We start from the raw sequence: 57,215 nt of genomic DNA, 5'->3' as shown, positions 1-57,215 counted from the left end.
GCGGGTACCGCGACGCGATCGAAATCCGCCGCCAGGGCCTGGAGTGCCCGGCGCATCTCCGGCCCCTGGAGCGGGCGGCCGTGGCCGGTGATCACCCGCTCCGGTTCGAGGGCGGCGAGCGCCCGCACGGAGGTCCGCGCCGCATCCCAATCGATCGTCAGGTACATCGGCGGGCCGTGCAGTTCCGGCTCTTGGACCGCCACCGCGTAGGCCGATTCCTGCGCCACGGTCACGAAGGCGTCGCCCGCGATCAGCGTACGGTCCGCCCCGCGCCAGAGTGAGATGTGCCCTGGCGCATGGCCCGGCGTGTGAACCCAGCGCCAGCCGGGGAGGGGGGGCACCGAGTTGTCGTGCGGCAGATCCAGCAGCCGTTCGGACACGTCCACCGGCTGGGTCGGGTAAAGCGGCGAGATGCGGCCGAGCAGGCCGCCGCCGACGCTCGGATCGGGCGTGGGATAGGCGGCGCTGCCGTCGAGATAGGGCCGCTCCAGCGCGTGCGCATAGATCGGGACATCCCACTCCGAAGCGAGATCCTCCAGCACACCGACATGGTCGAAGTGGCCATGGGTGAGGACGATCGCGGAAGGCCGCGCCCCGGCGCCGAAGCGCGCCTCGGCGGCCGACAGGATGGCGCCCTTGGAGCCCATCACGCCCGCATCGACCAGAACCCAGCCGCGATCCCCCGCGTCGGGTTCGCCAACGAACACCACGTTGACGAGAACGAGGCGGCGATAGGCGACATCGCCGGTGATGGCGTGGGTCGCATCGTCCCGCTCGGCATCGCGCCGTGGGTCGTCGGCCCTGGCCTTCGGATCGACGGGAATCTGCTGGGCCATGGCGGCTCCTGCATGGGGCGGGAAGGGGGTGCGGCCTGCGCGACCGCGGAGACCGCTCTCGACCGGGCAACCGGCCGCCCCGATGCGTGTTCCCCGGCATTGCGACCCCACGCGGCATCGCGTCGGTCGACGGGAACCCCATATGGCGGACATCGACGCGCCGTCGCAGGTCACAGCATGGCACCGAGCCCGATCGCCCTCATCGCCTCCGCCGCCCTCATCGGCGTCGTCGCCGTCGGAACCGGGGCGATCGTCGCGCAGCAGGGCTCGCACTTCAGCCACCCGCGCAAGGTCGGCGGTCCCTTCGCCATGGCGGATCTCGACGGCCGCCCGGTGAGCCAAGCCGATCTCCTGGGCCGACCGACCGCCCTGTTCTTCGGCTTCACCCATTGCCCCGAGGTCTGCCCGACGACGCTCGCCACCCTCTCGGCAGCGCTCAGCCGGATGGGACGGGACGCGGACCGGCTCAACGTGGTCTTCGTCACCCTAGACCCGGAGCGCGACACCCCCGAGTCGCTGCGCGACTATCTCACCGCGTTCGATCCCCGGATCCGCGGCTTCGTCGGCACGCCGGATCAGGTCGCGCGGATGGCCGATACCTACCATGTCGCCTACCGGCGCGTGCCCATGAAGGACGGCGACTACACGATGGAGCACTCGGCGAGCGTCACGCTGTTCGACAAGACCGGCCGCATGGTCGGTGAGATTGGCTACGGCGAGGACGAGAACCGGACGCTCTCCAAGCTGATCACCCTGGCGCTGCCCGGCCAATGCGCCCCCGGGGGCGGCGCTGACCTGTGGTCGACGAATGGCGCCACCGGGACCTGCGGACCGCGGAGCTGAGCGAATTGCACCGCAGCGCCGCCCTGGCTACAGGGCGCCGCCGGTCTTGAGGGCCGGCCGATTCGCCGAGGCTTCCGCTTGATCACGCGTCGCGTCCTGACCGCCCTCGGGCTCCTCGCTCTGAGTCCCCTGCCGAAATCGGCGCTCGCCGCCGCCGGGCCGCGCCTCGGACCGGCCGAGCCGATGGATCTCGACCGGCTGAAAGGCCTTGCCCGGAGCCTGCGCGACCGGCCGTATAGTCCGCCACCGGAAGCACCCGGTACGAAGGCCCTCGACGCCCTGACGTACGGGCCCCTGCAGGAGATCCGCTATCCGCCCGCGCAGGCGCTCTACGCCGACAGCCCCTATCCGGTGACCTTCTTTCACCTCGGCAACTTCTTCCGGCACCCGGTGCAGATCTACGCGCTCGAAGGCGGGCAGGCTCGCCCGGTGCTCTACAGCCACGACCTGTTCACCTACCCGCCCGGCAACCCCGCCAAGGACGTGCCGGACGGCGCCGGCTTCGCGGGCTTCCGTTACCAGAAATACCCCGCCGGCCAGCCCGGGGACGACGGCGACTGGCTGGCCTTCCTGGGCGCCTCCTACTTCCGCGCCGCGGGCGACGGGGAACAGTACGGCGCCTCGGCCCGGGGCATCGCCATCGACACGGCCCCGGGTCCGGGCAAGACGGAAGAATTCCCGGTCTTCACCCGCTTCTACGTCAGTCCGGCCGCGGAGGGCGCAGTCACGGTGCTCGCCCTCCTGGAGGGGCCGAGCTTGACCGGCGCCTACCGGTTCATCGCCCGCAAGGCGCCGCACGTCGTGATCGACGTCGCCTGCACGCTCTACATGCGCAAGAGTGTCGAGCGGTTCGGCATGGCGCCACTCACCTCGATGCTCTGGTACTCGGAGGGGATGAGCCGGTTCGTCGCCAGCGATTGGCGGCCGGAGGTCCATGATTCCGACGGGCTGCTGATGCACACCGGGGCCGGCGAACTGATCTGGCGCCCGCTCAACAACCCGTCGCGGCTCAGCGTCAGCGCCTTTGCGGACCAGTCGCCCAGGGGCTTCGGCCTGCTCCAGCGCGACCGCACTTTCGACCACTATATCGATGACGGGTTCGAGGAGAACCGGCCCGACATCTGGGTCGAGCCGCAGGGGGATTGGGGGAAGGGCAGTGTCCAGCTCATCGAGATCCCGACCCATCAGGAGACCGACGACAATATCGGCGCGCTGTGGGTGCCGGCCGATCCGCCAAAGGCCGGGGACGAACGCAGCTTCGCCTATCGCCTGCGCTGGACCGTGCAGGAGCCGGTGGCGACCGATCTCGCCCGCTGCGTCGCCACCCGGGCCACAAAGGCCTCCTGGCTCACCGAGGCGGATCGCCGCCCGGGCCGGGCCAATCTCGTCCGGCAATTCGTGCTGGAATTCCAGGGCGCGGCCCTGGCGGGGCTCGATCCCGAGACGGCAACGGTCGCTCTGACCCTCTCGCGCGGCAGTGCCGAGGAGGTCGGCGCGACCTGGGCGCCCTACGGCAAGCCGAGTCCCTGGCGGGTCTTCCTGAAAGTCTATGCCGAGGGTCCGGAACCGGTGGAGATGCGGCTGCAGCTGAAGTCCGGCGACAAACTGCTCTCCGAGACCTGGGCATATCGCTACGATCCGGAGACGCCGGGAACGGTTCTCTAGCCGCCCGGCGGCTCGGGCGGCATTGCCGGGCCGGGGCTGCCCTCGTAGAAGCCCGGCAGGGGTTGTGGACACAGCCCGCTTGTCGCATCCGAGGCCGTCATGAACGGCGAACGACCGCCCGGCCCCAACCTGCCCGAAGCGCTCACGCGCCTGCTCCGGGCGCCCAAGAGCGCGATCTGGCCGACGCCGGAGGATCGGCATCGGCTGAACCTCGGCCGCCAGAGGCCACGCGAGCCCAGCCGTGCCATCCTGGGTGTCTGGCTCTGGGCGATCCTCTATAATCTGGTCGGCTTCGCGATCCTCGCGACCCTTTGGCGAACGATGCACTGACCCAATGATGCGATATGGCCGCCTCCGCGCCTGCGCTGCGCTGATTCCGCTCGCCCTGGCTTTCGGCCCAGCGGCGGCACAGGCGCCCGGGGACGCCCTCAACGCGGACGAAGCGGCCGGCGCCGCGAAGGTCTGCTCGCCAGTGGCGATGCCGCGCTGGCGCTCGATGACTCCCGTCCCCAAGACCTGGACCTTCGTGGATTGCATGGCCTTCTCGGGCGAGATGGGCGCAACCCATTTCCAGCTCGGCTGCCTGTTCACCAACGTCACGCCCCACGCGCAGAAATACGCCTGGGGCGCCATGGTGCAGATCGAGAAGTCGGCGCTCGCCAAAGCTCAGCCACCGGTTCCCAATTGCGGCTGGTGAGCGGATTGCTCACGAGGCGCGAATAAACATCCCAGAGCGCAGGCGAGGCAGCCCCGGGACACTTCGGGCGGGTTTCGTGTCGCGCAGATGCCAGGGTCACGTGGCAGGCTCCGCAAACCGACGAATCTGAGCTCGGCAGGTGTGGATAACCTGGGCCGGATCCGGCGTGCGGAGGGACGATACCGCACGAACCTCGTCTTAACGGAGCGCCTTTAGGTTGCCCGCTTCAACACGGGATCCGCTTCATCCGGTGCGCAAAGCGACCGGGTGCCCCGGCCAGAACTGCACTAGCTGGCCCGCACTTTGACGGGCGGCCGTGATCGGGCTAAAGAGGCAAAACTAGCGAAAGCAAGATTTATGCCGCCGGCCATACGGCGGCTGCCGGCTAACCGCGCTGGAAGGGCATCGGGGCCTCGCATGAGTTTGGTGCAACGGCTGGAAGTGCGTCAGGGCCAAGCCCTGGTGATGACGCCGCAGCTCCTGCAAGCGATCAAGCTTCTCCAACTCTCGCAGCTCGATCTCGCCGCCTATGTCGAGGCCGAGCTGGAGCGAAACCCCCTCCTGGAACGGGCCGAGGCCGAACCGTCCGGCACTGCCGAGACGGCCGAGCCCACCTACGCGGAGGAGGGAACCGCCGATGGCTTCGAGGCGGCCGAGCCCGAATCCTGGCTGTCCGCCGAGCTTAACCCGAGCCGCGGCGAGATCGAGGGCGATTTCGATACGCGCCTCGACAACGTCTTCCCCGATGATGGGCCGGTCCAGGCGCGGGAGGTCGGCGGCGGCGATATGCTCTCGCTGACGCCGCCGCCCTATGGCAGCACCGGCGGCAGCTTCGACGCGGAGGCCCCGGATTTCGAGGCCACCCTCACGGCGGAGACCTCCCTGCGCGACCACCTCGCGGGGCAGCTCGAGCTCGCGACGCGCAACCCGATGGAGCGGCTGATCGGCGGCTTCCTCGTCGATGCAGTGGACGAGGCCGGATACCTGCGCGAATCGGTCGAGGCCGTCGCCGAGCGCCTCGGCGCCGGGACGGAGATCGTGGCGCGCGTCTTGAGCTTGGTTCAGACCTTCGACCCGCCCGGGGTCGCCGCCCGCGACCTCGCGGAATGCCTGGCGATCCAGCTGCGCGAGCGCGATCGGTTCGATCCGGCCATGCAGGCGCTCGTCTCGCGCCTTGACCTCGTGGCCAAGCGCGATTTCGGCGCCCTGCGTCGCCTCTGTGGCGTGGACGACGAGGATCTGGTCGACATGCTGGGCGAGATCCGCCGGCTCGATCCGAAGCCCGGCCGGGCCTTCGGCTCGCACGCCGCGGAGGTTCTGATCCCCGACGTGTTCGTGCGCGCGGCGCCGGACGGCTCCTGGCTGGTCGAACTGAACAGCGAGGCCCTGCCGCGGGTCCTCGTGAACCAGAGCTACTATGCCCGGGTCGTGCGCGGCGCGACCGCCGAGGGCGACAAGGCCTTCCTGTCGGAAGCGCTGCAGAACGCCAACTGGCTCACGCGTTCGCTGGAGCAGCGCGCCCGCACGATCCTGAAGGTCGCCACCGAGATCGTGCGCCAGCAGGACGGGTTCTTCATGTACGGCGTGACGCATCTGCGCCCGCTCAACTTGAAGACGGTCGCGGAAGCGATCGGCATGCACGAATCGACCGTCTCGCGGGTCACCTCCAACAAGGCGATCGGCACGAGCCGCGGCACACTGGAGATGAAGTACTTCTTCACCGCGGCGATCCCGGGGGCGGCGGGCGCGGCGGCACATTCCTCGGAGGCCGTCCGCCACCGGATCAAACAGCTCGTGGACGGCGAAACGCCGGACGACGTGCTCTCCGACGATGCGCTCGTTCAGAAGCTGCGCGGCGAGGGCGTCGACATCGCCCGGCGGACCGTGGCCAAGTACCGGGAATCCCTGCGGATCCCGAGCTCGATCGAGCGCCGCCGGGAACACTTCGCCCACGGCTCGGTCCACCACGCGGCCCTCGCGCTGCGCTGAAGCCGCGGCCGGACTTGCGCACGGCGGCGGTCCGGCCCATCCGTGGGGCCGAATCCCGACGCCTGGACCCGCGATGACTCCGACCCGAACGCCCCCGCGCAGTCTCACCGCCATCGTGCTCGCGGCCGGGAAGGGCACGCGGATGCGCTCGGACCTGCCGAAGGTACTCCACCGGATCGCCGGGCGGAGCATGCTCGGCCACGTCCTGGCAGCTGTGCAGGCGGCCGGCGCCGGCCGGATCGCCGTGGTGGCCGAGCCCGGTCGCGACGACGTCGCCGCCGAGATCGCGAAAGAGGCCCCGGGCGCGCAGGTCTTCCCGCAGGCCGAGCGCCTGGGCACGGCCCATGCGGTGCTGGCCGCCCGGGACATGCTCGCCGATCCCGACGATGACGTGGTGATCGCCTTCGGCGACACGCCGCTCGTGACCGCCGATACCTTCTTGAGATTGCGCGCGCCGCTGGCGGACGGTGCCGCGGTCGCGGTGCTGGCCTTCGAGAGCCCATCGCCCACCGGGTATGGCCGGGTGCTCACCGAGGGCAGCCGCGTCCTGGCGATCCGTGAGGAGAAGGATGCGAGCGCGGCCGAGCGCGCCGTGACCCAGTGCAATGCCGGGCTGATGGCCCTGTCCGGACGGCATGCCCTGTCGTTGCTCACCCGCATCGGCAACGACAACGCCGCCGGCGAATACTATCTGCCGGATGCCGTCGCGCTCGCGGCGGCGGACGGCCTGTCGGTCACCGTCGTATCGGTGGATGAGGCCGAGGCGCAGGGCGTCAACGACCGTGTGCAGCTCAGCGTCGCCGAGGCGGCGATCCAGGGCCGGCTCCGGCACAACGCCATGCTGGGCGGCGCCACCCTGGTCGCCCCCGAGACGGTGTTCCTGAGCTACGACACGGTGCTGGGACGCGATGTCATCGTGGAGCCCAACGTGGTGTTCGGCCCGGGCGTGCGGGTCGGTGACGGCTGCACCGTGCGGGCCTTCGCGCATCTCACCGAAACCGAGCTGAAGGCCGCTGTTGGGATCGGGCCGTTCGTGCGGTTGCGCGGGCACGCGGTGCTGGAGAGCGGCGCCGAACTCGGCAACTTCGTCGAGCTGAAGAACGCTCGGATGGGCGCGGGTGCGAAGGCCGCGCACCTGACCTATCTCGGCGACGCGGAGATCGGCGCGAAGGCCAATATCGGCGCCGGCACGATCACCTGTAATTACGACGGGGTGCTCAAGCACCGCACCGTGATCGGCGCCCACGCCTTCATCGGCTCGAATTCCGCGCTGGTGGCGCCCGTGACCGTGGGGGAGGGCGCTTACGTAGCCTCCGGCTCGGTGATCACCGACGACGTGCCGGCTGACGCCATGGCGGTTGCCCGCGGCCGGCAGGCGGTGAAGCCGGGATGGGCGAAGCTGAAGCGGGCGGCGCTGCTCGCCGAGAAGGCCCTGCGCGGGGGACGCTGAGGGTCGCAGATCAGGGGTCTGCGCCCGCTCGACGCGATGGTGCGACGGCTGTTCGGGATCCGTGCACGCGAAACGCGCGATCCGTCCCGGCCGTCCCGACGGACGACCGCGAGCCGCCGATCACCGCCGACCAGCAACCTCCAGGCTCCTGCGGTCGACGATCTCGACCGCACCGCGTCGCAGCTCGATCAGACCCGCCTCGGCCCACTGAGCCAAGATGCGACTCACCACCTCGCGCACGCTGCCGACATCATCCGCCAGCTTCTGGTGCGTCACCGCGGCGATCCCCCGAGGATCGGCTTCGGCGAGCAACCGTTGCGCCAAGCGCTGCTTCAGCGGCGCGAACGCAACCTCGTCGATCAGCGTGAACAAGCTGGACATCAGCCGCGTGTAGTCGTCCATGACGAAGCTGCGGAAGGCCGCGCTGTCGCCCATCAGGTGCTGGAACGTGCTCACCGGCAGCGCCGCGAGTTCGGTCCGCTCCTCGGCCACGCTCTGCGCCGGGAAGGTGCCGCCGGACAGGAGGCACTGCGTGGTCAGGGCGCAGGTGCCACCGGGGCCGACCTTGTAGATCAAGACCTCGCGCCCACCCTCCGAAATGCGGAAGATCCGCGTGCGGCCCTCCAGGCACATCAGGTAGTTGGCGCAATCCCCATCCAGTTCGTAGGCGACGGCTCCCGCGTCCAGCACCGGGAAATGCACCGTTCCCCGGGCAATCTGGAGATGCGCGGGGCTGAGGGTACGGATGATGGGAAACCGGTCGATCCAGTGCTCAACCTTCTGCGCGTCCGTCATGGCTGGCGTCGTCCTCTGGCCACGACGATGGCCTGATCGTCCGGCGTCCGTTGCGTTTTTCTCCCACTGCGCCGGACTTGTGTGACCTGGGTCACCGACCGATTGCAGCGGCCCGGCATAGCATCGCGCCACAACGAACACGATACGGGCGCCGGCCCCGCATGGCGCCCCCTGGGAGTGAACCGATGCGCCGCCTCGCCCTGAGCTTCCTGCTCGCCGCCCTGGCTGCCGGCCCCGCGGCGGCGGAACAGGACCTGCTCCTCGGCGCCGACATGGCCTCGCCGGCGATGACGAAAGCCGAGATGAGCCGGGCCGACGTCGAGGCGATGATCAAGGCCGCGGACGGAAAGCCCATCGATTTGCACGACAAGGCGCTGTCGGGCCTCGATCTCTCCGGGCTGAACCTCCGGGGCGTCAACCTGCGGACCGCGCGCCTGAACAAGGCCAATCTGCGCGGCGCCGATCTGAGCGGCGCGAACCTCGAACAGGCGTGGTTCATCAAGGCCGACCTGTCCGGCGCCAAGCTCGCGGATGCGAAGATGTTCGGCATCACCGCCCGGGACGCCGACTTCGGCGGCGCCGACCTCAGCCGCTCAATGCCGATCGGCGACTTCAAGGGTGCCAACATGGGCGGCGCGACGCTGGTCGACCTCAAGGGCGGTGCGGATATCAGGAACCAGTCCATGGGCCTGATGCGGGCGGTGTTCACCTCGGTGAACTTGGCCGGTGCCCATCTCAAGGGCGCCGATCTCGGGCGATCGCGCCTGGAATACGCCGACCTGAAGGACGCCGACCTCACCGACGTGGTGTTGATGGGATCGGACCTGTCCGGCGCAAACCTGACCGGAGCCACCATCGCCGGCGCGGACTTCAAGAACGTCGATGTCAGCGGTGCCCGGCTGATCGACCTGAGGGGTCAGGACAGCGCGAAGGACTGGGCCGAGCGCGTGAACGCTGATCGCGCCATCACCCGGGCACCGAACTGAGATTCCACCTACCCCTGCGCGACATCACGGAGACCGAGCCCATGAACACCCGCCGTATTCTGCTCCGCGCCTTTACGGTTGCGCCCCTTCTGTTCGGCACCGCCGCCATCGCGTCCGAGATGACCTACACGCCGGACGCTTTCGAAGCGGCTCAGAAGGCGGGCAAGCCGATACTCGTTCACGTCACGGCGCCCTGGTGCACCGTCTGCGCCGCGCAGAAGCCGATCCTCGCCAAGCTCGAAGCGCAGCCGCGGTTCAAGGATCTTCAGGTCTTCGATGTCGATTTCGACAGCCGCAAGGACGTGCTGAAGCGGTTCGGCGCGACGATGCAGAGCACGCTCATCACCTTCAAGGGCGAGAAGGAGACCGGACGCTCGGTGGGCGAGACCCAGCCGGAATGGATCGAGGGCGCCGTCGAGAAGGCGCTGTAGGTCGCATGGCCACGACATTCGGCCTCGCATTTCTGGCGGGCCTCCTCTCGGTGCTGTCGCCCTGCGTGCTCCCCCTCCTGCCGCTGGTGCTGGGCGCGGCCGCATCGGAGCACAGGTTCGGCCCTGTCGCCCTCGCCGCCGGCCTCGCCTTGTCGTTCGTGGCCATCGGGCTCTTCGTCGCCACCATTGGGTTCGCCGTCGGCCTCGATGCGGGGGTGTTCCGAATCGGCGCGGCCATCCTGCTGATTCTGCTCGGGCTGGTCCTGATGGTACCGGCAGCGCAGACCCGCCTGGCCACCGCCGCGGGCCCGGCAAGCAACTGGGCCGAGAGCCGATTCGGCGGCTTCTCGACCGCTGGTCTCCTCGGTCAGTTCGGTGTCGGGCTCTTGCTTGGCGCGGTCTGGAGCCCCTGTGTCGGGCCGACCCTCGGCGCGGCCTCGCTGCTGGCCTCGCAGGGGCGCGACCTCGGTACCGTCGGGCTCACCATGGTGGTGTTCGGCCTCGGGGCGGCACTTCCCCTGCTCCTGCTCGGCGCCCTATCCCGGGAGGTGCTGATGCGGTGGCGCAATCGGATGATGGGGTTGGGCAAAGGGTTGAAGGCCGCACTGGGCCTGATCCTGGTGGCCACCGGGTTGATGATCGTCACGGGCTACGACAAGGCTGCGGAGACCGCTCTGGTCAATGCTTCACCGGATTGGCTGACGAGCCTGACCACGCGCCTCTGAGTCGAGCGGCGGCGGGGGGGGTCCGGTCGAACGTCTTGGGGCGCAACCGATGGCCAACAGCGGATCGGCTGTAAATCGCCGCGAGCGACCCTTCAGGATCGGACCAATGCCGATTGTCCGACAGGTCGTCCGCCCGTCCCGGAAGCCTCCCTCAGGTTGATGGATGGGAGACCGTCAGCGCCCCAGCAAGCGGAGGCGAGAACCCGACGGCGATGCCTGCTGGAGACGTTCAAGCTTGACGCATGTCGGTGCAACTGGGACACGGCCGCCGCCTGTCCGGACATCGGCCCGCGATGCTGCTCAACCGCCTGTTCCCCGTCTGCGCCATCCTGGCCGCGGCCACGGCCTATTTTGCGCCGGGCGTGTTCCTCCCGGTGCTCCCGCACGTCGCCGCCCTGCTGGCCGTGATCATGTTCGCCCTCGGCGTGACGCTGACGCCCGCGGATTTCGGCCGGATCCTGGCCCGGCCCGCGCCGGTCGCGGCTGGAATCGTCGTCCACTACCTCGTGATGCCGGCGGCCGCCTGGGCCATCGCCCACGCCCTCGGCATGGGCACGGAACTCACGACCGGCATGGTGCTGGTCGGCAGCGTCGCCAGCGGCACGAGCTCCACCCTGGTGGTCTACATCGCCGGCGGCGATGTCGCGCTGTCGGTGACCATCGCCACGGCCTCGACGCTGGTGGGCCTCGTGGCGACGCCGCTCTTGGTGCGGCTTTACGTCGACGCCGCCGTGCCGGTCGACGTGGCGGGGCTCCTGGCCAGCCTCGTGGAGATCGTGGCCGCGCCGGTGGCCCTGGGGCTGGCGCTCAACCGGCTCGCGCCGCGCCTCGTCGGGCGCTTCGAGCGCGCGCTGCCCGCCGTGTCGATGGCCGCCATCCTGCTGATCATCGGCGCCGTCGTGGCGGGCAGCCCGGGGGGAGCATCGCCGCGGTCGGGCCCCTCGTGCTGCTGGCGGTGGTCCTGCACAACGGAGCCGGCCTAGTCTGCGGCTATTGGAGCGGGCGGCTGCTCGGCTTCGATGAAAGCACCTGCCGCACCCTGGCGCTCGAAGTCGGCATGCAGAATTCCGGCCTCGCGGCAGCTTTGGGCAAGCTCTACTTCTCGCCGCTGGCCGCCCTGCCGGGGGCGGTCTTCTCCGTCTGGCACAACCTGTCGGGCTCGGTCCTGGCTGGCTACTGGTCCGGCCGGAGCCGGGCGATCGCCGCGCGCGGGTCCGCCCCCTCGTAGGCGGATGGCAGGGGCGCCGACGCGCATCCGCATCGGCGCGGCCGGGGCTGGCCCTGCGACGCCTCGATCCGGTACAAGTCACGCTTGGCTCGGCGGTGAGCGGAGCGGCCTGGACCTCGTGCGGCTCGGACGCGCGGTGACCCCGGCATCAGAGCGAGAGACATCCCATGTGCGGCATCGTCGGCATCGTCGGGCGCGACGCGGTGGCGGGTCAGGTGATCGAGGCCCTGCGCCGACTCGAATATCGCGGCTACGATTCGGCCGGCATCGCCACCCTGGAGCATGGCCGCCTGGAGCGCCGCCGGGCCTCCGGCAAACTCGTCAACCTCGAGGCGCGGCTGGAGCGTGAGCCGCTCACCGGTACGATCGGCATCGGCCACACGCGCTGGGCCACCCACGGGCGGCCCAACGAGATCAATGCCCATCCGCACGCAACCAAGCGGCTGGCGGTCGTGCATAACGGGATCATCGAGAACTTCCGCGAGCTGAAGCAGGAGCTCGAGGCCGACGGCGTGGTCTTCGAGACCGAGACCGACACCGAGGTCGTCGCCCAGCTCGTCAGCCGCAACATGGACCGGCAGATGGGCCCGGTCGAAGCGGTCGCCGCCGCCCTGCCGCGGCTGCGCGGGGCCTTCGCGCTGGGCTTCCTGTTCGCCGGCGAGGAGAACCTGCTGATCGGCGCCCGGCACGGCGCGCCGCTCGCGGTCGGTTACGGGGAGGGCGAGACCTATCTCGGCTCGGACGCCCTGGCGCTCGCCCCGTTCACCGACGCACTCACCTATCTCGACGAGGGCGACTGGGCGATTCTGACCCGGAACGGCGCCGAGATCCGCGACGCATCGGGTGCGACGGTCGACCGCCCCCGGCAGAAAATCGCCACGCAGGCCTATCGGATCGACAAGGGCGAGTACCGCCACTTCATGGCCAAGGAGATTCACGAGCAGCCCGAGGTCGTGGGCCGCACGCTCGCCCACTACGTCGATATGGCGAATGGCCGGGTGATGCTGCCCGAGGCTTTGCCGTTCGATTTCGCCAAGCTCAGCCGTGTCTACATCACGGCCTGCGGCACGGCCTATTACGCGGGGCTCGTCGCCCGGTACTGGTTCGAGCAGGTGGCGCGCCTGCCGGTGGAGATCGACGTCGCCTCGGAGGCCCGCTACCGCGAGGCGCCCCTGGAAAAGGACGGGCTGACACTGGTTATCTCGCAATCGGGCGAGACCGCCGACACGCTGGCCTCGCTCCGCTACGCCCAGAGCCAGGGCCAGCACACGCTGAGCGTGGTCAACGTGCCGACCTCGACCATCGCGCGGGAATCCTCCGTGGTGATGCCGACTTTGGCCGGACCGGAGATCGGAGTCGCTTCCACGAAGGCGTTCTCCTGTCAGCTCACCGTGCTGCTCTGCCTCGCCATCGCGGCCGGCCGGGCGCGCGGCACTTTGGATGCGGCCGGCGAGAAGCGCTTGGTCGATGCGCTGATCAAGGCGCCGGGCCTGATGGCGGAGGCGCTGACCCAGGAGGCCGCGATCGAGGGCCTCGCCCGGGAGGTCGCGAAGGCGCGGGACGTGCTCTATCTCGGCCGCGGCACCAGCTACCCGATGGCTTTGGAAGGCGCACTGAAGCTCAAGGAGATCAGCTACATCCATGCCGAGGGCTACGCGGCGGGGGAGCTGAAGCATGGGCCGATCGCGCTGATCGACGAGAGCGTGCCGGTGATCGTGATCGCGCCGCACGACGCGGTGTTCGAGAAGACGGTCTCCAACATGCAGGAGGTGGCGGCCCGCGGCGGGCGCATCGTGCTGATCGGCGACGCGAAGGGGGCGGCCGAGCACGGGCTCGACACGCTCGCGACCTTCACCATGCCGGCGCTGGACGCCACGGTCGCGCCGATCGTCTACGCGGTGCCGATCCAGCTGCTCGCCTACCACACGGCGGTGTTCATGGGGAAAGACGTGGACCAGCCGCGCAACCTCGCCAAGTCGGTGACGGTGGAATAGGGGCGCCCTCGCCGTGGCCGGCCGCCCAACGGCGCCGGTCTCGCGGGCGCGCAACCGGCCCGGCCCGTCGCGGGTTTCGAAACCCGGTCGGGGTGACTTCCGCACCGACCGGTAATTTGGCATTCTCCTCCCGTGCATTTCTGGCTCGCCCTTCGGCGGCTGTTGCCGCTCCTCGCGGTCCTCAGTCTCGCCCTGACGCCGGTGACCGCGCCCGCGGCCATTGCGGGCCTGCACGCGCCCGTGCTCCACGATCACGACCCGGTGACGGATCTCGACCATGGGATGACCGGGATGGACCATGCCCACATGGCTCATCACGACGCGGGGTCGGGCGACCGGGCCGGCATGGACATGGATGACATGCCCTGCTGCCCGCATGAGCCTGCGGCCAAGCCCGACTGCACCAAGACTTGTCCCTTGATGGCGCTCTGTCTGGCGACCGTCGCTCCGCTCCTGCCTGCGGCGGTCGTGCTCACGGCCCCCATCGCAACGCGCGCGAGCTTGCCTTGGCCGGCAGCAGCGGCCTTCCACAGCGTGCCTGGGACACCGCTACCCGAGCCACCTCGAGCCTGAACCCGATGCCGCGGGCGTGAGCGCCCGCACGATGCCGCATGTCCGCATGCGGCCCGCCATCGCGTTCAGGAGACCTCATCCGTGATCAAGACTTATTTCGCGCGCCCGCTTTCGGCGGCGCTGCTCGGTGCCGTGCTGTCGGGACCGGCCGTGACCACATCCGCGCTCGCGGACGTCAAGGACTACCAGTTCCAGCTCGTGCAGCAGGAGGCCAGGGTCGGCGAGGCCGTCCTCTCCGTGCGCCTGGTCGACAAGCGCAGCGGCAAGGCCGTGCCCGATGCCGTAATCTTCGCCAAGCGCATCGACATGGCCCCGGACAGCATGGACGAGATGACCTCGAAGATCGAGCAGCTCCCCACGACCGAGCCTGGGATCTACCGGTTCAAGGCGAAGCTCACGATGGCCGGCGGCTGGCGGCTCTCGCTCGGGGCGAAGGTCCAGGGTGAGACCGGCACCGTCGCGGACAAGCTCGTGTTCCAGGCCGTGAAATGAGCCGGGCGGCATGGCTGGCCGGAACTCTCGTCGCAATCGCGGCGGGGGGGGCCGGATATTGGACTGGCCGCGCGGGCGACCCCGTCTCCGCGCTCCTGGAGCGCGCACGGACGGACTGGGCCCGCTGGGCTCCGGCCGCCATGCCGCCGGCGCAGTCGCCGGCAGCGCCGAAACTGGACGGGCCGGTCGTCTACTATCAGGATCCCGACGGTAAGCCGGTCTATTCGCTCTCGCCGATGGGGACCGACGACGGGCGCGAGTTTCGCGCCGTCCACGCCAGCGAGGACGTCCGCTTCGACGAGCCCGATCCCCCCGAAACGAGCGCCGCCGAGCTGGCGGGCCGCGGCGGAGGCCCGGGCGAGATGCACGCGGGTGGCATAAACACGGGTGACATGGCGGCCGGGATGACCAAGCCCGGCTCAGCCGGTCGTCGCATCCTCTACTACCGCAACCCCATGGGGCTTCCGGACACTGCGCCTGCACCCAAGAAGGACAGCATGGGGATGGACTACATCCCCGTCTACGCGGGCGAGGACGAGGATGGGGTCGTCACCGTCTCGCCCGGCAAGGTTCAGCGCACCGGCGTCCGGACCGAGATCGTCGCGCGCCGGATCGTCGCCCAGCCGGTCCGGGTGCCGGGAACGGTGGCGCTCGACGAGCGGCGCGTGTTCGTCGTGGCGACCCGGTCCGATGCCTATGTCGATCGGGTCGAGAACGTCACGACCGGGGACCGGGTCCGCAAGGGTCAGCCTCTGGTCCACCTCTACTCGCCCGAGATCAACGCGGCCGCCGCGCAACTTATCGCCAATCCGGGTTTCGACGGCTCGCGCCGCCGCATCCAGAACCTGAACGTCCCCGAGGACGTCATCGACGCGATGGAGCGCACCCGGAAGATCCCGATGGCGATCACGTGGTCGTCCCCGCGCGACGGGATCGTCCTCCAGCGGAATGCGATCGAGGGCATGAAGGCCGCGGCCGGCGACACGCTGTTCCGGATCGGCGACATCGCGACGCTCTGGGTGCTGGCCGACGTCCCCGAGCGTGACCTCGCGGGCGTGCGTGTCGGGCAGCCGGTGACCGTCAGGCCGCGCTCGGCCCCGGACCGGATCTTCACCGGCACGGTCGGGGTGATCTACCCGCAGGTGAATCCGCAAACCCGGGCGACCCGGGTCCGCATCGAACTGGCGAATCCCGACGGCGCGCTCCTGCCCGACATGTACGCCGACGTGGAGATCGACACCGGGGCGACGAACCCGGTCGTGGCGGTACCGGACGATGCGGTCATCGACACGGGCGAGCGCCAGATCGTGCTCCTCGATCGCGGAAACGGTCGTTTCGAGCCGAGGGCGGTCAAGATCGGCATCCGGGGCGCCGGCTATACCGAGATCCGCGACGGTCTCGCTGTGGGCGACCGCGTGGTCACGGCAGCCAATTTCCTGATCGACGCCGAGAGCAACCTGAAGGCGGCGCTGCAGAGCATGGCCGCGCCAAAGGACGATCGGCAGGCTCTCCGTACGGGAGACGCCCCGTGATCGCGCGCCTCATCGGTTGGTCGGCCCGCAACCTCGTGCTCGTTCTGATCGGCACCATCTTCGCGGTGGCGGCCGGCCTCTACGCCGTCCGCACGCTGCCGCTCGATGCCATCCCGGACCTCTCGGACGTGCAGACCATCGTCTACACGGACTATCCTGGCCAGGCCCCGCAGGTGGTCGAGGATCAGGTCACCTATCCGCTGACCACGGCGATGCTCACGGTGCCGCGCTCCAAGGTCGTGCGTGGGTTCTCGTTCTTCGGCGTCTCGTTCGTCTACGTGATCTTCGAGGACGGCACCGATCCCTACTGGGCCCGCTCGCGGGTGCTGGAATACCTCAACGGCACGGCGAGCCGTCTGCCCGCGGGCGTGACGCCGACGCTGGGTCCCGACGCGACCGGGGTCGGCTGGGTCTACCAATACGTGATCCTGGCCAAGGAGCGGACGCTCGCGGAGCTTCGGGCGCTCCAGGATTGGGTGATCCGCTTCGCCGCCTCGCGGGCCGAAGGTGTGGCCGAGGTCGCCCCGATCGGCGGCTTCGTCAGGCAGTACAACGTCGTCGTCGAGCCGAACCGCCTGCGGGCACAGGGCATCAGCCTCGCAAAGCTGCGCGACGCCATCCGGGCGAGCAACGCCGATGTCGGCGGCCGGACGGTCGAGATGTCCGAGTTCGAGTACATGGTCCGCGGCCGGGGCTACCTGAAGAACACCGACGACATCGGCAACATCGTCCTGAAGACCGACAACGGCACGCCGCTGCGCGTCCGCGACGTCGCGCGCGTCGAGATCGGCCCCGACGAGCGTCGGGGAATCGCGGAACTCGACGGCCAGGGCGAGGTCGCCGGTGGCATCGTCCTGCAACGCTTCGGCGCGAACGCGCTGGACGTCATCGCGAACGTCAAGGCGAAGCTTGCCGAGGTGGCCAGGAGCCTGCCGGCGGGGACCGAGATCCTGCCGGTCTATGACCGCTCGCAACTCATCGACGCGGCCATTGATACGCTGAAACACACGCTGATCGAGGAGAGCGCCATCGTCGCGCTCGTCTGCGTCGTGTTCCTGCTGCACCTGCGCAGCGCGCTCGTCGCCATCCTGATGCTGCCGGTCGGCATCCTCATCGCGCTCGCCGCCATGCGCGGCCTCGGGCTCGGCGCGAACATCATGTCGCTCGGGGGCATCGCCATCGCGGTCGGCGCGATGATCGACGCGGCCATCGTGATGATCGAGAACGCCCACAAGCACCTGGAGCGTGCGCCGCCGGGCAAGCCACGCGCCGCGATCCTGATCGAGGCCGCATCGGAAGTTGGTCCGTCGCTGTTCTTCTCGCTCCTGGTGATCACGGTCTCGTTCCTGCCGATCTTCACCCTGGAGAGCCAGGAGGGGCGACTGTTCGGGCCGCTCGCCTTCACCAAGACCTTCGCGATGGCGGCGGCGGCGCTCCTGTCGGTGACGCTGGTGCCGGCGCTGATGGTCGTTTTCGTGCGCGGACGGATCATTCCGGAGCACCGCAATCCGGTGAACCGCCTCCTGATCTGGGCCTACCGTCCGCTGATCGCGGGCGTGCTGCGCGCCCGCATTCCCACCATCCTGCTCGCCCTCGTGATCCTGGGCGCGACCGTCTGGCCGGCGCGACAGCTCGGGTCGGAGTTCATGCCCGAGCTCAATGAGGGCACGCTCCTCTACATGCCGACGACGCTGCCGGGCCTTTCGGTGACCAAGGCGGCGGACCTGCTGGCGACGCAGGACCGGATCATCAAGGCGTTCCCCGAGGTCGCCTCGGTCTACGGCAAGGCCGGCCGCGCGAGCACGGCAACGGACCCGGCGCCGATGGAGATGTTCGAGACGATCATCCGCCTCAAACCGCAATCCGCGTGGCGGCCCGGCGTGACGCTCGACAGCCTGAAAGCCGAGATGGACAGGGCCCTGCAGTTCCCGGGCGTCTCCAACGCCTGGACGCAGCCGATCCGCGCCCGCATCGACATGCTGGCGACCGGCATCCGCACGCCCGTCGGCATCAAGATCTTCGGCACGGATCTCACCGCGATGGATCGCGTCGCCCGGGAGGTCGAGGCCGCAATCCGCAAGGTCCCCGGCACGTCGAGCGCCTATGCGGAGCGGGTCATCGGCGGCTACTTCCTGGACATCACGCCGGATCGCGAGGCGCTCGGCCGTTATGGGCTGACCGTCGGCGACGTACAGGACGTGATCGCCCTGGCGCTCGGCGGTCAGGCCGTGACGAATACGGTCGAGGGTCGCGAGCGCTACAGCGTCAACCTGCGCTACCCGCGCGCCTTCCGCTCCGATCCGGGGGCGATCGCGCGGGATGTGCAGGTGCCGCTGCCGGCCGGCGGCACGGTCCCGCTGGGCGAGGTCGCCATGGTCCAACTCACCCGCGGTCCGACCTCGATCCGCACCGAGAACGGCCAGCTCGCCGTCTACCTCTATGTCGACATCACGGGGCGCGACCTCGGCGGCTACGTCGCCGATGCGCGCGCGGCCGTCACCGAGGCGGTGAAGCTCCCGACGGGGATGTCGCTGCAGTGGAGCGGCCAGTTCGAATACCTGGAACGGGCCGAAGCGCGGCTGAAGATCGTCGTCCCCGCGACGCTGCTGCTCATCCTGCTGCTGCTCTACCTGAACTTCCGCCGCCTGACCGAAACGTTGATCGTCATGCTGTCGCTGCCCTTCGCGCTCGTCGGCGGGGTCTGGCTGATGTGGTGGATGGGCTTCCACATGTCGGTGGCCGTGGCCGTCGGCTTCATCGCGCTGGCCGGTGTCGCCGCCGAGACCGGCGTCATCATGCTGGTCTATCTCGACCAAGCCCTGGCCGAGCGTCGCGCAGAGGCAGAACGGATCAAGCGACCACTCACCCGCGAGGATCTGCGCGCAGCGATCATGGTCGGCGCGGTCGAGCGGGTCCGCCCGAAGATGATGACGGTCGTCGCCATCATGGCCGGTCTGGTGCCGATTCTGTGGAGCACGGGCGCGGGCTCCGAGGTGATGCAGCGGATCGCTGTGCCGATGATCGGCGGCATGATCTCCTCGACCGCGCTCACCCTGATCGTGATCCCGGCCGTCTACGGCCTGATCAAGGGTTGGGGCCTTCCTGCGATGGCCGATAGCCGAGAGGCCCCCGCCGAGGCCGACGCCGCTTTCAGGGAAGCCGCCGAGTAGCCAAGCCGGCGCCAATCCGTCTTCCAGCCAGAGGGGAAATCGAGATGGACATGATCCTGCACGCGATCGGTCACGGCCTGCTCATGGCCGTCGGCATGTTCTGGCAGACCGGCTGGAGCCTCGTGCTCGGCTTCACGATCTCGGCGGTGCTGCAATCAGTCGTTTCAGCGGACCAGATGCGCCGGGCCTTCGGCGGCGGATCCATCCGCGAGATCGCGCTGGCGACGGTGGCCGGGGCGGCGTCCTCCTCGTGCTCCTACGCCTCGGCGGCGATCATGCGCACGCTGTTCAAGAAGGGCGCGGCGCTCGTCACGGCGCTCGCCTTCCTGTTCGCCTCGACGAACCTCGTCTTGGAACTGGGCCTGATCCTGTATGTGCTGCTCGGCTGGCAGTTCATGCTCGGCGAGTGGATCGGCGGCCTCGTGCTGATCGCCATCATGACCACGCTCGTGAAGCTCACCTACCCGTCGCACCTCGCCGAGGAGGCGCGGCAGCACAAGGAGGAGAGCCGGGGCCATCAGCATATGAGCATGACCGTGGACGGTCCGACCTGGTGGGCGCGTCTGACCAAGCCTGAAGCGCGGATCCGGATCGCCCAAAATTTCTCGATGGAATGGCAGATGCTCTGGAAGGATCTTGCCCTTGGTTTCCTCATCGGCGGCCTTCTCGGCGCCTTAGTGCCCAATGGCGTCTGGAAGGCCCTGTTCCTGACCGACGCGCCGGGCTGGGTGCAGGTGCCGGTCAACGTCGTGCTCGGCCCGATCATCGCCATGCTGACCTTCGTCTGCTCGATCGGCAACGTGCCGCTCGCGGCCGTGCTCTGGGCCGGCGGCGCGAGCTTCTCGGGCGTGCTGGCCTTCCTCTACGCCGACCTGATCGTCCTGCCCCTGCTCGATGTCTACCGCCGGTACTTTGGCTGGCGCATGGCCGCCTATATCGGCGGCGTGTTCTTCGTCACGATGGCGCTCGCGGCCATGATTGTCGATCTCGCGTTCACCGGCATCGGCTGGATCCCGTCACGCGATGTCGACGTGCAGGCGCAGATGACCACGTTCAGCCTGAACTACACGTTCTGGCTCAACCTGTTATTCGGAGCGGTCGCCGCGTACCTGTTCTGGGTGAATTCCAAGAACCCGATGGATCACAGCCATCACGAGCACGGTCATGACGGACATAATCATGACGGACATGGGTCCCACGGCCATGAGGGTCACGCCGGTCACCCCGTGTGAATCGGCCGAGGAACAACAGGACGACGGCCGGCTCGGGATCGCCGTCGGGTCTCAGCGCATCACGAAAGCGATATCGGCGGCCAAGGCCTTGAGCCGGTCCGGCGCTCGCTCCTTGCGCTCGCTGTAGCGGTCGACCAAGTACGCGGCCCGCTCGCGGGTGAGCAGCGTGAACTTCATCAGCTCTTCGCAGACATCGACCACGCGCTCGTAGAGCGGCCCCGGCTTCATCCGGCCGGCTTCGTCGAACTCCTTGTAGGCCATCGGCACCGACGACTGGTTCGGGATCGTGATCATCCGCATCCAGCGGCCGAGGACGCGCAGGCCGTTGACGGCGTTGAAGCTCTGCGACCCGCCCGACACCTGCATCACCGCCAGGGTGCGCCCCTGCGTCGGGCGAACGCTGCCTTCGCTGAGCGGGAGCCAGTCGATCTGGCTCTTCATCACGCCGGTGAAATTGCCATGGCGCTCCGGCGACACCCAGACCTGGCCCTCGGACCAGATCGAGAGGTCGCGCAACTCCTGAACCTTCGGGTGATCGGCCGTGGTATCGTCCGGCAACGGGAGGCCGTGGGAATCGTAGATCCGGACCTCACCACCCATGGCTTCGAGCAGGCGGGCCGCCTCGTGGGCGAGGAAGCGGCTGAACGAGCGCTCGCGCAGGGAACCATAGAGGATCAGGAAGCGCGGCGCGTGCGTGAATGGCGTCACCGCCTCGACGCTCTCCCGGGTGGGAACGAGGAAGTGCGCCGCGCTCAGATTTGGCAGGCCGTCGGTGAAGGTTGGCTGCGACTTGTCCAAGATTCCGCTTTCTTGTACGTTCAAACAGTCTTTGGAAGATTGTAGCAAGAATGGATGAGCCGCAAGCCCTGGCTGCCTTCTCGGCCCTCGCGCAGGAGCATCGTCTGCGTCTGGTGCGGGCGCTCGTGAAGGCGGGTCCAGAAGGCCGGGCCTCCGGCGCGCTGGCGGACGCCGTCGGCGTGTCCGCCGCCACCGTATCCCACCACCTGAAAGAACTGAGTCATTCCGGCCTGGTCGCCTCGCGGCGCGAGGGCCGGTCGATCATCTACAGCGCGGCCTTTCCGGCGCTGGCAGGCCTGATCGATTTCCTGATGCGCGATTGCTGCCAGAGCCGCCCCGAAGTGTGCGCGCCTGCCGTCGCAGCCCTGTCCGCGTGTGATTGCCCAACCGGAGACATCGCCCATGCCTGAGGCGTTCGACGTCGTCATCTATCACAACCCGGATTGCGGCACGTCCCGCAACGCCCTGGCGATGATCCGCAATGCCGGTGTTGAGCCCCACGTGATCGAGTACCTGAAGACGCCGCCGACCCGGGCCATGGTCCGCCGCCTCGCGGCGCGCGCGGGGATCACCGTGCGCGATCTCCTGCGCGAGACGGGCACGCCCTACGCGGCGCTGAACCTCGGCGATCCGGCCCTGACCGAGGACAAGCTGCTCGACGCGATCGCGGCCCATCCGATCCTGATGAACCGGCCGGTGGTGGTCAGCCCGAAGGGCGTTCGCCTGTGCCGGCCGTCTGAGGCCGTGCTCGACCTCCTGCCAGTGCAGGGGGGCGAGTTCGTCAAGGAAGACGGCGAGCGCGTCGTCGACGAGCACGGTCGCCGCGTCGCCACCGCCTGACACAGCGCGACCGAGATTGCGTGCCGAGCGGCCCATGCAACAGGCCACCGGTGTCGGCGCGCGCCCCCTTCTCCGCAGGATCCGGCCGCGATGCTCGCGCTCGCCATCTTTCTTGTCACGCTCGTCTTCGTCATCTGGCAGCCGAAGGGGCTCGGGATCGGCTGGAGCGCACTGATCGGGGCGGCCGTGGCGCTGTCCACCGGCGTCATCCACCCCGGCGACATCCCGGCGGTCTGGCACATCGTCTGGGACGCGACGTTCACCTTCGTCGCGCTAATCATCATCTCGCTCCTGCTCGATGAGGCCGGGTTCTTCCATTGGGCGGCCCTGCATGTCGCGCGCTGGGGCGGCGGTCGCGGCCGGCTCCTGTTCCTGCTCGTGGTGCTGCTCGGCGCGGCCATCGCCGCCGTGTTCGCCAACGACGGCGCTGCCCTGCTGCTGACACCGATCGTGCTGGCGATCCTGCGGCGCCTGGATTTCCCGCCCGCCGCGGCGCTCGCCTTCATCGTTGCCTGCGGGTTCGTCGCCGACAGCACCAGCCTGCCCCTGGTGATCTCGAACCTCGTGAACATCGTCTCGGCCAACTATTTCGACGTAACGTTTGGCCGCTACGCTGCCGTGATGGTGCCGGTCGATCTCGTTTCGCTCGCCGCGACCCTCGTCGTGCTCTGGGCTTACTTCCGGAAGGCCGTGCCGCCGTCCTACCCCGTCCGGGAACTTGAGCTGCCCATCCGCGCGATCCGGGACCGGACCGTGTTTCAGGCGGCATTCCCGTTGCTCGGCGTGCTGCTCGTCGCCTATGTCGTGACCGCGCCGCTCGGCGTTCCCGTCTCCGTCGTGACCTGTGCGGGCGCGACCGTGCTCCTGCTGCTCGCCAAACGCGGCGGCGTCATCCCGATCCGCGGGGTGCTGACCGGCGCGCCCTGGCAGATCGTGCTGTTCAGCCTCGGCATGTACCTCGTGGTCTACGGGCTGCGGAACGCCGGCCTCACCAACGAACTCGCCAAGGGCCTCGTCCGGCTTGCCGGACAGGGGCCGTGGGTCGCGACCATCGGCACCGGCTTCGCCGCTGCGATCCTGTCCTCGGTGATGAACAACATGCCGAGTGTGCTCATCGGCGCGCTCTCGATCCAGCAGGCTCCCGATCTCGCGCCGCTGACCCGCGAGCTGATGATCTACGCGAACGTCATCGGCTGCGATCTGGGCCCGAAATTCACCCCCATCGGCAGCCTCGCCACCCTGCTCTGGCTGCACGTCCTGGCATCCAAGGGCCAGACGATCACGTGGGGGCAGTACATGAAGGTCGGCCTCGTCATCACGCCGCCGGTCCTCCTCGTGACGTTGCTGGCGTTGGCAACCTGGCTGCCGCTGCTCGGGACGCCGTAGGCCGTGCCGGACACGCGTCGCCGCTGGCCGGTCATCTCGGCCCTGGGCGTGGTGCAGATCCTCGCCTGGGGCTCGTCGTTCTATCTGCCGGCTGTTCTCGCCGGCCCGATTGCAGAGAGCACCGGCTGGCCGCTCGCCTGGGTCGTCGGCGGCTTGGCGCTCGGCCTCCTCGTGGCCGCACTCGCATCGCCGCATGTCGGGGCAGCCATCCATCGCCGGGGCGGTCGCCCGGTCCTGGCGCTGGCCGCGCTGCTGCTGGCCGCAGGGCTGACGACGCTGGCCGTGGCGCCGGCCCTGCCGGTCTACCTCGGCGGCTGGCTGATTCTCGGAGCCGGCATGGGTTGCGGCCTGTACGACCCGGCCTTCGCCACCCTGGGTCGCCTCTACGGCGCGGAGGCCCGACCGGCGATCACCACGCTCACCCTGTGGGGCGGGTTCGCCAGCACCGTGTGTTGGCCTGTGTCGGCATTCCTGGTCGCGCAGGTCGGCTGGCGAGGGACCTGCCTCGCCTATGCCGGCCTTCACCTCGGGGTCACGCTGCCGCTGATCCTCCTGCTTGTCCCGAAGCCCCACGTGTTGCCCGCAGCGGCGGAGGATCGAGAGGCGGCCATCGGCCCCCTATCCGGCCCGGAGCGACGGGCATTCCTGTTGTTTGCCGGGGTTCTGATCCTCGGTGGCGCGATCATGTCGCTCGTCTCGGTCCACCTGATCACGCTGCTGCAGGCCCGCGGCGTGGCCCTCGCCTCGGCCGTCTCCTACGGCGCGCTGATCGGGCCGGCCCAGGTCGCCGCCCGGATCGTCGAGATCTCGTTCAAGGGCCGATACCATCCGCTCTGGACGCTGACGGCGGCCTTCGCCCTGGTCACGCTCGGCTTGGCGCTACTCGCATCCGGCCTGCCCGGCGTCGGGCTCTGGCTGGTGCTCTATGGCGGCGGCAACGGAATCTTTTCCATTGCGCGGGGCACGGTGCCGCTGGCCCTGTTCGGTCCCACGCGCTACCCGTTGGTTGTTGGCCGCCTCGCCCGGCCGGGTCTGATCGCGCAAGCCCTGGCCCCGCCGGCGGGTGCGTTCGTGCTGACCCACGCGAGCCCCGATGCGCTGTGGTGGATCCTGCCGATCCTCGCCACAGCCAATCTTGGTCTGATCGCAGCTTTGTGGGCTGTTCGCGGCATTTCCCGACCGGACGTCACGGACCGGCGAACCTGACTGTCGGTCCCACGGCAGGCCTCACAGACAAAGGCCCCGGCCGAATGCCGGGGCCTGTTGTCCTCAAAGGCACGTGTCGCCGTGATCAGTAAGAGCGCGAGGTCGTCGTGGAGGACGTCGATCCCGTGGAGGTCGGAACCGTCCCCGTCGTCGTCGCCCGGTTGGCCCGATGATGACCGATGGCGCAACCGGCCGCGGCACCGGCCACGCCATGACCGACCATGTGGCCCGCGAGGCCGCCGACCACGGCGCCCTTCAGGCAGCCCTTGGCTTCTGCTTGTCCGAGGCCTGCGACGGTGGTCAGGGCGAGAACGGAAGCGATCGTCAGCGCGCGCATGGTATCTCTCCGGGATGGAATTTCGCCTTCAAACGTGCGGATGCAGGATCCCGTTCCGCCGATGCCTCAGCGCGCCGTCGCTTCGACGAGCCGGCGCGGAGCCTCCTGCGCGGTCCGCACCAGACTCGGCGTCGTCGTCATGTCCGATGCCGGTCGGACGGATGCGGTCGGACGCGCCTGATCGCGGTAAAGCGGCGGCGTGAAATCAACGCGCTCGCCCGCGGCAGCTGATCCGAGGGCCGGAACAGCGGCGAGGGTGGCGATGACGAAGGCTCGAATGGTCATGATGATCGTCCCTTGGCGGCCGGGGTATGTCCGGGCTCTGAAGGGAAGATGCGCTGCACTGCACCATCGTTCAAACAGATGCGATCGATAGCAGCTATCGATCTCGTCGATGCTCGGGGCTTCTATACCCTTCGATGATCGCACCGGGTCTCAGACCTCGCCGCCCCGTGCAGCCAAACCTGTCCTCCCGAAAACCCGGCGGGCGATCACGGCGTAAGGGATGTCGGGTTGTTCAACGGAATATTTAGAGCGCCACTGAGACGCGGCGCCGTATTTGCGAGCGCCGCGGGGCAATCCAGGGGCGCATGACATCAGCGGCGTTGCGCCCCTGGCGTGATTCGCCGCGCCCCTTGACGTTCGAGTCGCGCCGTCCCGAGGCGCCCGGTACGAGGAACCCAATGATGATTCAGAACACCGACGCCCTACGCTGGCTCGACGGGCAGGAGGGCGCAATGCTGGCACTCCTCGAAGAGCTCGTGAACATCGATTCCGGCTCCTACGACAAGCCCGGTGTGGATGCGGTCGGCACCCGAATCGCGGCGTTCCTGGCCGGCGAGGGCATTCCGGTCTCCACGATCCCGGTCGAAGGCTACGGCGATGCGCTGAAGGCCGAGGTCGCAGGCTCCGGCGGCGGCAACCGGCCGGTGGTGCTGATGGGCCACCGCGATACCGTCTTTCCGAAGGGCGAGGTGGCGCGCCGTCCGTTCCACGTCGTCGACGGCCGCGCCTACGGTCCGGGCGTCGCCGACATGAAGGCCGGGCTCGTCATGAACGCCTTCGTGCTGGCAGCCTATCACCGGGCCGGCGGCGCGCCGGTGCCGCTGGTCGGCCTGTTCACCAGCGATGAGGAGATCGGCTCCCCGGCCTGCCGGCCGATCATCGAGGAGACCGCCCGCGGCGCTCGCGCGGTGCTGAATTCCGAGCCGGGACGCCCAACCGGCAACGTCGTCACCGGCCGCAAGGGCGGCGTGTTCATGCAGTTGGAGGTGCTGGGCAAGGCTGCCCATTCCGGCGGCAACTACGCGGACGGCCGCAGCGCCATCCTCGAATTGGCGCACAAGACCGTGGCGTTCCACGCCATCACGGATCTCGCGCGCGGCATCACGGTCAATGTCGGGCTGATCTCGGGCGGCCAGTCGGTCAACACCGTGGCGCCGCGGGCGACCTGTGAGATCGACCTCCGCTACGTCACGCCGCCGGACCGCGCCGAGGCCATGGAGCGGATCGCAGGGATCGTGGCGGCCTCCATGGTGCCGGACATCACCGCGCATCTGAGCATCAAGGGCGAGTTCCTGCCGCTGGTGCAGGATCCGGCTTCCCGGGCGCTGTTCGAGACCTACGCCCAGGTCAGCGCGGAGCTGGGGCGGCTGGTCGAGGGCGAGTTCGCGGGTGGCTGCGCCGATTCCGGCTTCACCGCCAGCGTCGGCTGCCCGACGCTTTGCGCCGTGGGCCCGGTCGGCGGCAAGGCGCATTCGCCCGAGGAATACCTGGAGGTTGGAAGCCTTGTGCCGCGGGCGCGCGCGATGGCCGAAACCATCGCGGCGCTGTGAGAGCCTGATTGATTGGGCCAAGACGTTTCTGCGTTGTGGACCGACCCAGTCCTGGTTTCGAAAGGGCGAGCCCTTTCGCGGGTCCAGGGCAGAGCCCTGGAAATCATCTCAGGGCTCCGCCCTGAGCACCCGCCAAAGGGCTGAAGCCCTTTGGAAACCCAGGATCCCGGTGGAGCAGCCCCCGAGGCTCAGAGGTCGACCATGGCGAGCCCGGCCTCGCCGTAGCGGCCGCCGCTGACGGCTTCCGCGGGCATCGCGTCCGCGATGGTCCGGAGATCGGCCTCCGACAGGACGAGATCGGCCGCCGCCGCATTCTCCTCCAGGTGGCGGATCTTGCGGGCCCCCGGGATCGGGACGATGAAATCGCCCCGGCTCAGCACCCAGGCCAGGGCGAGCTGCGCGGGGGTGACGCCCTTGTCGCGGGCGAGGGCGGCGAGCGTGTCGAGCAGCCGCTGGTTGGCCGCGAGGTTTTCCGCCTGGAAGCGCGGCAGGGTCCGGCGATAATCGTCGGCCCCGAGGGCGTCGGGGGTCTGGATCGCGCCGGTGAGAAGGCCGCGGCCCAGCGGGCTGTAGGGCACGAAGCCGATCCCCAACGCGACGCAGGTCGGCAGCACCGCGGCCTCGGGTTCGCGGCTCCACAGGGAATACTCGCTCTGGACCGCGGCGATCGGATGCACCGCATGGGCGCGCCGGATCGTGGCCGCGCCCGCCTCCGAGAGCCCCAGCGCCCGGACCTTTCCAGCCCGAACGAGATCCGCCATCGCGCCGACCGTGTCCTCGATCGGCACCGCCGGATCGACCCGATGCTGATAGAACAGGTCGATCACCTCGACGCCGAGGCGCTGGAGCGAGGCGTCGCAGACCGCGCGAACATGCTCCGGGCGGCTGTCGACGCCGACGATCCGCTCCCGGCCCTCGCCGGTCTCGGCGATCTTGAAGCCGAACTTGGTGGCGATCACCACCCGGTCGCGGAACGGTGCGAGCGCCTTGCCGACGAGCTTCTCGTTCTCGAACGGCCCGTACATCTCGGCCGTGTCGAAGAAGGTGATGCCGAGATCGACCGCCCGGCGCAGGGTGTCGATCGCCTCGGCCTCCGGCTGGCCGCCATAGGCGAAGCTCATGCCCATGCAGCCCAGGCCCAGGGCGGAGACGGTGAGTTCGGAACCGAGTCGACGCTGTTGCATGAAAACCTCCGATGCAGCAGGCCGCACTCTGCATATCGGGCGCCCGCCGATAAGCGGTGAACAGCGCAGCAGGCTGTTCTATCCGGCTCAACAATGCGACGCGCTGACCTGCCCGCCCTGTCGATCTTCGCGGCTGTCGCGGCGCGCCGGAGCTTTCGCGGCGCGGCGCGCGATCTCGGCCGGTCGGTCTCGGCGGTGAGCCACGCGATCAATGGGCTGGAGGATCATCTCGGGGTACGCCTGCTGGCCCGGACCACGCGCAGCGTCGCCCCGACCGAGGCCGGGCAGCGCCTGCTCGACGGTCTCGAACCCGCGCTCGCGGCGATCACCGAGGCGGTAGAGGCCGCCGCCGCCTCACAGCAGCAGCTCTGCGGGACCCTGTGCCTGTCGGTGCCGCGCGCGGCGGCCGAGATGGTGCTGATCCCGCTCGTCACCGCGTTCACGCGGGCGCATCCCGGCGTGACGATCGAGATCCGGGTTCAGAATGGCTTGAGCGACATCGTGGCCGAGGGCTTCGATGCCGGAATCCCCTTCGCCGAGAGCCTGGAGCAGGACATGATCGCGGTGCCGCTCGGCCCCCCGCAGCGCGGGGCCATCGTGGCGGCGCCGGCCTATCTCGCGCAGCATGCGCCTCCGGCGACGCCGCAGGATCTGCAGGCCCACACCTGCATCCGCCGGCGCTTCGCGGGGGGCGCCCTCTATCAATGGGAATTGAACGCGACTGAACCGCCTGCACGGTGTCGGTCTCCGGCAATCTCATCCTCGACGATGACGGGCTCATCGCCGAGGCGGCGCGGCGTGGGGCCGGGCTCGCCTAACTGTTCGAGGCGCAAGCTGCGACGGATCTCGCATCCGGCCGGCTGGTCCGGGTCCTGGAGGATTGGTGCCCGCGCTTTCCCGGCTTCCTCCTCTACTATCCCTGCCGCCGGCTGATGCGGCCGGTACTCCGGGCCTTCGTGGACTTCATCCACGCGGGCGCCGGAATGCGGGACGGCGCGGCCGCCGGTTAATCCCGCAGGGCCGCCACGAGGCGCAGCAGGAATCCATCGACGGCACTCTTGTCGATCCAGCGCAGCACCGCGACGAGATCGCGATCCGGATCGCACCAGATCACGTTGTTGCCGGCGCCCAGCGCGCTGAAGGCGTTCGGGGAGATCTGCGGCTTGGCGGCGGCGCCCCGGTTGAGCCACCAGAGATAGCCGTAGCTCTCAAGCGTCGGCGACGGGGCCAGCATGGCGCGGATCCAGCGCTCGGACAGGAGCTGCCGCCCATCCCACGCGCCGCCGCGGGCGATGAGCAGCCCGAACCGGGCGTGATCGTCGGCGCCGATGAACAGGCCGCCCCCCCAATGGCCGCCGCCCGGCACCGATTGGACGCTCCGTCCGTCGATCTCGACCCAGGCATTGTCGTAGCCGTGCCATGCCCAGTCCCGGGAGGCGCCGATCGGGTCCATGATCCGCTCGCGCAGCACCTCCGGCAGGGCACGGCCGAATAGCCGCATCAGGCAATAGGAGAGGAGGTTCACCCGCACGTCGTTGTACTCGTAGTGGGTGCCGGGCGGCTTCAGCGCCCGCTTCTCGCCCTTGCGGCTGTTATCCGCCCCCGGTCCGATCTGGCGGAAGTGATCGACCTGATCGGATTTCTCGAACAGCACCCCCTGCCACTCACTCGATTGCTGTAGCAGGTGGCGCCACGTGATCGCGCCGTTGTGCGGCCCGTCGAGGAGCGGGTCAGGCACGCTGTCGCGCACCGGGGTGTCCACGTCGGGGATCAGCCAGTCATCGTGGGCCAGACCCGCCAGCACCGCGAGGTAGCTCTTGGCGATCGAGAAGGTCATGTCGGGTCGAGCCGTATCGCCCCAGGCGGCAATCAAGCGTCCGCCCTTCAGGATCATGCCGGCCGGCCCGCCCCGCGGCCGCACGGGGCCCGCGATGGCGCTCCACGGCCCGGTCTCGTTCCACTCGACGATCCCGACATAGTGGCCGTCCGGGTGATACAGGCTGCGCGGCCAAGCGCTCTCCTGCGCCTCGGCATACGCGACCGCCTCAGCGAGGCGCACGGGGTCGAAGCCAGCTGCGGCAGGCGCGGCCAGTTCCCACGAATCCCCCGGCCACGACGGCACCATTCGCTCACTCACGCACAACCTCCCTCTTCCGGACGCGGACCGTGTTCTCCTTCCGGAGCCGGTCACGCAAACTGCTCCGCGCGAGACACGGCGCGGTCCTTGCCGTCGGGCGTCCCACGGTTCGGAAGGGAAGCGAAGCATGCATCGCGCCGCGCCTGGCGATTGAGTGGGACACGCACCCTGCCGTACCGCCGGGGCCGGTCTTCCCAGCCTCTCCTCCGATACCGGAACAGGCAGGGCGGCAAGGGCGCAGCAGCCTTATAGATCGATCAGTATCAAATCAGATCTTTACCGCCTAGAAATATAAATTCCATCCTATGTATTGACTTACATATAACGTAACAAGTTTTGATGCGATGTTAAGAAGCAAATGATCGCCAGCCTCTGGCACGACAGATCACTTGCTTAAGAGATAATGCGTTCATAATTTAGAAGACAGATAGCTGTAAGCGCAACATGACCGCGCAACCTCTTCAAGACCTGCGCAAAACACAGATACCGTACGTTATTGGGCCATAAAATGAGTTATTATCGCACATGACGGCACTGGAAGATTTGAAACCCCCGGTAAGCCGTGAGTCAAAACAATATCAAACGGCGCTGGGCCTGCTCGGTGGTGCCGTGGCCCTGGTCACACCTCTGGCGCTCCTGGCCGCCCCCCGGTCCGATACGGTAGCCCTGGTCGGCCGCGCAGGATCCGATACCGGCGCGGTCGTCCGCTTGGTCGCCGAAGCCGGCGGGTCGATCCTGAACGTCGGCGGCCGACCGGATATCGTGATCGCCCGCTCCGACAACGCCGGCTTCGTCGGCCGCCTCTACGCGGCGGGCGCCCGGCTCGTCCTCGACGGTGGCTTGGCCGGCGGCTGCGGGCGCGCCGATCGAACCACAGTCGTCACCCGCGACGCCCATCCCGACTTCGGACGCTCGGCACGATGAACCACCTCAATGCTCTGCGGCTCAAAATCGGCCGCTCGCTCATCGCGATCCTGTGGGCGCACGTGCTCGTCATCGCGGGGGCCGACGCCGCACTGACGGGCGGCCTGCCGACTTGGAGCCCGATCGTCGCCGTCGCGGTCCTGGCCGGGACGGCGACGCTGCTCTGGTGGCGGGATCCGATCGGCCATGCCACGCGCATCGTCAGCGGCGTCGCGCTGATCGGCATGGCGGCGATCTTTCTGATCGTCTTCACCGGGCATCCCTGGCAGGTCGACCTGCATATGTACTTCTTCGCCTGCCTCGCCGTGCTGGTTGGCTGGTGCGACTGGCGTGTGATCCTGGCGGCGACGGTGGCCACCGCGGTTCATCACCTCGCCCTCGATCTGGCGGTCCCGGCGCTGGTGTTCCCGGATGCGGCGGCCGACCTTGGCCGTGTCGCCCTGCACGCCGTGATCGTGGTGATGGAGGCCGCCGTCCTGATCTGGGTCTGCCGGACCACGGTCAACTCCTTCCGGGCGCTCGGCCAATCGGAGATGGAGGCCCAGGCGCAGCTGGCCCGAGCCAGCGTCCTTGAGCGGGAAACCGCGGAGGCCCGCTCCGCCCTTGAGGAAGCGCGGCGGAACGCCACTGAGCAGTTGGCGCGGACCTTCGAGACGACGGTGGGCGGGATCCTGTCCCACGTGTCCGACGCGGCGGCGAACCTGCGCAGCGCGGCTGCCGACATGTCGGAGACCGCAAGCGATTCGGCGCGCCGGTCGTCGGACGTCGCCTCCTCGGCCGGGAACGCGGCGCGCGCGGCCGAGACGGCCGCCGAGGCGACCGCGCAGCTCGGCGCGTCACTCAGCGAGATCGAGCGGCAGGTGAGCGGCTCCGCCGAACTCGCCAGCCGAACCGCCGCGGAGGCGGCCGAGGCGGTTCCCCTCGTGCAGGAGCTGAGCGCAGCCGCGGAGCGGATCGGCGACGTGGTGGCGCTGATCTCGACGGTGGCGGCCCAGACCAACCTGCTGGCCCTCAACGCGACGATCGAGGCCGCCCGGGCCGGCGAGGCCGGGCGCGGCTTCGCGGTGGTGGCCGCGGAGGTGAAGGCGTTGGCGGGCCAGACCGCCAAGGCAACCGAGGATATCGCCACGCAGGTCGGGCAGATCCAGACTTCGACGCAACGGGCTGTCGCCGCCGTCAACGGAATCACGGTTCATATCCGCGACATGAATACCCTTGCGACGCAGATCACCGCCTCCGTGCGCGAGCAGGGCGCGGCCGCCGAGCGCATCGTCCGCACCGTCGCGGATGCGGCATCCAGCACCGGTGCCGTGAGCACCACCGTCACGACCGTGGCCGATGCCGTCGAGGCGACCGGAACGACCGCGGGCAGCCTTTTGGCCTCGGCCTCGGAACTGTCGGTCGAGTTCGACGCCCTCGGGCGGGAGGTGGGCCGCTTCCTGACCTCGGTCCGCGCCGCCTGAGCCGGATCGATCCGGGCCCCGCTTCGGCGGGCCCGGATCAGGCCGGGCGGGGCTTGTCGGTAAACCGCACCGCGCAGCCCGCATGGCCGGCGACCAACCGCGCGCCCCGGTCGCGCCCCAGCACCATGCAGGCGGTGGACAGGCCGTCGGCGAGGAGACCGGTCGGCGCCGTGACCGTCACCGACGACAGCCCCCCGGGGGAATAGCCGGTCGCCGGGTCGAGGATGTGGTGGTCGGCCCGATCATCCGAGAAGCACATGTTGTAATCGCCCGACGTCGCGGCGAATCCCATGAACGGGGCGATCACGGCGGCGAGCGCAGCGGGGTCGCGCGGATCTGCGAGGCCGAGGCGCCAGGGCGTGCCGTCGGGATGCGCACCGGATGCGCCGAACTCGCCGGTATCCACGAAGGCATCCGCGATGCCGCGAGCCCGGAACGCCGCCATCACGCGGTCGGCGGCGTAGCCCTGGATCAACGCGTTCAGGGTCAGTGCCGTACCGGGCTCCAGGGTGATGCGGTCCGGTTCAAGCCGCACGCGGTGCCAGCCGACCCGTGCCAGGACGGCGCGGATCACCCCGGTATCCGGCCGCCCGCCCCGTGCCGCCGCCTCCGACCAGACCGGCCAGAGCGGCTGCACCGTGGGATCGAAGGCACCCTCGGTCGCGGCCGCCAGCGCAAGAGCGAAGCGCAGCAGGACAACGAGGTGCGGGTCGGGGGCGTGGAGGGCACCGTCCCGGTTGAGGCGCGAGAGGGCGCTGTCGGGGCGGAACAGGCTGGCGCCCGCCTCGACGGCACGCATCGCCGCGAACCCGTCCGTCAGCGCGGCCTCGATCACGGCCGCGTCCGAGCCGGCGGCCGTCAGCGCCACGGTTGTCCCGAAGGCGAGGCCGGCGCGGGTCCGTAGCACGAGGCCACGCGATGCGGCCGAAGCGCGGAAGGCCGCGAGGCCGCCGAGCCCGGCCGCGCCGGCCAAACCCGCGCCGGCAAGGCCCGCGGCGGCCACGAGGATGCGGCGCCGGGCGGGCCGGGGCTGTCCGAGGTCGCTCATGCGGCCGCCGCCGGCTGCGGCGACACTGGGCGCCCGCGCTTGCGCGCCAGAACCTGCGGCACGCACTGCCCCGGATCGTGGATGATCGTCACGCAATCCATGCACTGGAAACACTCGGGATAATCGATCCGGCCGCTTGGCATGATCGCACCGTAGCGGCAGCGGACCTTGCAGAGCTGACAGGGCGAGCCGCATTCGGCCCGGCGGGGAATCCAGTCGAGCATCCGCACGCGGCCCAGCAGGGCGAGGCTTGCGCCGAGCGGGCAGAGGTAGCGGCAGAATCCCTTGAAGACGAAGAGGTTGAGCACCAGCAGGCCGACCGCGTAGGCGACGAACGGCCAGGACCGCACGAAGGTCAGGGTGATGGCGGTCTTGAACGGCTCGACCTCGCTGAGGCTGTCAGCCAGTGGCGATCCGGCGGCGGCGGCCACGAGGATGCCGGCGAGCACGATGTACTTCGCCTGCCGCAGCACCCGGTCGAGCCCGGCCGGGATCGCGATCTGCCGGATGCGCAGAGGCTTCGCCAGCAGCGCCACGAATTCCTGGAGCGCCCCGAAGGGGCAGAGCCAGCCACAGAACGTGCCGCGCCCCCAAACGACGAGGGCCGCAAGCACGAAGACCCAGAGCACCAGCGAGGGTGGGTCGTAGAGCAGGAAGGCGAGGTCGTGGGTCGTGGTGGCGGCGCGCACGAGGCCGACGAGGGTGACGATCGAGAGTTGCGCCTGTCCGAACCAGCCGATGAAGCCCAGCGTCAGTGCCAGGAACCCAAATCGGAACACCGCGAAGCGACGCGCGTCGGCGACGAGCCCGCGCTGGCGCGCCAGCACCGGCACCAGAACCGCCAGCATGAGCGCGATCAGCCCGAGTTCCGGCGCACGCGCACGCCAGGGATCAATCCAGCTCGGCCCCTCGTCGGGCTTGACCCGGGTGAACAGATCGGCCGGCAGGGTCGTCTCGACCGGGAACGTCCGGGTGATCTTTTCGGAGAGGATCTGCCCGCGCTCGCGGATGATCGTCTCGGTCAGGACCCAGGGCGCGGAGGGGTCGAAGCCCGCGGCCTGATCGATCCGCAGGATCGTCCAGCTCCCCTCCGGCAGCCCCTCCGCGAGACCGGCTTCGCGGCGCTCCACCGCCATGTCGCGGGCGGTCACGATCAGCCCGCCCTGGCCGATCGTCAGCCGGTCGGGGATCGAGCCCAGCACGAATCGTTCGCCCAGCGGATTCTCGGGGGCGTCCGGCGGACCGGCGCTCAGCACCATCACGGCGTGGTTGCCAGGACCCAGTTCACGCAGCAACGCGTCGAACCGGGCTTGGCCCAGAAGGTTGCGGCCGATCGACGGGGCGTTGAGATAGGCCACATAGATGTCGGAGAGGACGGTGTCGGGCGGACCGTCGGCCGGATCCTCTACCCCGGTCCCCTTGAAGGCCTTGGCCGCTTCGTCGTTCGTTACGGTGAGGCGCTTGACCCAGCCGCGGGCGAGCAGGTCGGACAGACTGAGCTTCTCGAAGGAGTCGAGCTTAGCCTCGACCTTCAGGCCGACATTGGTCGCCCCGAACCCCAGCTTGCCGCGTGCCACCGCCAGGGCCGAGGCCAGGATCGACTGGTTGATCACCCGGGTCGAGGCCGTGGCCATCGAGATGCCGTCGACCGTGGTCTGGGGCGCGGCGCCGCCCGCCCGGGCGTTCGGCCGCCCGACCCGGATCGCCTGTCGGGCCGACAGGCTGGCATATTGGTCGACGAAGGCGAGGAGTGGTTCCGGCCCGAGCCCTTCGAGGAAGACCGGCTCGTGCTGGCTGATCACCTTCACGTCGCGGAAGGTGCCGTCCGGGGCGAGGGCCACCAGCAGATCCGGCGGCGTACCGCCGAAGCCGGGGATCGGGGCGAGATCGACCGACTCGAAGGCGTAGGCGAAGACCTCGTAGGAGCCGGCCTGCTGCTTCAGGATCGGCCAGACCGGGAGCGCACCGTCTTTCTCGCCGACCACCAGGGGCGGGGGGAAGTACCGTTCGAGGGCCCCGCGATCGAGCTGGCCGGCCTGGGCCGGGAGGATCTGGAGAAGGATCGCGAGCAGGAGGGCGATGTGCGTGAGAATGCGCGTGCCTGTGGATCGACCCTGGCTCGTCGCCTTGAGGACCCGGCGCGCGGTTTCCCTCCCCCCGCAGAGGGGGGAGGGGGTTTTCTTGGCTCCCGTCCCGAAACACCTCACGGCGCCACGCCGGCGGCGCGGCCGTCCGTGGCCTTGGCGTCCGCCATCGGACGGGCTGCGGCGCCCCAGGGGAAGCGGCCGACCTTCACGGTCCGGATCGGCTTGAACGTCTCAGCGTCGATCACCGTCACGTCGCCCGAGACGCCGTTGGTGGTGAAGAGGCGCGTGCCCGCCGCGTTCAGCGCGAGTTGCCAGACCCGCCGGCCGACCAGGATGTAGCTCTCGACCTTGAAGGTCGCGGTATCCACCACCGCCACGCGGTCGGACGGCCCCAGAGCCACGAAGGCATGACGCCCGTCCTTCGAGAACTGGATTCCCACCGGTTGGATCCGGTCCGAGGCGATCCCCTTCACGGCGAAGTCGATCGTCTCGATCACCTTGCGGCTGGCGACATCGATCACCGAGACCGTGCCGCCGATCTCCGAGGAGGCCCACAGCTTCGTGCCGTCCGCCGAGAAGGCCGCGAAGCGCGGGCGCTGCCCGACCGGCGTGGCGTCGACCGCCTGAAGGGTCTTCGTGTCGATCCAGTGGACCATATTGGTGGTCTCGGAGGTCGTCACCGCGAGCCGGCCATCGGGGCTCACCGCCATGCCCTCCGGCTCGATACCGACATCGATCTGCGCCAGGACCTTGCGGGTCTGAACGGCAAGGCCGAGGGCATCGACGCCGACCTCGCCCGCGCCATCGCCGACAAGCTCAACGTCAAGCTCGACCTGCGCGTGGTCGATGCCGGCGAGAACGTCGACGGGGATCTGCGCCTCAACCTGTGGAAGGGGGACCTTGCCGGCTCGCCGCTCGCCGACCTGATGCTGCACGTGCCGACCGACCGGCAGCTGGCACTCCGCAACGATCAGGTGTTCTTCACCGCCCCGTATTTCGAGCAGGAGATCGCCTTCGCGTACCGAAAGGGCGACCTTGAAGGGTTCGATAAGCTCGACGATATCGGCGACAAGACCGTGGCGCTCGAAGGGTCGAGCGCCGCCGACCTGATGCTGCTCACCGCCCAGGGCGGCCGGTTCCGCGAGAATCTCAAGCACTACAAGAGCTTCGAGGAGGCCGCGAAGGCCTATCTGGCGGGCGAGGCCCCGATCCTGGCCGGCACCCGCGCGGCGATCGAGGCCGCCCTGTTCGCCGCCAAGGCGCCCAAGGATGACAACCCGATCGCCACGGTGCCGTCGTCCGGGCTGGTCAAGACGCGCTGGGAGATCGGCGGCGCGGTGAAGACCGACTCGCGCGACCTCGCCTACGCGGTGGCGGATGCGGTGACGGCGTTGAACACCGACGGCCGGCTGAAGGCGATCTGCGAGACCTACGGCGTCACCTACACGCCGCCGAAGGGATATTGAGGGGCATCCCAACCACCGCCTCATCCTGAGGTGCCCGCGTCAGCAGCCCTCGAAGGAGGGCTCCTTCGAGGGCTGCGCTGCGCTGCGGCACCTCAGGATGAGGGGGATGGATTGAGGATCCGCTTCCGCCGGACAGTGTCCGATCGCGGATCGCGCGGCTTCGAGCGTGCCACCGGGGACAGACCGGCGGACCAAGCCGGGTCGATGGCAGCGCATGCCCTTATGAATACTGTTTCAGTCATCAGGCCTCGGCTGAATTATTCGACCAATGGCCAATAAGACTTTCCTGAGAAGCCGGATAGCCTCGGTTCCCAAGGGGGCGCCCCGCGACTGATGCGGTCCGCGCCGAAACCCGGATGCCCCGGCCATACGGACCGGGGCCCTAAACGGAGGACACGTCATGAGAATGCGGACCCGGTTCCTCGCCGCGGTGGGCGTCGCCGCCCTCGTGGCGGGTGGCGCCCTGCCGGCCCTGGCCCAAGGCGTCACCGAGCAGGACATCATCAACGACGCGAAGACGCCGGGCGACGTGGTCACCTACGGGCTCGGGCCGCAGGCCCAGCGCTTCAGCCCGCTGAAGACCCTCAACCGCGACAACATCACGAGCCTCGTGCCGGCGTGGTCGTTCTCGTTCGGCGGCGAGAAGCAGCGCGGCCAGGAGAGCCAGGCGCTGGTCAAGGACGGCATCCTCTACGTGACCGGCTCGTATTCGCGCATGTACGCGATCGATTCCCGCACCGGCGAGAAGAAGTGGGAATACGACGCCCGCCTGCCGGAGGGCATCCTGCCCTGCTGTGACGTGGTGAACCGCGGCGCCGCCCTCTCCAAGGACAACGTCTATTTCGGCACCCTCGATGCCAAGCTCGTCGCGCTGAACGTCAAGACCGGCAAGGTGGTCTGGCGCAAGGACATCGACGACTTCAAGGCCGGCTACAGCTACACGGCCGCCCCGATCATCGTGAAGGGCAAGATCATCACCGGCGTGTCGGGCGGCGAGTTCGGCGTGATCGGGCGCATCGAGGCCCGCGATGCCGAGACCGGCGAGATCGTGTGGAAGCGCCCCGTCATCGAGGGCCACATGGGCGAGCTCAACGGCAAGCCCTCGACCATGACGGGCAAGACCAACGAGACCTGGCCCGGCGACATGTGGAAGTTCGGCGGCGGCGCCACCTGGCTCGGCGGCACCTACGATCCCGAGACCAACCTCGTCTATTTCGGCACCGGCAACCCGGGCCCGTGGAACTCCTGGCTGCGCCCGGGCGACAACAAGTGGACGTCGTCGCGCCTCGCCCTCAACCCCGACAACGGCGAGATCGTCTGGGGCTTCCAGACCACCCCGCATGACGGCTGGGACTTCGACGGCGTCAACGAGTTCGTGCCGTTCGACCTGAACAAGGGCGGCAAGACCATCAAGGCCGGCGCCACCGCCGACCGCAACGGCTTCTTCTACGTGCTCGACCGGACCAACGGGAAGTTCATCTCGGCGACGCCGTTCGTGAACAAGATCAACTGGGCCAAGGGCATCGATGAGAACGGCCGCCCGATCTACAACCCGGAGAACCGCCCGGGCGACCCGAGCCAGGCCACCGGCGACGACAAGAAGGGCAAGTCGGTCTTCGCGGTGCCGAGCTTCCTCGGCGGCAAAAACTGGATGCCGATCGGCTACAGCCCCGACACCAAGCTGTTCTACGTGCCCTCCAACGAGTGGGGCATGGATATCTGGAACGAGCCGGTGAACTATAAGAAGGGCGCGGCCTATCTCGGTGCCGGCTTCACGATCAAGCCGGTCTTCGACGACCATATCGGCTCGCTCAAGGCGATCGACCCGGCCTCCGGCAAGACCGTGTGGGAGTACAAGAACAAGGCTCCGCTCTGGGCCGGCGTGCTCACCACCGCGGGCAACCTCGTCTTCACCGGCACGCCGGAGGGCTTCCTGAAGGCCTTCGACGCCAAGACCGGCGAGGAAGTCTGGAAGTTCCAGGTCGGCACCGGCGTGGTCTCCTCGCCGATCACCTGGGAGCAGGACGGCGAGCAGTGGGTCGGCGTCGCGGCCGGCTGGGGCGGCGCGGTGCCGCTCTGGGGCGGCGAGGTGGCCAAGTCCACCGCCGGCATCAACCAGGGCGGCAGCTTCTGGGCATTCAAGCTGCCCAAGACGGTGGCGTCGCGCTGAAGACGCCCCACACCCAAAGCATGCCGGCCCCGCCTGGGCCGGCATGCTCAGGCCTCGGTGTGCGGGCGGTCCTCTCAACACCCGCTTGCACCCCGGGGCCGCTTCGATCAGTTTTCGAGGGATTCCGTGAGGATCTCCAGTCAAGGACCGCGTTGTCCGTGCATCTCCTGATCGTTGACGACCACCCGCTGTTCCGGGACGCGCTCGCGGCCACGATCCGCCTCGCGCATCCGGACGCGGAGCTGCACGAGGCCGACGGGATCGAGGCGGCCTGTGCGGTGCTCGCCGCCAACCGGAACATCGACCTCACGCTCCTCGACCTGTCGATGCGCGGCACCTCCGGCTTCGACGGGCTGATCACGATCCGGGCGAGCTTTCCGCGCATTCCGATCCTGATCGTCTCCGGCCACGAGGATCCGCGCATCGTGCGCGAGGCGCTGGAGCACGGCGCGGCCGGCTTCGTCCCGAAGGCCATGGACAAGACCACGCTGACCCGGGCGATCACCGAGGTGCTGAGCGGCGCGCTGTTCCTGCCGCCGGGCCTCGCCGAGGCGAACGCCCCGGCGTCGCGTTCCAAGAAGGCACCGCTGCCCGAGCGCCTCGCCCGGCTGACGCCGCAGCAATTGCGGGTTCTGATGATGATCCGCCAGGGCAAGCTCAACAAGCAGATCGCCCACGAGCTTCAGGTCGGCGATTCGACCGTGAAGGCGCATGTCTCCGAGATCCTGCGCAAGCTCGAGGTGATCAGCCGGACCCAGATCGTGATCGATACGGCCTCGCTCGACTTCGACCAGATCCACAACGCGCATCCGGCTCAAGGGCTGGTAATGGCTGCTCAATCCGGGGGCACAGGACGCACGCCCTTTCCCTGACGCCTGGAACGCAGTGGAAGGTGATCCGGGATCCAGCACGGAAAGCGCCGCGCAAGCGGCCCCGTTTGATCCAACGGGACGGTTCGCGACGTCTCCCGCTGATTCCCGAGTCGCATTCCGCTGGCGCTCCATGCGCCCGTGAAAAGGCTGTGCGGCGGGTCCTCGCATTCGCCACTCGCAATGCTGACCCCGCCAAAACCATACGCATGCAAAAAGATATGATGCTATCTATCAGCCTGCGAGCTGATGGATCGGGCACCCGCCGGATCGCCGCCGTGACGGGTTCTGGTCCGTGCCCAACACCGAACATGCGTTATCCCGGGAGAGGCTGCAGCAGGCCGTCACCCACGCCATCCTGACGACCGGCCGCCATTGGCGCCGGGCGGCCAACGGCGTCGCGGAGACGCACGGCCTGTCGGATGCCACCGCCCATCCGCTGATCATCATCGGCCGCATGGCAGAGGAGCCCCGGCAGAACGCCCTGGCGGAGGCGGTCGGCATCGAGGGGCCGTCCTTGGTCCGCCTCCTCGATCAGCTTGCGGCAGCAGGGCTGGTGGTGCGCCGGGAGGATCCGTCCGACCGCCGGGCCAAGGTGCTCGGCCTGACCCCCGAGGGACGGCGCGTTTTCGAGCAGATCGAGGCCGCGCTCTCCACCCTGCGGGCCTGCGTCTTCGCGGAGATCGATGACGCCGATCTGGAGGCGAGCCTGCGGGTCTTCGCGGCCCTCCAGCGCTACGGCCGCGCGGCCGCCGAACCGGAGGTCGTGTCGTGACCCTCCCCGGATGGCGCGATTGGGCCTTCGCGCTCAAGACCTACGCGGCGGCGATGCTGGCCCTGTACCTCGCGCTCTGGATCGACCTGCCGCGGCCCTATTGGGCGCTCGGTACCGTGTACATCACCAGCCAGGTCCTGTCGGGCGCGACCCGCTCGAAGGCCGTCTACCGCCTTTCTGGGACGGCGCTCGGCGCCGCCGTGAGCGTGGTGCTGGTGCCCAATCTGGTCAACGAACCGGTCATGCTCAGCCTCGCGGTGGCGCTCTGGGTCGCCCTTTGCCTCTACGTCTCGCTCCTCGATCGTACGCCCGCGAGCTACCTGCCGATGCTGGCGGGCTACACGGCGGCGCTGATCGGATTCCCGGCGGTCGACGACCCGGGCGCGATCTTCGACACCGCCGTGGCGCGGGCCGAGGAGATCGGGCTCGGCATCCTCTGCGCAAGCCTCGCCGCGACGGTGGTGCTGCCGCAATCGGCGGCGCCGGCCATCGTGGCACGGCTCGAATCCTGGCTGGCCGAGGCCCGATCCTGGACCCTGGCGGCGCTCCAGCGAACCGGCATGGCCCGGGCCGAGGAGACCGGCCGGCGCCTGCGTCTGGCCTCGGACGCGCTGGCCCTCGACGCCCTCGGCCTCGCCCTGCGCAACGAGGCGACCGGCGCGGAGCGGTCGGCCGCGTCCTTCGCGCCGCTGCGCCAGCACATGCTGATGGTCCTGCCGATTGTCGCGGCCTTGTCCGACCGCGTGGGGGCCCTGGAACAGGCCGGCGCCCTGCCGGCCCGTATCCGCGCGCTCCTGTCGGATCTCGCGCTGTGGCTGTCCGGGGATGACGATCCCGACGGCGCGGCCCGGCTGCGCGAGCGGATCGCCGGGATCGACCCGTCGCTGGACCGGGATCCGACCTGGACCCAGCTCCTGCTGGCGAGCCTCGCGGCGCGCCTGCGCGACGTCATCGATCTGCGCCAGGATCTGCGGGCGCTCCGCGGCCATCTGCAAGCCGGGACGGTGCCGGGGGCGCCGCTCGCCTTTGCCTACACGGCACGGGTCACGCGCATCCGCCACCGGGATCATGGGCTGGCGGCCTTCTCGGCCTTCGGCGTGTTCGTCAGCCTGCTGACCTGCTGCGCGATCTGGATCGCCACCGGCTGGCCGGACGGATCGGCCGCGCCGATGATGGGGGCGGTCGCCTGCTGCCTGTTCGCCGCCCAGGACGATCCGGCCCCGCAGATCCTCAGCTTCGCGAATTCCGCCCTGGTCGGCGCCGTGGGAGCCGGACTCTACCTGTTCGCCATCCTGCCGCTCGCCACCTCCTTCGAGATGCTGGCGCTCGCCCTCGCGCCGGCCCTGATCCTGTGCGGGCTGGCGATGACGCAGCCGCGCACCACCGCCATGGGCATGGGCGCGGCGCTCAACGGCGCGACGCTGCTGGCGCTCCAGAACGGCTACAGCGGCGAGTTCGCACCCTTCGCCAACGGCGTGATCGCCTCGGTGGTGGGGATGTGGATCGGCGCGGTGGTGACCCGACTGGTCCGCTCGGTCGGAGCGGCCTGGAGCGCCCGCCGTCTGGTCGGGATCAACCGCCGCAGCCTCGCGGCGGCCGCGGAGGGGCGCGGCGCCGGGCACGGACTTGAACTCGCCGCCCTGATGCTCGACCGCGTCGGCCTGATCGCGCCGCGCCTCGCGACGCTGCCCGCGGAGGAGACGGCGGCGCTCGGCGATCTCCTGGGCGACGTGCGCATCGGCATCAACCTCGTGGAGGTGCGCCGGGTCCGCAAACGCCTGACGGGGCGGGCGCGCATCGCCGTCGACGAAACCCTGGCTCTGGCGGCGCACCAACTGCGCGGCCGGACCGATGGGCGCGATCTCCTGGCCGCGCTGGACGACGCCCTCGACGCCGTCAGCCGCGCCGCGTCCACGCCGGAGCGGCGCGCCGCTCTGATCGGCCTCACGGGCCTGCGCCGCGGGATCTTCCCCGATGCCCCGGGTTATCGGGCGGTGGCGCCCCTGCCGGACGAGCAGGAGATGGCGGCATGATGGGCGAGATCGACCTCTACGGGGTGTTCGTCCCGGGGCTCGCCCTCTGGATGGTGATCGCCTTCGCGCTGAGCCTGCCGCTCCGCCGCCTGCTCGCGGCGGTGGGCTTCTACCGCCTCGTCTGGCACCGGCCGCTCTTCGATCTCGCCGTCTACGTCGTCCTGCTGGGCGGCGTCGTGACCCTCGCCCATGGGATTCTGCCATGACCGCCCTTCTTTCCCTCGTCGGCCGCCTCCTGGTCACCCTCGGCATGGTGGCGGTGGCCTCGGTCGTCGGCCTGGGGCTCTGGGATTACTACATGGATGCGCCCTGGACCCGGGACGGGCGGGTGCGCGCCGACGTGGTGGCGGTGGCGCCCGACGTCTCCGGCCTCGTGACGGAGGTGCTGGTGGAGGACAATCAGGTCGTCCGGAAGGGCGACGTGCTGTTCCGCATCGATCCGGACCGGTTCCGCCTGGGCCTGCGCCAGGCGGAGGCGATGGTGGAGGGCCGCAAGGCCACGGCCGAGCAGAATGCCGCCGATTTCGCCCGCTACTCGAAGCTCAGCGATGCGGCGGTCTCCCAGCAGAAGGTCGAGGCCGCCAAGGCGGCGGATCTCGCGGCGCAGGCCGCCTACGAACAGGCCAAGGCCGACCGGGATCTGGCCAGGCTCAATCTGGAGCGCTCGGCGGTGCGGGCCTCCGTCAACGGCCGGATCGCCAACATGGAGCTGCGCCCGGGCGCCTACGTCACCACCGGGCACGGGGTGATGGCGCTGATCGACCGCGACACGATCCGGATCGAGGGCTATTTCGAAGAGACCAAGCTGCCGCGCATCCGGGTCGGCGCCCCGGCCACCGTGCAGCTGATGGGCGAGGCCGGCCTACTCCAAGGGCGGGTCGCCAGCATTGCGGGCGGCATCGCCGAGACCGGCCGCAGCGACGCGACGAACTTGCTGGCCAACGTCAACCCGACCTTCTCGTGGGTGCGCCTCGCCCAGCGCATCCCGGTGCGGATCGCCCTCGATTCCGGCGCGTCCGATCCGCGCCTCGTGAGCGGCCGCACCGCCACCGTGTCGATCGCCCCGGACGCGGGTGGGGAGGCTCTGCGCTGGGACGCCCTGCGCCGGTCGTGGGCGGGATGGCGCGAGGCGCTGGCCCGCTGAACATTCCGAGCGCCCTCGGGTTGGCCGGGGACGACGTTCTGTCGATCCAGGAGATTCCATGTCGAAGACGATCCTCGCGCTGGCCACAACCTTCGTGCTCGCCACCTCCGGCGCCGCATTGGCCCAGGCCCCGCATACGGGCGGCGCGGACCGGGGCAACGTGAACAAGTCGGGGGCCGTGGGCGGCACCGGATCTGGCGCCATGGAGCGCACCGGCGCGACCGGCGCCGGCATGGCCCCGGGCACCAGCGGCGGTCCGCCCGTCAGCACCCCCGGCGCGCCGGCCGGCAGCGGCTCGGGCAACGGCACCACCGGCAGCGGCGCTGCGCCGAGCGGGAAGTAAAAGGCGGTGGTTCTCCCTCCCCCCTCTGCGGGGGAGGGGGATGCCCGTCGGGTGTGCGGAGGCTTTACGCCCCGAGCCCACCCACGCACAGGTACTTCGTGTTCAGGTAATCCTCGATGCCCTGATACGAGCCCTCGCGGCCGAGACCGGATTCCTTCACGCCGCCGAAGGGCGCCACCTCGGTGGTGATGATCCCCTCGTTGATCCCGACCATGCCGTATTCCAGCGCCTCCGCGACCCGGAAGGTGCGGCCGAGATCGCGGGTGTAGAAGTAGCAGGCGAGCCCGTACTCGGTGTCGTTGGCCATGCGGATCGCCTCCGCCTCGTCGCGGAAGCGGAACAGCGGCGCCAGCGGCCCGAAGGTCTCCTCCCGCGCCACCGCCATATCGGGGGTCGCGCCGGTGATCACGGTCGGCTCGAAGAACTGGCCGCCCAGCGCGTGGCGGTGCCCGCCGGCGACCACCCGGCCGCCCTTCTCGACGGCGTCGCGGATATGGGCCTCGGTCTTCTCCACGGCGGCCATGTCGATCAGCGGCCCCTGGGCGACGCCGTCCTCGATGCCGTTGCCGACCTTCAGGCGGTTGGCGGCTTCCGCCATCTTCTCCGCGAAGGCGTCGTAGATCCCGTCCTGCACGAGGAAGCGGTTGGTGCAGATGCAGGTCTGGCCGGAATTCCGGTACTTGGCGAGCATCGCGCCCGCCACCGCCCGGTCGATGTCGGCATCGTCGAACACGATGAACGGCGCGTTGCCGCCGAGTTCCATCGAGACCTTCTTCACCGTGTGCGAGGCCTGCTCCAGCAGCACCTTGCCGACCTCGGTGGAGCCGGTGAACGTGATTTTCTTGACCAGCGGATTGCTCGTCATCTCACCGCCGATCGCCCGGGCGGAGCCGGTGAGGATCGACACCGTGCCGGCCGGGAAGCCGGCGCGCTCGCACAGCACACCCCAGGCCAGCCCCGAGAGCGGCGTCTGCGAGGCGGGCTTGATCACGATCGGGCAGCCGGCGGCCAGAGCCGGGGCGATCTTGCGGGCGATCATCGAGGACGGGAAGTTCCACGGCGTGATCGCCGCCACCACGCCCACTGGCTCCTTGGTGACGAGGATCTTGCGATCGCCCCAGGGGGAGGGGATCACGTCGCCGTAGACGCGCCGCGCCTCCTCGGCGAACCACAGGACATAGGCCGCCGACATGGCGACCTCGCCGCGGGATTCGGTCAGCGACTTGCCCTGCTCGGCGGTGAGGATCTGCGCCAGATCCTCCTGATGCTCGGTGACGAGCGCCGCAAGCTTGCGCAGCAGCACGGCGCGCTCGTTGGCGGTCTTGGCGCGCCAGGCCGGATAGGCCGCATGCGCGGCCTGGATCGCCTGTCGGGTCTCCTCGGCGCCCGCATTCGGCACGCGGGCGATCACCGCGCCGGTGGCGGGATTGGTGACATCGATGCTGCCGGAGCCGGCCTTGGTCCAGGCGCCGCCGACGAGGCAGGCTTCGACCAGCAGGGCGCGATCTTTCAGGGTGGGAATCTCGGTCTCAGGCATCCAACGGTTCCTTCGGCGGCTGCGGCAGATCGGAATCCGATCGCGCAGTCCGCGGCTTGAGGGGCACGCTCTGGGCCGTATTCCTCGCCTGGGCCTCGGCTTTTGTCTCGAATATGTGGGGAGCCAGATCACGGCTCGCCAGCGAGGCGCCGAGTTTCAATCGCAGGAACGCGCTCGTGGTGTAGCGCGATGCCGTCTCATAATACCGCTTTTCCAGATAAGCGATCGCCGAGAAATAGGCATCGCTCACCGTCGGGTCGATCTCGAACCCGTCGTAATTGGCGATCAGGTGAACTTTTCGGCCGATCTCCTGGCAGGCGCGCTCGTATTCCCGGCGCACCAGCTCGACATCCTCGATGGTCCGGACCTGAAAGCCTTCGAGATTCGAGAACAGGATGTTGCGCTCGGGATCGTAGCTGATCCGCTCCGCCATGGAGAGGCCGAGGAGCCACGGCTCCAGCCCCATCACGGTCTCGCGGAACAGGCGTGGATCCATCGGCTTCGGGTCGCGCACGATCGGCGCGAAACCCATCTGGCCGAGGATGTCCCGGTCGATATCGACCCCCGGCGCGACCTCCGCGAGTTCCATGCCGGCGCGGGTCCGGCGGAAGACGCAACGCTCGGTCACGTAGAGCACCGGCTGGCCGCGATCGGCCGCATAGGCCCCCGAGAAGGTCACCTGCTCGACCGCCGCGATGAATTTTTGGGACCGGCCCTCCTTGAGGATCCGGATGCCGTCGCCCTCGATCGCGACCTTCAGCCCATCGGCCGTGAAGGTGCCGGCGAAGACGAGGCTCTTCGCGTTCTGCGAGATGTTGATGAAGCCGCCCGCCCCCGCGAGCCGTTTGCCGAAGCGGCTGACGTTGACGTTGCCTTCGGCATCGCACTGGGCGAGGCCGAGGCAGGCGAGATCGAGGCCGCCGCCGTCGTAGAAATCGAATTGCTGGTTCTGATGCAGCACCGCGGCCGGGTTCAGGGCGGCGCCGAAATCGAGCCCGCCCTGCGGCAGGCCGCCGATCACCCCGGGCTCGGCGGTGAGGGTGAGGTACTTCAGCACCCGCTCCTCGGCCGCGACGGCAGCCACGCCTTCCGGCATGCCGATGCCGAGATTGACCACGCCGCCGGGCGGCAACTCGAAGGCGCAGCGCCGCGCCACGATCTTTCTGGCATCGAGCGCCATCGGCGGAATCCGGTCCAGCGGCACCCGTTGGCGGCCCGTGAAGGCGTGGTTGTAGGGCGTGCCGTAGGTCTGACGGTGGTTCTCGGGCTGGCTGAGCACCACGCAATCGACCAGGATGCCCGGAACCTGAACCTCCCGGGGATTCAGCGAGCCGGCCTCGGCCAGCCGCTCGACCTGCGCGATGACGAAGCCGCCCGAGTTCTTGGCCGCCATGGCGGCGGCGAGGTTGTCCAGCGTCAGCGCCTCGCGCTCCATCGTGATGTTGCCGGCGGGGTCGGCCGTGGTGCCCCGGATCAGCGCGACGTTCACCGGAAACGCCTTGTAGTGCAGCCAGGATTCGCCGCCGAGTTCGACCACGCTGACGAGATCTTCCGTGGTGACGGCGTTGAGCTTGCCGCCCTCCAGGCGCGGGTCGACGAAGGTGCGCAGGCCGACCTTGGTGATGTGGCCGGGCGTGTGGGCGGCGATCTCCCGGTAGAGATGCGAAACGACGCCCAGCGGCAGGTTGTAGGCTTCGATCTGGCCCTCGACCGCCATAGCGCCGAGCTTGGGCACAAGCGCCCAGTGACCGCCGACGACGCGCTTGACGAGGCCGGGGAGCGCGAGGCGGTTGAGGCCGCGCTCCTTGCCGTCGCCGGGGGCGGCGGCGAACATCAGGCCGATCCCGTGCGGGCCGTTGCCGGCGTCAAAACGGCGGGCGAGGGCCAGGATCAGCTCGTCCGGCGTGCCGATCCCGACGAAGCCCGAGACCGCGACCATGTCGCCGTCCTGCAGGATGGCGGCGGCCTCGTCGGCGCTGACGATCTTGTTCTTCAGGCTGCCCATGGGGTGGTCCTCGGCGGCCGGACCGCGCGCGTCTCCCTCCCCCCTCTGCGGGGGAGGGTGGCCCCTGCGTCAGCAGGGGTCGGGAGAGGGGAGCGACAGCGCAGAAAGGATCGCGGACCTTCATGAAGGTCGCGCTCCTGCCGGAAGCCGCGCTCCCCTCTCCCGACCCCCTTCGGCGGCCACCCTCCCCCGCAGAGGGGGGAGGGGAGGGGCGGCGCGCTTATCGAAAACCGTAGGGCGACCATCCTACCCCCGCTGGCCCAGCCAATCGGCGATGCCCGATCCCAGCAACTTCTGCGCCTTGCCGCCGACGAACACGCCGACATGCCCCCCGGGCAGACCCATCTCGGTGTAGTCGCTCGTCCCGATCTTATCCTTCAGCGCCTGCGAGGTGGCCGGCGGGATGATGTGGTCGTCCTGCGCGAACACGTTCAGCACCGGGCAGGTGATCTGCTTCAGGTCCACCCGCCGGCCGCCCAGTTCAAAAGAACTCTGGACGAGCTTGTTGTCCTGATAGAGATTCTTCAGCCACTGCTTGGCGGCTTCGCCGGGATGGTCCGGCCGGTCGGCGATCCACTTCTCCATGCGGAGGAAGTTCAGGAACTTCTTCTTGTCGTCGAGGGCGTCGAGCAGGTCGAGGTTATACTTCGTCATGGTGCGCATCGGCGTCATCATCGAGAACACCGAGCCCATGAAGGCGCCGGGCAGCGACCCTTGAGCCTCGATCAGCCGGTCGATGTCCTCGGGGGTCAGCGAGCGCGTCCAGACGTTGATGAAGCCGTGTCCGGCCCGGGCGTTCTGGGTGTCGGCGTGGAAGTCGATCGGCGTGATGGTCAGCACCATCGCGTTGACGGTCTCGGGGTAGAGCGCCGCGTAGCAGGTGGTGAAGACGCCGCCCTCGCAGATGCCGAGCAGGCTGATCTTTTCCCGCCCGGCCGCCTCCTGGATGAAGGCGACGGCCTCCGCAAGGTAGCCGTCCACGTAATCGTCGATGGTGACGTAGCGGTCGGCCCGGCCCGGATTGCCCCAATCGACCACGTAGAGATCGAGGCCGAGGTTGAGCAGGTTGCGGACGAGGGAGCGGTCCTCCTGCAGGTCGGCCATCGTGTAGCGGCCGATCAGACCGTAGACGATCAGCACCGGCGGCAGCCCCTTGCTCTCGGCGAGCGGCCGGTAGCGGTAGAGGCTGACCTTGTCCTGGCTCCAGACCAGATCCTTGGGCGTGGTGGCGATCTCGACATCCGCGTCGCTGATGTCGGCGAACAGCTTGGCGCCTTCGCTGATGCGGCGGCCGAGGGTACCGACCTCCGCCAGCAACTCGGCGGGGGTGAGCGCGAGCGGCGCAGCCGGCCCCTTCGGGCTGTCCTGATCAGCCATGGGCTTCCTCCCCGACCTGTGACCCGTTCGCCTTCGAAGCCCGGACTGCCTGACGGCGCTCGCGGCGCAGCGCCCGGACCTCCCGGCGCAGCTCGGTCAGGCTCTTGTGCACGTCGTCAAGCTCGGCCCGGGTCGGCTGGCCGTAGAACTCGGCCAGGAAGGCTGCCACGTCCTGCTGGGCGAGGCGCAGCTCGGTGGAGGCGCGCAACACCGTCCGTTGCGAGGCGAGAAACTTGTCCGAGCGCTGAACCTCCAGCAGGACCGCGTTCGCGGTCTCGATCCAGCGGCTCATCATTTCGCGGGCGGAGGCGAAGCTCTCGCCGCTTTCGGCCCGGGCATTGGCCTCCTGGGCGAAGGTCCCGGCCGCGCGGGTCCAGGCGTCCAGCATCACGGCCTGATGCTCGCTCTGTGCCCGCCGCAGCGCCGTCCAGGCGGTGAACAGGGCCGCGTAGCGCCGCTCGGTCTGCCACAGGTCGGCGAGCTGTGGGCCTTCGGACATGCGGTTCAGCGCGGCGTCGAACTCGGCTGAGCCGCCGAGCCAGGCCTGCGGATCGAAGATCCGGGCGAGCACTGCGCCGGCGGTCGGATCCGGCGCGTCGGGGCCGCCCTGGAGCGACTTGGTGAGTGCCTGCGAGAGATTGGTCGCGGCGGTCCAGGCCTCGGTCAGCTTGGCCTGCGCGGTGGCGAGCCCGGCGAGATCGGCGCTCGGGTAATCCGACGCGCCGAAAGCCGGGGTGGTCCTCCCGAAACCGGGGGCCAGGAAGCCGGCGGCCGCCCGCGTCCAGAATTCACCCATCGCCCGGAACGCGTCGAACTGGTCCATGCTGGCGCCACCTCCCGACCGTATTGGGCTTCGCGCAACCGCGAAGCCCGTCGTCAGCTCACCGACTCGACGGCAAGACCGCGGGTCTCCAACCCAAACCTCTCATCCTGAGGCGCCGCAGCGAAGCGGAGGCCTCGAAGGAGCCCTCCAGAGGTTGCCGCGATCCCTGGAGCCCTCCTTCGAGGCAGCTTCGCCGCACCTCAGGATGAGGGTGAGGGTGGGCCTGCCCGGATCCTCACGCCGCCGGCCGGGCCTCCCCGAGCGCCTCGGCGTAGATCTTGAAGGCATCGTCGTAGGTGACCTCGCGCGGGTTGTTCACGAGGAGCCGCGTCTGCTTCATCGCGTCGGAGGCCATGCGCTCGAGATCCTGCCGGGCGACGCCGACCTCCGCGAGCGAGGCCGGGACCTTGCAGTCGCGGCAGATGGCGTCGAGGCTGTCGACGAACCGCTTGGCGGCCTCAGGCTGCGGCAGGTCCGCGGCCGCTGGATCGAGGATCGGCGCGAGCTCCGCGTAGAGCGCTTCCGCGTGCGAGAGGTTGAAGCGCATCACCCCCATCAGAACGAGCGCGTTCGAGAGCCCGTGCGGCACGTGGAAGATCGCGCCGACCGGATAGGCCAGGGCGTGGACCGCCGCCACCGGCGCGTTGGCGAAGGCCATGCCGGCGAGCATCGAGCCGAGCAGCATGCCCGAGCGCGCCTCGAGGTTCTTGCCGTCCGTGCAGGCGGTGCGGATGTTGGCCGAGAGCAAGGCCAGCGCCTGCTTGGCGAGCTGGTCCGAGATCGGGTTCTTCTTGTTCTTGCTGGTGAAGGCCTCGATGGCGTGGACCATGGCGTCGATGCCGGTCGCCGCCGTCACGTGCGACGGCAGGCCCAGCGTCAGCTCCGGGTCGAGCACCGCCCAGTCGGGCAGGAGCTTCGGGGCGACCACGCCCTTCTTCTCGGTGGTCGGCGTCGTCACGATCGAGATCGGCGTCACCTCGGAGCCGGTGCCGGCGGTGGTCGGCACGAGGATCAGCGGCAGGCGGTCGCCCTTGGCGAGGCCGACGCCGTAGATCGCGTCCAGCGGCTCATCGGACTTGGCGAGGTAGGCGACCAGCTTGGCGGTATCGAGCGCCGAGCCGCCGCCGATCGACAGGACGAGGTCGGTGCCGAGCTCCCGGGCACGCTTGGCCGCCGCCTCGATCACCGTGGAGGGCGGGTCGGCGACCACGTCCTCGTAGACGTCGAGGGTGAGGCCGGCTTCCGCCAAAGCCGCCTCGGCGGCCTTGGTGAGGCCGGCGCTGCGTACGCCCTTGTCGGTGACCAGAAGGACGCGCTTGGCGCCGAAGCTGCCGACGATCTCCGGCAGCTTCCTGGAGGCACCGGCCTCGAACAGCACGTTGGGCGTGGTCTGGAAGGTGAACGGGTTCATCGCACTACCCTATCGTGATGCCGAACTCACTCGGCGGGCTCGAAATCCTTCACCTTGGCGCGCAGCTCGTCGACCAGCACGCGGGTGTTCTCGGAATAGTCGATCGGCACCGCCACGAGGTGGACCCCGCCCGCCGCGAAGGCGCGGTCCAGCGTCGGCACGAGGTCGTTGACCGCTTCCACCCGGTGGCCGGTGGCCCCGTACGACTTGGCGTAGAGCACGAAGTCCGGGTTGTTGAAGGTCATCCCATAATCGGCGAACTTGTCGACCGCCTGCTTCCAGCGGATCATCCCGTAGGCCGAGTCGTCGAGCACCAGCACGACGAGATTGAGCTTCAGCCGGACGGCGGTCTCCATCTCCTGGCTGTTCATCATGAAACCGCCGTCGCCGCAGACCGCCATGACGCGCCGCTTCGGGTAGAGCATCGCCGCCATCATGGCCGAGGGCAGGCCGGCGCCCATCGTGGCGAGCGCGTTGTCCAGGAGCAGCGTGTTGGCGACGTAGGTGCGGTAGTTCCGGGCGAACCAGATCTTGTACATCCCGTTGTCAAGGCAGACGATTCCGTCCTCTGGGATCACCCGGCGCACGTCGCGCACGAGGCGCTGCGGCGTCACAGGGAAGCGGTCCTCGCCGGCCCGGTCGCCGATATGGCTGAGGATGTGCTCGCGCAGGTGCAGCAGCGCGCCGGCATTGGGGAGCTTGCCGTCAAGCTTGTCGGCCAGCAGCTTCAGCGTGGGCCCGAGATCGCCGACCACCTCGGCGTCGGGGTAATAGACCTGCTCGACATTGGCCGGCATGTAGCTGATGTGCAGGACCTTCTGGTCGGCCTGCCCCATGAAGAAGGGCGGCTTCTCGATCGTGTCGTGGCCGATGGCGATGATTAGGTCCGCCCTGTCGATCGCCTCGTGGACGTAGTCGCGCTCGGACAGGGCCGCGGTGCCCATGTAGAGGTCGGTCCCGCCCGCGACGGTGCCCTTGCCCATCTGGGTCGTGAAGAACGGGATGCCGGTGCGCTGCACGAAGCCGCCGAGCTCGCCGGTGGCACGCGGGCGGCTCGCGGCGGCGCCCAGCATGACCAGCGGGCGCTTGGCCGCCAGGATCATGGCGGCGGCGCGGTCGATCGCGGCCGGGTGGGCGACCGGGATATCGATCGGGTGCGAGGGCACAAGATCCGCCTCGGCTTCCTCGGCGGCGATGTCCTCGGGCAGCTCCAGCAGCACCGGGCCGGGCCGCTCCTCGGTGGCGACCCGGAAGGCGTCGCGCACGATGGTGGGGATCGAGGAGGCCGAGACGATCTGCCGGGCCATCTTGGTGATCGGCTTCATCGACGAGATCACGTCGACGATCTGGAACTTCGCCTGCCGCGCGGACAGGATGCCCTTCTGGCCGGTGATGATGATCATCGGCATGGCGCCGAGATGGGCGTAGGCGGCGCCCGTGGAGAAGTTCAGGGCGCCGGGCCCCAGGGTCGAGAGGCAGACGCCGGGGCGGCCGGTAAGGCGGCCGTGGGTGGCCGCCATGAAGCTTGCCGCCTGCTCGTGGCGGGTCAGCACCAGCTCGATCTTGGAGTTGCGCAGGGATTCGACGACGTCGAGATTCTCCTCGCCGGGGATCCCGAAGATGCGGTCGACGCCTTCATTCTCGAGGGCTGCGACGAGGAGATCTGAACCCTTGGGCATGCGAAGTCTCGCTGATGCGTCGGCTTACCTGCGTCGCTCGGCAGAGGACGTCCCGGCGGCGCGTCGGGTGGTTAGAGGGCCGCCACCGGAAGTGGTCAAGACCGGTCCGCACCCGAACAGTCACAGAGGCGGCGCAATGGTATCCCGCACGATATCGCCGCAGGACTTGCCGCACCGCGGAACGTGGCAGCACGGTCAAGGTTGTCGTCACGTCGGGGAATTTTGAATTCATGGAACGGACGGTTATCGAGCGGGATGCGGCGGCGGACGCAGCCTCCGAGTCGGCCCAGCCGGACACGGATCCCGTGCTGGCGCCGATCGCGGATTTTCCACGCATCGACCTGCGCGCGGGCGTCGAATCGTGGGACAAGCGCCGCCACGCCGGAAAGAAGCTCCGGGACGCGGCTCCCCATGAGGCCCAAGGGGTTTTCGCAGCCGATCCGGACCGACCCGATCCGATCACCCTGATCGAAGCCGCCTATGAGGGGCGCCAGCCCCACCTGCTGCCGCTGCGGGTGGCACGGATGGCGTCCTCGCCCTTCGCGTTCCTGCGCGGCGCCGCGCACGTCATGGCGTGGGACCTGTCGCGCGGGCCGCGCAGCGGCATCGACGTGGTGATGAACGGCGATGCCCACACCGACAATTTCGGGCTGTTCGGCACGCCCCAGCAGGACATCGTCCTCGATCTCAACGACTTCGACGAGGTGACGATCGGCCCGTGGGAATGGGATCTGAAGCGCCTCGCCGCAGGCCTCGCGGTGGCGACCGCGGAAGCTGGCGTGCCCGCCGGCGAGCGCCGCGACGCCGTGAAGGAGACGGTCTACGGCTACCAGCACACGATGCAGCGGCTGGCGCCCCAGGGCTCCCTCGACGTCTGGTACAAGACCACACGGGTCGACGTGCCCCACATCTCCGGCCTGCGGCTCGACACCGAATCCCGGGCCGTGGTCCGGCGGGCGGTGGACAAGGCCCGGCGGCGGAATAACCGAAGCCTGCTGTCGCAGGTGGCCGAGCGGCGCACCGACGGGAGCTGGCGCCTCAAGACGGATGCGCCGATCCTGACGCCGGTCGACGAGGCCACGCGGGAGGCCGTCGTCACCGGGCTGGAGCGTTACGCCGAGACCCTCCCGCGCGAGCGGCGCTTCATGCTCGATCGCTACCACGTGGTCGACGTGGCCCACCGGGTCGTCGGCGTGGGCAGCGTCGGCACCCGGGCCTATCTCGCGCTGCTGTTCGGCAATTCCGACGCGGACGCGCTCTTCCTCCAGGTCAAGGAAGCGGTCCGCCCGGCCCATGCGCCGTATCTTCCGGGGATGCCCGATCCTTACGCGGGCCATGAGGGCGAGCGGGTGATTTACGGCCAGCGCCTCCTCCAGGCTGTGGGCGATCCGCTGCTCGGCTGGACCAGCATCGGGGACCGCCCGTTCTACGTGCGCCAGATGAAGAACCTTAAGGGCGCGATCCCGCTGGCCCGGATGTCGGGCGCCTCGCTCCTGACCTTCTCGTACGCCTATGGAACGCTGCTCGCCCGTGCGCATGCCCGCACCGGCGATGCGGCGGCGATCACCGGCTATTGCGGCAGCGGCAAGAACGATCATCTCGGCAGCGCGATCGCCGACTGGGCGCTGGCCTATGCCGAGCGCAACGCCGCCGATTTCGAGCTGTTCCGCGCCGCAATCGCGAGCGGCCGCCTGGCTGCCGCGGAGGATCCGTGCCTGTAAGTCCAAGGTGCGCTGTGCCGCGCGGTACACGCCCGCGGCTTTGACAGTCGCGACAAGGCCCCCTCTCCCGTACGGGAGAGGGGGCCTGCACCACCCTCGGTGAGGCCGGGAGCGCTGTTGCATCACGAGGCACAGTGCAATCGCGCACTGGGTTTCGGATCAGATGATACCGGGCGGCGGCGGCTCGTGGGCCAGCCGGACCAGCAGATCCCGCAGCCAGCGATGGGCCGGGTCGCGATCGTAGGAGGCGTGCCAGAGCATCGACACCGCCACATCCTCCAGTTCGACCGGGACCGGGCTGACGCTGAGCGAGAGCGCGCTGGCGAAGGAGGTGGCGAGCCGCGCATGCATGGTGGCGATCACCGGCGCGGCGCGCACCAGGAAGGGCACCACCAGGAAGCGCGGCGTGGTGACGGCGAGCGTCCGCGACCGGCCGATCAGGGCCAGCGCATCGTCCACCACCCCGTGGGCCGTCTCCCGCAGGGAGGTCAGCACGTGGGGAAACCGCAGGTAATCGTCGAGGCCGATCGGCGGCTGCAGGCCGATCAGCGCCGCGTTGAACAGCACGACGTAGCTGTCCCGGTAGAGCAGCCGCTGCTTGTGATGGACCTGCCCCTCCGAGAACAGCCCGATGGCGATGTCGACCCGATCGGCATCGAGTTCGTCGAGGATCCGCGCCCGCTCGACGGAGCGCAGCAGCAGCCGGATACCGGGTGCCTCCCGGCGCAGCTGCGCGATGAGGCGGGGACCGAGCAGCACCTCGACGCTGTCGGGCAGGCTGATCGTGAAGCTGCGCGCGACGGTCGCGGGATCGAACTGTTCCTCCCGATGGACCAGCGCCTGGACCTGCCGGAGCGTGGCGCGCAGGGGCTCGGCGAGCTTGAGCGCCCGAGGCGTCGGGCGCATCCCGTCGGGTGAGCGGGTCAGGAGCTCGTCGTCGAACAGGCGGCGCAGCCGGGCGAGGCTCGAACTCATGGCCGATTGGCCGATCCCGATCCGGGCGGCCGCGCGCGTGACGCTGCGCTCGTCGAGGAGCGCGTCGAGGGCGACCAGCAGATTCAGGTCGATCCGGCTGAGGTCGATATGGTCGATGGCCACGGGTGATACAGCTCGGTCTGTGGCGCGTATCGCGTCTTACAGGTTCAGTAGTCCAAGGGCGGAACTCCGATCGGACGGCTCTTGAGCAGACCGAGCCAAACAGTTCAACGCCTGTTTGGTGGCCTTCACGTCGAATCTCGGCCATCCTGTTGTTTCAAGATTCGGGATTCCCATTTAGAATACTATTACAGAATTACTAAATGCCAAACGGTGAGAATGACGATGTGATGGCTCAGATTCGGCGATCAATGTCGCCGTACTGGAACTCTTCCGAATCGGGTGGAGCATATCTTTCAGCCGCGGGGCACGAGGAAGCCGAAAGCGTTGAGATCTATAAGACGCTAGTGTGTTTTTCCCCGAAATTGACCAGGCAAGCGAAGATAAGTGGCATTCTATAGCCGGAAAAATATTGCCACGTGTTGAAGATTTATTCCACACCTACCACTTAGTGCCGGGGCTCTATTCGATAACCAACAATCTCCGCTTTCTCGTCGAGAATGGTGAAGCGAATCTGGACATGTCGGGCCGATCCTCGAAGACGGTCCCTCAGGACGAGAAGATCGACGTCACATTCACACAAGACCACATTACGCTCATACGTCACATGAACACCCGAATCTATGAAAACTGCGTCGAGATCATGGATTACAAACGCCCATATGGTGATTGTTTTTATTATTATATAGACACGGCTCATGCGCTTGACGAGCCCATCCTGATGAATTCCGAGGGCAAGGTAGCTTTTCCGAAGGACACAGAAGGGCGATATTACCAGCTCCACACCGAAATGCTGTTCGCCATCCAAGCTTTTTGGACTTACGCGACCCTGCCGAAACCGTGAGGACACGGAAGCAAGTTTGACAGCGTCCCATCGGTTGTCG

Annotated in this window: 50 protein-coding genes and 2 pseudogenes (1 of these 52 running past the window's edge); 35 read left to right on the top strand and 17 right to left on the bottom strand. The window is 69.0% G+C overall.

All coding sequences use genetic code 11. From position 1 onward, the window contains the following. A protein-coding gene (locus MKK88_RS17375) for an MBL fold metallo-hydrolase (protein ID WP_244001838.1) crosses the window boundary here: on the bottom strand, nt 1–836 show its 5' portion. It extends 67 nt beyond the left edge of the window; only the first 836 of its 903 coding nucleotides appear in the window; the start codon lies at nt 834–836; its stop codon lies off the left edge, out of view. A 177-nt stretch (nt 837–1,013) separates the two neighbouring features. Here MKK88_RS17375 and MKK88_RS17370 point away from each other — a divergent pair, with 177 nt between their 5' ends. The 6 genes from MKK88_RS17370 (at nt 1,014) to glmU (ending at nt 7,480) form a co-directional block, all read left to right on the top strand. Continuing rightward, complete coding sequence (locus tag MKK88_RS17370; protein WP_244001836.1) at nt 1,014–1,679, top strand: SCO family protein; 666 nt, start codon at nt 1,014–1,016, stop codon at nt 1,677–1,679. A 78-nt stretch (nt 1,680–1,757) separates the two neighbouring features. Then, nucleotides 1,758–3,344, top strand: coding sequence for a glucan biosynthesis protein (locus tag MKK88_RS17365; protein WP_244001834.1), 1,587 nt, complete (start codon nt 1,758–1,760; stop codon nt 3,342–3,344). 99 nt (nt 3,345–3,443) lie between these two features. Next, nucleotides 3,444–3,674 carry a hypothetical protein gene (locus tag MKK88_RS17360; protein WP_244001832.1) on the top strand — a complete coding sequence of 77 codons (231 nt, stop codon included), beginning with the start codon at nt 3,444–3,446 and terminating at the stop codon, nt 3,672–3,674. Nucleotides 3,675–3,678: 4 nt separating this feature from the next. Then, nucleotides 3,679–4,041 carry a hypothetical protein gene (locus tag MKK88_RS17355; protein WP_244001830.1) on the top strand — a complete coding sequence of 121 codons (363 nt, stop codon included), beginning with the start codon at nt 3,679–3,681 and terminating at the stop codon, nt 4,039–4,041. Nucleotides 4,042–4,458: 417 nt separating this feature from the next. Beyond that, entirely contained in the window at nt 4,459–6,030 is a 1,572-nt protein-coding gene (gene rpoN, locus MKK88_RS17350; protein ID WP_244001828.1) for an RNA polymerase factor sigma-54, read from the top strand. Between the two features lie 73 nt (nt 6,031–6,103). Further along, nucleotides 6,104–7,480, top strand: a complete 1,377-nt coding sequence (gene glmU, locus MKK88_RS17345) for a bifunctional UDP-N-acetylglucosamine diphosphorylase/glucosamine-1-phosphate N-acetyltransferase GlmU (protein WP_244001826.1) — start codon at nt 6,104–6,106, stop codon at nt 7,478–7,480. Nucleotides 7,481–7,600: 120 nt separating this feature from the next. On the opposite strand, the gene MKK88_RS17340 is transcribed toward glmU, so the two are convergent. After that, nucleotides 7,601–8,275 (bottom strand): Crp/Fnr family transcriptional regulator, encoded by a 675-nt coding sequence (locus MKK88_RS17340; protein WP_244001823.1) that lies wholly within the window; start codon nt 8,273–8,275, stop codon nt 7,601–7,603. A 185-nt stretch (nt 8,276–8,460) separates the two neighbouring features. On the opposite strand from MKK88_RS17340, the gene MKK88_RS17335 reads away from it, so the two are divergent. The 11 genes from MKK88_RS17335 to MKK88_RS17290 all read left to right on the top strand — a co-directional run bounded on the left by MKK88_RS17335 (nt 8,461) and on the right by MKK88_RS17290 (nt 20,638). Beyond that, the gene (locus MKK88_RS17335; RefSeq protein WP_244001822.1) at nt 8,461–9,261 is read left to right on the top strand and encodes a pentapeptide repeat-containing protein; all 801 of its coding nucleotides are present in this window, start codon (nt 8,461–8,463) and stop codon (nt 9,259–9,261) included. Between the two features lie 41 nt (nt 9,262–9,302). Further along, a complete protein-coding gene (locus tag MKK88_RS17330; RefSeq protein WP_244001820.1) occupies nt 9,303–9,692 on the top strand; it encodes a thioredoxin family protein in 390 nt (129 codons plus the stop codon). A 5-nt stretch (nt 9,693–9,697) separates the two neighbouring features. Continuing rightward, a complete protein-coding gene (locus tag MKK88_RS17325; protein WP_244001818.1) occupies nt 9,698–10,417 on the top strand; it encodes a cytochrome c biogenesis CcdA family protein in 720 nt (239 codons plus the stop codon). Nucleotides 10,418–10,710: 293 nt separating this feature from the next. After that, complete coding sequence (locus MKK88_RS17320) at nt 10,711–11,400, top strand: bile acid:sodium symporter family protein (protein ID WP_279602364.1); 690 nt, start codon at nt 10,711–10,713, stop codon at nt 11,398–11,400. After that, nucleotides 11,373–11,645: a hypothetical protein gene (locus MKK88_RS33860; protein WP_279602363.1), complete on the top strand. Its 273-nt coding sequence runs from the start codon at nt 11,373–11,375 to the stop codon at nt 11,643–11,645. The genes MKK88_RS17320 and MKK88_RS33860 overlap by 28 nt, the downstream gene beginning before the upstream one ends. A gap of 167 nt (nt 11,646–11,812) precedes the next feature. After that, a complete protein-coding gene (gene glmS / locus MKK88_RS17315) occupies nt 11,813–13,639 on the top strand; it encodes a glutamine--fructose-6-phosphate transaminase (isomerizing) (RefSeq protein WP_244001816.1) in 1,827 nt (608 codons plus the stop codon). Between the two features lie 132 nt (nt 13,640–13,771). After that, entirely contained in the window at nt 13,772–14,212 is a 441-nt protein-coding gene (locus tag MKK88_RS17310; RefSeq protein WP_244001814.1) for a hypothetical protein, read from the top strand. Between the two features lie 81 nt (nt 14,213–14,293). Next, nucleotides 14,294–14,704, top strand: a complete 411-nt coding sequence (locus MKK88_RS17305) for a FixH family protein (protein ID WP_244001812.1) — start codon at nt 14,294–14,296, stop codon at nt 14,702–14,704. Continuing rightward, on the top strand, nt 14,701–16,236 hold the full coding sequence (locus MKK88_RS17300) for an efflux RND transporter periplasmic adaptor subunit (protein ID WP_244001810.1): 1,536 nt from the start codon (nt 14,701–14,703) through the stop codon (nt 16,234–16,236). Before MKK88_RS17305 ends, MKK88_RS17300 begins: the two co-directional genes overlap by 4 nt. Continuing rightward, the gene (locus tag MKK88_RS17295) at nt 16,233–19,406 is read left to right on the top strand and encodes an efflux RND transporter permease subunit (protein ID WP_244001808.1); all 3,174 of its coding nucleotides are present in this window, start codon (nt 16,233–16,235) and stop codon (nt 19,404–19,406) included. Before MKK88_RS17300 ends, MKK88_RS17295 begins: the two co-directional genes overlap by 4 nt. Nucleotides 19,407–19,450: 44 nt before the next feature. After that, complete coding sequence (locus tag MKK88_RS17290) at nt 19,451–20,638, top strand: permease (RefSeq protein ID WP_244001806.1); 1,188 nt, start codon at nt 19,451–19,453, stop codon at nt 20,636–20,638. Nucleotides 20,639–20,689: 51 nt separating this feature from the next. Here the strand turns inward: MKK88_RS17290 and arsH are convergent, their stop codons facing one another. Beyond that, nucleotides 20,690–21,436, bottom strand: a complete 747-nt coding sequence (gene arsH, locus MKK88_RS17285) for an arsenical resistance protein ArsH (protein WP_244001804.1) — start codon at nt 21,434–21,436, stop codon at nt 20,690–20,692. 50 nt (nt 21,437–21,486) lie between these two features. On the opposite strand from arsH, the gene MKK88_RS17280 reads away from it, so the two are divergent. From MKK88_RS17280 to MKK88_RS17265, 4 genes are all read left to right on the top strand, one after another. Next, on the top strand, nt 21,487–21,846 hold the full coding sequence (locus MKK88_RS17280; protein ID WP_244001802.1) for an ArsR/SmtB family transcription factor: 360 nt from the start codon (nt 21,487–21,489) through the stop codon (nt 21,844–21,846). Continuing rightward, nucleotides 21,839–22,276, top strand: coding sequence for an arsenate reductase (glutaredoxin) (gene arsC / locus MKK88_RS17275; RefSeq protein WP_244001800.1), 438 nt, complete (start codon nt 21,839–21,841; stop codon nt 22,274–22,276). Before MKK88_RS17280 ends, arsC begins: the two co-directional genes overlap by 8 nt. Nucleotides 22,277–22,366: 90 nt before the next feature. Further along, nucleotides 22,367–23,662: an arsenic transporter gene (locus MKK88_RS17270; protein WP_244001798.1), complete on the top strand. Its 1,296-nt coding sequence runs from the start codon at nt 22,367–22,369 to the stop codon at nt 23,660–23,662. A 3-nt stretch (nt 23,663–23,665) separates the two neighbouring features. Further along, nucleotides 23,666–24,868: an MFS transporter gene (locus MKK88_RS17265; RefSeq protein WP_244001796.1), complete on the top strand. Its 1,203-nt coding sequence runs from the start codon at nt 23,666–23,668 to the stop codon at nt 24,866–24,868. A gap of 85 nt (nt 24,869–24,953) precedes the next feature. Here the strand turns inward: MKK88_RS17265 and MKK88_RS17260 are convergent, their stop codons facing one another. Together MKK88_RS17260 and MKK88_RS17255 are read right to left on the bottom strand one after the other, a co-directional pair. Beyond that, nucleotides 24,954–25,205, bottom strand: coding sequence for a hypothetical protein (locus tag MKK88_RS17260; RefSeq protein ID WP_244001794.1), 252 nt, complete (start codon nt 25,203–25,205; stop codon nt 24,954–24,956). A gap of 66 nt (nt 25,206–25,271) precedes the next feature. Then, on the bottom strand, nt 25,272–25,490 hold the full coding sequence (locus MKK88_RS17255) for a hypothetical protein (protein ID WP_244001792.1): 219 nt from the start codon (nt 25,488–25,490) through the stop codon (nt 25,272–25,274). A 401-nt stretch (nt 25,491–25,891) separates the two neighbouring features. Here MKK88_RS17255 and MKK88_RS17250 point away from each other — a divergent pair, with 401 nt between their 5' ends. Beyond that, complete coding sequence (locus MKK88_RS17250; RefSeq protein WP_409566673.1) at nt 25,892–27,040, top strand: M20 family metallopeptidase; 1,149 nt, start codon at nt 25,892–25,894, stop codon at nt 27,038–27,040. Between the two features lie 188 nt (nt 27,041–27,228). On the opposite strand, the gene MKK88_RS17245 is transcribed toward MKK88_RS17250, so the two are convergent. Further along, the gene (locus MKK88_RS17245; RefSeq protein WP_244001788.1) at nt 27,229–28,224 is read right to left on the bottom strand and encodes an aldo/keto reductase; all 996 of its coding nucleotides are present in this window, start codon (nt 28,222–28,224) and stop codon (nt 27,229–27,231) included. Nucleotides 28,225–28,317: 93 nt separating this feature from the next. Here MKK88_RS17245 and MKK88_RS17240 point away from each other — a divergent pair. After that, nucleotides 28,318–29,234 (top strand): annotated as a pseudogene (locus MKK88_RS17240) (LysR family transcriptional regulator). On the opposite strand, the gene MKK88_RS17235 reads toward MKK88_RS17240, so the two are convergent. Next, entirely contained in the window at nt 29,231–30,361 is a 1,131-nt protein-coding gene (locus MKK88_RS17235; RefSeq protein ID WP_244001786.1) for a serine hydrolase domain-containing protein, read from the bottom strand. The pseudogene MKK88_RS17240 and the gene MKK88_RS17235 sit on opposite strands and share 4 nt — an antisense overlap. Before the next feature lie 609 nt (nt 30,362–30,970). Here MKK88_RS17235 and MKK88_RS17230 point away from each other — a divergent pair. Together MKK88_RS17230 and MKK88_RS17225 are read left to right on the top strand one after the other, a co-directional pair. Next, nucleotides 30,971–31,285 carry a hypothetical protein gene (locus tag MKK88_RS17230; RefSeq protein WP_244001784.1) on the top strand — a complete coding sequence of 105 codons (315 nt, stop codon included), beginning with the start codon at nt 30,971–30,973 and terminating at the stop codon, nt 31,283–31,285. Continuing rightward, the gene (locus MKK88_RS17225; RefSeq protein ID WP_244001782.1) at nt 31,282–32,748 is read left to right on the top strand and encodes a methyl-accepting chemotaxis protein; all 1,467 of its coding nucleotides are present in this window, start codon (nt 31,282–31,284) and stop codon (nt 32,746–32,748) included. Before MKK88_RS17230 ends, MKK88_RS17225 begins: the two co-directional genes overlap by 4 nt. A gap of 37 nt (nt 32,749–32,785) precedes the next feature. Here MKK88_RS17225 and MKK88_RS17220 read toward each other — a convergent pair whose 3' ends face one another. The 3 genes from MKK88_RS17220 to MKK88_RS17210 form a co-directional block, all read right to left on the bottom strand. Further along, nucleotides 32,786–33,796, bottom strand: coding sequence for an FAD:protein FMN transferase (locus MKK88_RS17220; RefSeq protein ID WP_244001780.1), 1,011 nt, complete (start codon nt 33,794–33,796; stop codon nt 32,786–32,788). Continuing rightward, nucleotides 33,793–35,889, bottom strand: a complete 2,097-nt coding sequence (locus MKK88_RS17215) for a 4Fe-4S binding protein (RefSeq protein ID WP_244001866.1) — start codon at nt 35,887–35,889, stop codon at nt 33,793–33,795. The genes MKK88_RS17220 and MKK88_RS17215 overlap by 4 nt, the downstream gene beginning before the upstream one ends. 110 nt (nt 35,890–35,999) lie before the next feature. Continuing rightward, on the bottom strand, nt 36,000–36,731 hold the full coding sequence (locus tag MKK88_RS17210; protein ID WP_409566674.1) for a PQQ-dependent catabolism-associated beta-propeller protein: 732 nt from the start codon (nt 36,729–36,731) through the stop codon (nt 36,000–36,002). On the opposite strand from MKK88_RS17210, the pseudogene MKK88_RS17205 reads away from it, so the two are divergent. From MKK88_RS17205 to MKK88_RS17170, 8 genes and pseudogenes are all read left to right on the top strand, one after another. After that, nucleotides 36,648–37,349: pseudogene (locus MKK88_RS17205) on the top strand (substrate-binding periplasmic protein); the annotation flags it as partial. The gene MKK88_RS17210 and the pseudogene MKK88_RS17205 sit on opposite strands and share 84 nt — an antisense overlap. Before the next feature lie 400 nt (nt 37,350–37,749). Next, the gene (locus MKK88_RS17200) at nt 37,750–39,519 is read left to right on the top strand and encodes a PQQ-dependent methanol/ethanol family dehydrogenase (RefSeq protein WP_244001776.1); all 1,770 of its coding nucleotides are present in this window, start codon (nt 37,750–37,752) and stop codon (nt 39,517–39,519) included. Nucleotides 39,520–39,677: 158 nt separating this feature from the next. After that, nucleotides 39,678–40,391 carry a response regulator gene (locus tag MKK88_RS17195; RefSeq protein ID WP_244001773.1) on the top strand — a complete coding sequence of 238 codons (714 nt, stop codon included), beginning with the start codon at nt 39,678–39,680 and terminating at the stop codon, nt 40,389–40,391. A gap of 292 nt (nt 40,392–40,683) precedes the next feature. Beyond that, nucleotides 40,684–41,163 carry a MarR family winged helix-turn-helix transcriptional regulator gene (locus tag MKK88_RS17190; protein ID WP_244001771.1) on the top strand — a complete coding sequence of 160 codons (480 nt, stop codon included), beginning with the start codon at nt 40,684–40,686 and terminating at the stop codon, nt 41,161–41,163. Further along, entirely contained in the window at nt 41,160–43,196 is a 2,037-nt protein-coding gene (locus MKK88_RS17185; protein WP_244001770.1) for an FUSC family protein, read from the top strand. Before MKK88_RS17190 ends, MKK88_RS17185 begins: the two co-directional genes overlap by 4 nt. Further along, entirely contained in the window at nt 43,193–43,402 is a 210-nt protein-coding gene (locus MKK88_RS17180) for a DUF1656 domain-containing protein (protein WP_244001768.1), read from the top strand. The genes MKK88_RS17185 and MKK88_RS17180 overlap by 4 nt, the downstream gene beginning before the upstream one ends. After that, complete coding sequence (locus MKK88_RS17175; protein WP_244001766.1) at nt 43,399–44,340, top strand: HlyD family secretion protein; 942 nt, start codon at nt 43,399–43,401, stop codon at nt 44,338–44,340. Before MKK88_RS17180 ends, MKK88_RS17175 begins: the two co-directional genes overlap by 4 nt. Before the next feature lie 58 nt (nt 44,341–44,398). Next, nucleotides 44,399–44,683 (top strand): hypothetical protein, encoded by a 285-nt coding sequence (locus MKK88_RS17170; protein ID WP_244001764.1) that lies wholly within the window; start codon nt 44,399–44,401, stop codon nt 44,681–44,683. A 64-nt stretch (nt 44,684–44,747) separates the two neighbouring features. On the opposite strand, the gene MKK88_RS17165 is transcribed toward MKK88_RS17170, so the two are convergent. The 6 genes from MKK88_RS17165 to MKK88_RS17140 form a co-directional block, all read right to left on the bottom strand. Beyond that, nucleotides 44,748–46,220, bottom strand: coding sequence for an NAD-dependent succinate-semialdehyde dehydrogenase (locus MKK88_RS17165; RefSeq protein ID WP_244001762.1), 1,473 nt, complete (start codon nt 46,218–46,220; stop codon nt 44,748–44,750). Continuing rightward, nucleotides 46,213–48,225 carry an acyl CoA:acetate/3-ketoacid CoA transferase gene (locus MKK88_RS17160; protein WP_244001760.1) on the bottom strand — a complete coding sequence of 671 codons (2,013 nt, stop codon included), beginning with the start codon at nt 48,223–48,225 and terminating at the stop codon, nt 46,213–46,215. The genes MKK88_RS17165 and MKK88_RS17160 overlap by 8 nt, the downstream gene beginning before the upstream one ends. A 246-nt stretch (nt 48,226–48,471) precedes the next feature. Then, nucleotides 48,472–49,602, bottom strand: coding sequence for a class III poly(R)-hydroxyalkanoic acid synthase subunit PhaC (gene phaC, locus MKK88_RS17155; protein ID WP_244001758.1), 1,131 nt, complete (start codon nt 49,600–49,602; stop codon nt 48,472–48,474). Then, entirely contained in the window at nt 49,595–50,425 is an 831-nt protein-coding gene (locus MKK88_RS17150) for a poly(R)-hydroxyalkanoic acid synthase subunit PhaE (protein ID WP_244001756.1), read from the bottom strand. The genes phaC and MKK88_RS17150 overlap by 8 nt, the downstream gene beginning before the upstream one ends. A gap of 235 nt (nt 50,426–50,660) precedes the next feature. Continuing rightward, nucleotides 50,661–51,836 carry an iron-containing alcohol dehydrogenase gene (locus MKK88_RS17145; protein ID WP_244001754.1) on the bottom strand — a complete coding sequence of 392 codons (1,176 nt, stop codon included), beginning with the start codon at nt 51,834–51,836 and terminating at the stop codon, nt 50,661–50,663. 26 nt (nt 51,837–51,862) lie between these two features. Beyond that, nucleotides 51,863–53,515 carry an acetolactate synthase large subunit gene (locus tag MKK88_RS17140; protein ID WP_244001751.1) on the bottom strand — a complete coding sequence of 551 codons (1,653 nt, stop codon included), beginning with the start codon at nt 53,513–53,515 and terminating at the stop codon, nt 51,863–51,865. 230 nt (nt 53,516–53,745) lie between these two features. Between MKK88_RS17140 and MKK88_RS17135 the strand changes: the two genes are divergently transcribed. Beyond that, nucleotides 53,746–55,236: a DUF2252 domain-containing protein gene (locus tag MKK88_RS17135; protein WP_244001750.1), complete on the top strand. Its 1,491-nt coding sequence runs from the start codon at nt 53,746–53,748 to the stop codon at nt 55,234–55,236. Between the two features lie 159 nt (nt 55,237–55,395). Here the strand turns inward: MKK88_RS17135 and MKK88_RS17130 are convergent, their stop codons facing one another. Continuing rightward, nucleotides 55,396–56,334 (bottom strand): LysR family transcriptional regulator, encoded by a 939-nt coding sequence (locus MKK88_RS17130; RefSeq protein ID WP_244001748.1) that lies wholly within the window; start codon nt 56,332–56,334, stop codon nt 55,396–55,398. 346 nt (nt 56,335–56,680) lie between these two features. Between MKK88_RS17130 and MKK88_RS17125 the strand changes: the two genes are divergently transcribed. Next, nucleotides 56,681–57,175 (top strand): hypothetical protein, encoded by a 495-nt coding sequence (locus MKK88_RS17125; RefSeq protein WP_244001746.1) that lies wholly within the window; start codon nt 56,681–56,683, stop codon nt 57,173–57,175. Nucleotides 57,176–57,215 lie beyond the last annotated feature (40 nt).

The organism is Methylobacterium sp. E-005 (assembly GCF_022829725.1).
GTDB lineage: Bacteria > Pseudomonadota > Alphaproteobacteria > Rhizobiales > Beijerinckiaceae > Methylobacterium.
The sequence above is the reverse complement of the archived record's forward strand: the minus strand, read 5'-3'. Positions and strand labels throughout refer to the sequence as shown.

Coding starts and splice junctions, on each gene's coding strand:
- MKK88_RS17355 (WP_244001830.1), top strand. CDS start 3,679: ATGATGCGATATGGCCGCCTCCGCGCCTGCGCTGCGCTGATTCCGCTC.
- glmS (WP_244001816.1), top strand. CDS start 11,813: ATGTGCGGCATCGTCGGCATCGTCGGGCGCGACGCGGTGGCGGGTCAG.
- MKK88_RS17280 (WP_244001802.1), top strand. CDS start 21,487: ATGGATGAGCCGCAAGCCCTGGCTGCCTTCTCGGCCCTCGCGCAGGAG.
- MKK88_RS17325 (WP_244001818.1), top strand. CDS start 9,698: ATGGCCACGACATTCGGCCTCGCATTTCTGGCGGGCCTCCTCTCGGTG.
- MKK88_RS17250 (WP_409566673.1), top strand. CDS start 25,892: ATGATTCAGAACACCGACGCCCTACGCTGGCTCGACGGGCAGGAGGGC.
- MKK88_RS17180 (WP_244001768.1), top strand. CDS start 43,193: ATGATGGGCGAGATCGACCTCTACGGGGTGTTCGTCCCGGGGCTCGCC.
- MKK88_RS17135 (WP_244001750.1), top strand. CDS start 53,746: ATGGAACGGACGGTTATCGAGCGGGATGCGGCGGCGGACGCAGCCTCC.
- MKK88_RS17255 (WP_244001792.1), bottom strand. CDS start 25,490: ATGACCATTCGAGCCTTCGTCATCGCCACCCTCGCCGCTGTTCCGGCC.
- rpoN (WP_244001828.1), top strand. CDS start 4,459: ATGAGTTTGGTGCAACGGCTGGAAGTGCGTCAGGGCCAAGCCCTGGTG.
- MKK88_RS17290 (WP_244001806.1), top strand. CDS start 19,451: ATGGACATGATCCTGCACGCGATCGGTCACGGCCTGCTCATGGCCGTC.
- MKK88_RS17300 (WP_244001810.1), top strand. CDS start 14,701: ATGAGCCGGGCGGCATGGCTGGCCGGAACTCTCGTCGCAATCGCGGCG.
- MKK88_RS17335 (WP_244001822.1), top strand. CDS start 8,461: ATGCGCCGCCTCGCCCTGAGCTTCCTGCTCGCCGCCCTGGCTGCCGGC.
- MKK88_RS17220 (WP_244001780.1), bottom strand. CDS start 33,796: ATGAGCGACCTCGGACAGCCCCGGCCCGCCCGGCGCCGCATCCTCGTG.
- arsC (WP_244001800.1), top strand. CDS start 21,839: ATGCCTGAGGCGTTCGACGTCGTCATCTATCACAACCCGGATTGCGGC.
- MKK88_RS17245 (WP_244001788.1), bottom strand. CDS start 28,224: ATGCAACAGCGTCGACTCGGTTCCGAACTCACCGTCTCCGCCCTGGGC.
- MKK88_RS17150 (WP_244001756.1), bottom strand. CDS start 50,425: ATGGACCAGTTCGACGCGTTCCGGGCGATGGGTGAATTCTGGACGCGG.
- MKK88_RS17225 (WP_244001782.1), top strand. CDS start 31,282: ATGAACCACCTCAATGCTCTGCGGCTCAAAATCGGCCGCTCGCTCATC.
- MKK88_RS17170 (WP_244001764.1), top strand. CDS start 44,399: ATGTCGAAGACGATCCTCGCGCTGGCCACAACCTTCGTGCTCGCCACC.
- MKK88_RS17145 (WP_244001754.1), bottom strand. CDS start 51,836: ATGAACCCGTTCACCTTCCAGACCACGCCCAACGTGCTGTTCGAGGCC.
- MKK88_RS17165 (WP_244001762.1), bottom strand. CDS start 46,220: ATGCCTGAGACCGAGATTCCCACCCTGAAAGATCGCGCCCTGCTGGTC.
- MKK88_RS17160 (WP_244001760.1), bottom strand. CDS start 48,225: ATGGGCAGCCTGAAGAACAAGATCGTCAGCGCCGACGAGGCCGCCGCC.
- MKK88_RS17340 (WP_244001823.1), bottom strand. CDS start 8,275: ATGACGGACGCGCAGAAGGTTGAGCACTGGATCGACCGGTTTCCCATC.
- MKK88_RS17175 (WP_244001766.1), top strand. CDS start 43,399: ATGACCGCCCTTCTTTCCCTCGTCGGCCGCCTCCTGGTCACCCTCGGC.
- MKK88_RS17370 (WP_244001836.1), top strand. CDS start 1,014: ATGGCACCGAGCCCGATCGCCCTCATCGCCTCCGCCGCCCTCATCGGC.
- glmU (WP_244001826.1), top strand. CDS start 6,104: ATGACTCCGACCCGAACGCCCCCGCGCAGTCTCACCGCCATCGTGCTC.
- MKK88_RS17260 (WP_244001794.1), bottom strand. CDS start 25,205: ATGCGCGCGCTGACGATCGCTTCCGTTCTCGCCCTGACCACCGTCGCA.
- MKK88_RS17200 (WP_244001776.1), top strand. CDS start 37,750: ATGAGAATGCGGACCCGGTTCCTCGCCGCGGTGGGCGTCGCCGCCCTC.
- MKK88_RS17140 (WP_244001751.1), bottom strand. CDS start 53,515: ATGCCCAAGGGTTCAGATCTCCTCGTCGCAGCCCTCGAGAATGAAGGC.
- phaC (WP_244001758.1), bottom strand. CDS start 49,602: ATGGCTGATCAGGACAGCCCGAAGGGGCCGGCTGCGCCGCTCGCGCTC.
- MKK88_RS17320 (WP_279602364.1), top strand. CDS start 10,711: ATGCTGCTCAACCGCCTGTTCCCCGTCTGCGCCATCCTGGCCGCGGCC.
- MKK88_RS17330 (WP_244001820.1), top strand. CDS start 9,303: ATGAACACCCGCCGTATTCTGCTCCGCGCCTTTACGGTTGCGCCCCTT.
- MKK88_RS17270 (WP_244001798.1), top strand. CDS start 22,367: ATGCTCGCGCTCGCCATCTTTCTTGTCACGCTCGTCTTCGTCATCTGG.
- MKK88_RS17360 (WP_244001832.1), top strand. CDS start 3,444: ATGAACGGCGAACGACCGCCCGGCCCCAACCTGCCCGAAGCGCTCACG.